The organism is Pigmentiphaga soli, assembly GCF_039541095.1.
Taxonomy (GTDB): domain Bacteria; phylum Pseudomonadota; class Gammaproteobacteria; order Burkholderiales; family Burkholderiaceae_B; genus Pigmentiphaga; species Pigmentiphaga soli.
Genome location: NZ_BAABFO010000002.1, coordinates 225448 through 280224, shown reverse-complemented (window position 1 = coordinate 280224; position 54777 = coordinate 225448). Strand labels below are relative to the sequence as shown.

Here is a 54777-nt window from a genome sequence, read left to right as displayed (position 1 = left end):
AGCCAGCGGCCCGACGTGGTGATCATCGACACCGAATCGCCGTCGCGCGACACGCTGGAACAACTGGCCGTGATGAACGCCGCCGCGCCGCGGCCGGTGGTGATGTTCTCCGACGCCGCCGACAACGCCGTCATCCGCGCCGCGGTCGGCGCCGGCGTCACGGCCTACGTGGTCGACACCCTGGCGCCCGAAAAGCTCGCGCCCATCATCGACGTGGCCTGCGCCCGCTTCGACGAGGAAGACAAGCTGCGCCGCCGCCTGGCCGACGTCGAGCAGCAGCTGGCCGACCGCAAGGCGATCGACCGCGCCAAGGGCTGGCTGATGGACAAGCGCGGCCTGTCCGAGACCGAGGCCTTCGAACTCCTGCGCGGCCAGGCCATGAAGCAGGGCCTGAAGCTGGGCGACATGGCGCGCCGGCTGCTGTCGATGTCCGACCTGCTGGGCTGAACCTATTCATACCGCGAGACAACTACAGGAACGTCAACCGATGGCCAACCCCTCCTCCCCGCATCCCGGCCACGTGGTGGCGGGTTCCGATGCGCCGGAAAAGCGGCGGCTGCGGATCGGCTTCGTCGCGCTGACCGACTGCGCGCCGCTGGTGGCCGCGGTCGCACAGGGCTTCGACCGGCGCCACGGGATCGAACTGGAACTGTGCCGCCAGCCTTCGTGGGCGGCGGTGCGCGACCGGCTGCTGAACGGCGAACTCGATGCCGCGCATGCGCTTTACGGCCTGGGCTACGGCATCCAGCTCGGCCTGGGCGGCCCGCAGCGCGACATGGCGATGCTGATGTCGCTGAATCAGGGCGGCCAGGCGATCACGCTGTCGCAGGCGCTGGCGCCGCGCGTGTCCAATGGCGCCTCGCTGGCACGGCTGGTGCGCGGCGAATCGCAGCGCTACACCTTCGCCCAGACCTTCCCCACCGGCTCGCACGCGATGCTGCTGTACTACTGGCTGGCGGCCTACGGCATCCACCCGCTGCGCGACGTGCGCGTGGTGGTGATCCCGCCGCCGCAGATGGCCGACAACCTGCGCCGCGGCGAGGTCGACGGCTATTGCGTGGGCGAGCCGTGGAACGCGCTGGCGCAAAGCGAGGGCAAGGGCTTCACCATCGCCCATACCTCGGAGGTGTGGCCGCACCATCCGGAAAAAGTCATCGCCTGCACGCGCGACTTCGCCGATGCGCATCCGAACGCGGCGCGCGCGCTGGTGATGGCGATGCTGGAGGCATGCCGCTGGCTCGACGTGCCCGTCCACCGCGAACGGGCGGCCGACTGGCTGGCCTCGCCCGACTACGTGGGCGCGCCGCGCGATGTGATTGCGTCGCGGTTGCTGATGCCGCCGCAGGACGGCAAGGCGCCCGGCATTCGTTTCTATGCCGATGGGGAGGCCAATTTTCCCTATCTTTCCGACGGCATGTGGATGATGACGCAGTACCGGCGGTGGGGGATGCTGGCCGCCGAGCCGGACTATCGCGAAGTCGCCGGGCGCATCAACCGCGTCGATCTGTTCCGGGCGGCGGCGAGCCAGGTCGGCGTCCCGCTGCCGCCCGATGTCATGCGGCGCAGCATCCTGATGGACGGCCGTGCATGGGACGGCTCGAACCCGCATGCATACGCCCACTCCTTCGCCATCCATCGGCTGGCGGGGTAAGACGCCGGGCCGTGTTGGCGGTCGGCTGACGTTTCCGTTAAGCTTCGCGATTCTCGGGGGGCAGGATACGACGGATACGAAATGAAATTCCGACTGCGTCAGATGGAAGTGTTCCGGGCCGTCATGCTTACCGGCTCGATAAACGGCGCAGCGAAAATGCTGTTCATCTCGCAACCCGCCGTCAGCCGGATCGTGTCGCACACCGAGCAAACGCTCGGCTTCAAGCTCTTCAATCGCACCAAGGGCAGGCTCATTCCCACCCCCGAGGGCGAAGCGCTGTTCCGGGAAGTCGAAGACTTCTACCAGCACGCCCTGCGCGTCAGCGATTTCGCCACCGACCTGGCGCGCGGCCCGTCCGGCGTCCTCAACATCGCCTCTAGTCCCTGCCTGAGCTATTCCTTCGTGCCCGAGGCCATCGCCCGGTTCACCGAGCGCTATCCGCGCATCCAGGTGAACTACCATACCTCGCTGCTGCACAATATGGCCGCCGAGGTATTGAGCAACAAGGTCGACCTGGTGGTCTCGGTCATGCCGCTGGAACACCCGCACCTGGAGATCCAGACCCTTACCACCGGCAAGATGGTGTGCGTCATGCCCCAGGGGCACGAACTCGCCAAGCTCGACGTGGTCAGCTTCCGCGACATGTCGCGGCATCGCCTCATCACCCACCATCCCAGCATCCAGTTCGGCACCCTGATCGCATCCTCGTTCGCGGCGGCCGAGGTGCAGTTCGTGCCGCACATCCACGTGCTGCAAACAGAAATCGCCTGCTCGCTGGCGCGCGCCGGGGTGGGCGTGGCCATCGTGGACGAATACACCATCGGCGGCGGGCCCTGGAAAGGCGTCCAGGTGCGCCCGCTGGCCGAGGAAATCCTGCTCACGCCCAGCATCGCCCGCACGATGTTCGACCGCCGCGGCACCCACGCCGACAAGTTCATCGAAATCCTGACATCGCTCTATCGGTAGCCGGGCGGGCCGCGGCCTGCGGCCGACCGCTTAACAGCAGGGCATACCCTGCGCCGAAATCGGTATACGACAGGCCCGGCCGATCTTCCTAAAATGCCTCTGACCTTCGTGGCAAGCCGCGCGCCGGCTCACGCCCCCGGGCAATTTCATATGGAGCGTATCTTCGTGAAAGTCGGACTCATAGGCCTCGGCAATATCGGTGTTCATTTCGGCACGCGCCTGCTGGGCGCGGGCCACGAACTAGTGGTCTACGACACCAGCGCGGCCGCGGTGAAGCGGCTGGCGGACAAAGGCGCGGTCGCGGCCGCCGGCGCCCGCGACCTGGCGGACCGGTGCGACACCGTCCTGCTCTGCCTGCCGCTGCCCCCCATCGTCAAGGAAGTCGCCCTCGGCGCCGGCGGGGTCGCCAACGGCAAGGCGGTGCGCACGGTAGTCGACCTGTCCACCACCGGCCCCAGCGTTACCGACGAGATCGCCGCCGGCCTGCAGGCGCGCGGCATCGATTTCGTCGGCGCTCCCGTCAGCGGCGGCACGGTGGCGGCCGAGCACGGCACGCTGGCCGTCATGCCCGCCGGCAAGGAGGAAGTGGTCGAGCGGGTCAAGCCCTTGCTGCGCGTGCTGGGCAAGAACATCTTCTACATGGGCGAGGCGCCGGCGCTGGGCCAGACCATGAAGATCATCAACAACACCCTGTATGCGGCCAGCATGATCGCCAGCTGCGAAGCGCTGGTCTACGGCGTCAAGGCCGGCCTCGATTCCCGGAAGATGCTCGATGTCATCAATGCGTCCAGCGGCCGCTCGTTCGCCACGCTCGAACGCATCCCGCAGTGCGCGCTGGACCGCAGCTTCCCGGTGCGCTTCACCACCGAGCTGCTGCACAAGGACGTCAAGATGTGCATCGACGAGGCGGAGAAGCTCGGCGCGCCCATGGTCCTGAGCCCCGTGGCGCGGCAGTTCCTGGCCTTCGCCATCACCCAGGGCGACGGCGCGCGCGACAACGTCTACCCGATACGCCACTTCGAGCAATGGGCCGGCGTGCAGTTCGGCTCGCCGTCCGATGAGCGTTAGGCGCTAGCCCCACAACCCCATTCGCAAACATCAACGAGAAAGAAGGAGGAACTGGTCCATGTCCATGATCCGTGTCCGCAAGAAACTGCTCAACATCGAAACCGTCTATCACGAAGGCGGAGCGCCCGCGCCGGCGCCGCTCAGGATGGGCGTGGTGGCGGTCATCATCGACAATCCCTTCGCCGGCCGCTACGTCGAAGACCTGCTGCCCTTCGTGGCCGAGGCCCGCGGGCTGGCCGACCGGATGGTGCCCGAGCTGGTCGAGGCGCTGGGCGGCGCGGACGCCATCCAGGCCTACGGCAAGGGCGCGCTGGTGGGGGTCGACGGCGAACTCGAGCACGGCGCCATCTGGCACGAGGCGGGCGGCTGGGCCATGCGCTCCGTGCTCAAGCACGCCAAGTCGGTCGTGCCGGCGGCCAAGTACGTCGGCGCGGCCGGCAGCCGCCTGCACATCCCGCTGCACCACGTGGAGGCCTGCTACGTGCGCAGCCATTTCAACACCATGGAGGTCAGCGTTTCCGACGCGCCCCGGCCGCGCGAGCTGCTGTATGCGCTGGCGATGGCGACCGGCCCACGGGTGCACGAACGGTTGGGCGGCCTGCGCGCGGACCAGATCTCCGTCCATGACGGGCAGCGCTGACGAGCGCCGCGGCGGCATGGCCTCGCCTGCATCCCATCCGCTCCTGGCCGCGCTGCGGACGGCGATCGGCCAGGAATTCGTGCTGGCCGGCGGCGACCTGCCGGCCTTCGAGCTGGACTGGCGCCAGCGCTGCCGCGGCAAGGCGCTGGCGGTCGCGCGCCCGGCCGACACCGCCCAGGTGGCCGAGATCATGCGGATCTGCGCTCGCCATGGCGTCGGCGTCGTCCCGCAAGGCGGCAACACCGGACTGGTCGGCGGCTCGGTGCCCGACGACAGCGGCAGCGAAATACTGCTGAGCACCTTGCGCATGAGCAAGATCCGCCAGGTGGACACCGCCAATCTCACGCTCACCGCGGAGGCGGGCTGCGTCCTGCAGTCGGTGCAGGACGCAGCCATGCGCCACGGCCTGCTGTTCCCGCTGAGCCTGGGCGCCGAAGGCAGCTGCACCATAGGCGGCAACCTGGCCACCAATGCCGGCGGCACCCAGGTGCTGCGCTACGGCAATGCGCGCGAACTGTGCCTGGGACTGGAAGTCGTGACCGCCGGCGGCGAGATCTGGAGCGGGCTGACCGGCCTGCGCAAGGACAACACCGGCTATGACTTGCGGGATCTGTTCATCGGCTCGGAAGGCACGCTCGGCATCATCACCGCCGCCACGCTGAAGCTGTTCCCCCAGCCGGCCGCGGTCACCACGGCGATGGCCGGCTGCGGATCGCTCGACGCCGCGGTCCGCCTGCTGGAGCTCGCCAGAATCCGCACCGGTCCGGCACTGACCGGATTCGAGGCCATGAACGCGGCCTCGCTGGCCCTGGTGGCGAAACACTTTCCGCAATTGCGCCAGCCGCTGCCCGCCATGCCATGGATCGTGCTGGTCGAGTTGTCCGACGTGGAGGGCGAGGCCCACGCGCGGGACGCCCTCGAAGCCTTGCTGGGCGAGGCCATCGAAGGCGGGCTGGCGGCGGATGCCGCCGTGGCCGAGAACCTGGCGCAGGCGCATCACATGTGGCACCTGCGCGAATCCATCACGCTGGCGCAGGCGCAAGAGGGGTTCCACATCAAGCATGACGTGGCGCTGCCCGCCTCGCGCCTGACGGCGTTCTGCGCCGATGCCGACGCATTGCTGGCGCGCGCGTTTCCGCAGGCACGGGTGGTCAACTTCGGGCACCTGGGCGACGGTAACCTGCATTACAACGTGCAGGCTCCCGCCGGCGGCGACAGCGCCGAATGGGTGCGCCGGCACGAAGAAGACGTCACCGGCGCGGTCTACGACACGGTCGCCGCGCATGGCGGATCGATATCGGCGGAACACGGCATCGGCGCCATCAAGCGCGCCAGGCTGGCGCGCCACAAGCATCCCCTCGAAATCGCCCTGATGCGCAGCCTGAAACAGGCGCTCGACCCCGGCAACCTGCTCAACCCCGGCAGGCTGCTGCCGCCTCCCATCTGACCTGCGCCGGGGCCATGCGTATCTCAACCGGCTGCCGGCCCGCGCAGCCACTCACCGCCAATACCACAGACATGAAACCCTTGCTTCTCGTGCTGGTGTATATCACGCCGGAACACCGCGAACTGGTCTCCCGCTCGTTCGAGCTGATCTACGCGCCCAACGACGGCCTGGGCGCCGACCGCTCCAACGGCGCGGCGCAGATCGTCGAGCATGGGCAGCGCATCCGCGTCGTGCTCACCAACGGCGTCAACGGGCTGACCCGCGAGGAAATCGACTCCATGCCGAATCTGGAGATCATCTGCACCCTGGGCGTCGGCTTCGAGAACGTCGCGGTGGACCATGCCACCCGGCGCGGCATCCGCGTCGCCAACGCCGCCAATACCAACGACGACTGCGTGGCCGACCACGCGATGGCGATCCTGCTGTCGGCCATCAGGCGCGTGCCCACGCTGAACCGGCTGGTGCGCGAAGGCGTCTGGCGCGACGACATCCCGCGTCCGCCGCAGGTGTCGGGACGGCGCCTGGGCATACTCGGCCTGGGCGCCATCGGCCGCAAGATCGCCCGCCGCGCCGCCGGCTTCGATCTGCAGATCGCCTATACCAACCGCCGGCGGCGCGACGACGTCGACTACCGGTTCTTCGACGACGTCAGGGCGCTGGCCGCCTGGAGCGACTTCCTGGTGGTGGCGGCGCCCGGCGGCAAGGAGACCTACCACCTGGTCAATGCCGAAGTCCTGCGCGAACTGGGTCCGCAGGGCGTCGTGGTCAACATCGCCCGCGGCAGCGTGGTGGATACCGGCGCGGTCGCCGCCGCGCTGCGCGACGGCACCCTGTTCGCGGCCGCGCTCGACGTCTACGAAGGCGAGCCGACGCCGCCCGCGCCGCTGCTGGAACTCGACAACGCCCTGCTCACGCCCCACGTGGGCGGCATCTCGCCCGAGGCCATCCAGGCCTCCGTGCAACGATTCATCGACAACGCCACCCGCCACTTCGCCGGACTTCCCCTGCTCTCTCCCGTAAATTGACAATGCCCTCCCTGGACAATCTCATCGGCGGCCAATGGCGCGCCGGCCAACGCTATACCCGCAACACCAACCCTTCCGACCTGGACGACGTGATAGGCGACTACGCGCAGGCCGACGCCGCGCAGGTCGACGAGGCGGTGCAGGCGGCCCGGCAGGCGTTTCCCGCATGGTCGCGCTCCTCCATCCAGGACCGGGCCGACGCCCTGAACAGGATCGGCGACGAAATCCTGGCCCGGCGCGAAGAACTCGGCACCCTGCTGTCGCGCGAAGAAGGCAAGACGCGCGCGGAAGGCATCGCCGAAACGACCCGGGCCGGCCACATCTTCAAGTTCTTCGCCGGCGAATGCCTGCGCCTAAGCGGCGAGAAGCTGCCATCGGTCCGGCCGGGCGTGGAGGTCGACATCACCCGCGAGCCGGTGGGCGTGATCGGCATGATCACGCCGTGGAATTTCCCGATCGCGATTCCCGCCTGGAAGGCGGCCCCGGCCCTGGCCTACGGCAATTGCGTGGTGCTCAAGCCGGCCGACCTGACGCCGGGCTGCGCCTGGGCGCTGGCCGAAATCATCAGCCGCAGCGGCATCGCGCCCGGGGTCTTCAACCTGGTCATGGGCCGCGGCAGCGTGGTGGGCGACGCCATCGTCAACCATCCCGGCATCGATGCGGTCAGCTTCACCGGCTCGCGCGAGACCGGCGCCCGCATCGCGCAGGCCTGCGCCGCCGGGATGAAGAAGGCGCAGCTGGAAATGGGCGGCAAGAATCCGCAGATCGTGCTGGACGATGCGGATCTGGACCTGGCGGTCGACCTGTGCGTGCAGAGCGCCTTCTACTCGACCGGCCAGCGCTGCACTGCCTCGAGCCGGCTGATCGTCACGGACGGGATATACGCGCGCTTCCTGCAGGCGATGCGAGAGCGCATGGCCGCGCTGCGCGTGGACAACGCCCTGAACCGCGAAACCGACGTCGGGCCGGCGGCGTCGGCCGACCAGCTGGAGCAGGATCTGCGCTACATCGAACTGGGCAAGGCCGAAGGGGCGCGGCTGGTGGCCGGCGGCCAGCCGCTGGAGCGCGGCGCGCGCGGCCACTACCTGGCTCCCGCGCTGTTCGCCGACAGCACGCCGCAGATGCGCATCAACTGCGAAGAAATCTTCGGGCCGGTCGCCGCCGTCATCCGGGTGGCCGACTACGAGCAAGCGCTGGCGGTGGCCAACGACACGCCGTTCGGCCTGTCGTCCGGCATCGCCACCACGTCGCTGAAGCATGCGACGCATTTCCGCCAGCATAGCCAGGCCGGCATGGTCATGGTCAACCTGCCCACGGCCGGCGTGGATTACCACGTGCCGTTCGGCGGCCGCAAAGGCTCTAGCCACGGGCCGCGCGAACAGGGCAGGTATGCCCGGGAATTCTTCACCGCGGTCAAAACCGCCTACGTGCGGGCCTGACCGCCCGCGGCCCCGGCGCCGAAACGCGCTTTTCCGCGCGACAGCGCCACCACGCCGCGCTCCGGCACGGTGGCCTGGAACACGGCGCCGTCGCCCTCCATCCAGATTTCGGTGCGAATGGTCTCGCCCGGATAGACCGGGCTGGACAGGCGCGCCTGGCGCGGGTCCACGTGCAGCGGATTGGCATCGCCGCTCAGGCGATAGATCAGCGCAGCCGACGGCGGCGTGCCCATCCGGATGGCGCCGCGCGGCAGGGTGACCGCGTCGCGCACGAAGCTGCCACATCGGGCGACTTCCGAGAAGACACGCAGGCATTGGAGACGGTCCATGACGGGCGGTGGCTGAAGGCGTGCGGATTGTCGTGCCCGGCAGGGGGCTCGCCAAGCCTTGCCCGACACCAAGGTTTCTGTTTTGGAAACCTCAGGTTGTCAAAGCGCATGCCCCAGCGGCGGGCAGGCGTTCCTATACTGGCGACGGTTCGCGGGTCACGCAGCCCACATACATAACGAGGAGGACACAACACATGAGCGCCAGAAAATTCTGCATCACCCAGACGCTGCGCCGCTTCGGCCTGCACGGCCTGGCCGCGATCGCCTTCGCGGGCGCGGCCACGCAGGCGTCGGCGGCCGGTTTTCCGAATCGGCCGGTGACGATCATCGTGCCGTTCACGGCCGGTGGCGGGCTGGACGCCATCGCCCGCATCGTCGGCGTGGAACTGAACAAGGCCTGGGGGCAGCCCGTGGTGGTGGAAAACGTGCCCGGCGCCAGCGGCATGATCGCCACCTCGCGCGTGGCCCGGTCCGAGCCCGATGGTTACACCTTCATGATCGCGGGCTCGGGCGAGATCGCGGTCAATCCCACCTTGTTCAGGAGCCGGCTGAACTACGACCCGGAGCACGGACTGGCCCCGCTGGCCTTCGCCGCCCGCATTCCCAATGTAGTGGTGGTCAGCAAGGACAAGAAGATCGGCTCCTTCGCCGACTTCCTGGCGCGTGCCAAGGCCGCTCCGGGCCAGGTGTCCTATGCCACCGGCGGGGTCGGCAACGTCCAGCACCTGGCCGGCGGGCTGATCAGCCAGAAGCTCGGCATCACGCTCAACCCGATTCCCTACAAGGGCGCGGCGCAGCAGGTGGCCGACACGGTCAGCGGGCATGTGGACGCAACCCTGGCCAGCTACGCCGTGGTGCAGCCCTTCATCAACGAAGGACGCCTGGTGCCGATCGCGGTGACGTCGAAGGAACGGCTGCCGGTGCTGCCCGACGTGCCTGCCGTGGCCGAAACGCCCGGCCTGGCCGGCTTCGATATCATCAACTGGTTCGGTTTCATGGGGCCTGGCGGCACGCCCGCGCCGGTTATCAACGCGCTCCATGCTGCGTTGACCAAGGCTTTGGAAAGCCCGGACGTGCAGGAACGCATGAAATCGCTGGGTGCCTATTATGTCCGCATGTCGCCGGCGGAATTCAAGACATTCATCCAGGCAGAAACCGCCAAATTCGCGGATATCGTGGAGAAAGCCGGTATCACGGCGGAATGAGGTAATCGGGGCGGGATTTTTTCTCCACCTTGACCGGACATGAATATGACCCGTTTTCCCATGCCGCAGGGCGCCTGCGATTGCCACAACCATGTGGTGGGCACCCAGGCCGATTACCCCATGGATCCCCACCGCGTCTATACCGCGGGCCCTGCCTCGGTGGACGCGCTGATGGCCCACCGCGCCCAGCTCGGCATCGCCCGCACCGTGCTGGTCCAGGCGAGTTTCTACGGCACCGACAACCGCTGCATGCTCGACGGCCTGGCCCGGCTCGGTGCCAGCGGCCGGGGGGTCGCGGTGCTGGACCCAGACGTGGCCGATGCCGAGCTGGACCGGCTGCACGGCCTGGGCGTACGCGGGGTTCGCGTCAACCTGGAGACCAGCGGCACCCGCGACCCGAAGCAGGCGGCGGACCAGATCCTGCCGCTGTCGCGCAAGCTCGCGCGGCTCGGATGGCACATCCAGCTCTATGCCGGCCTGTCCGTCATTGCAGCGCTGGCGCCGCAACTCGCCACCTTGCCGGTCCAGGTGGTGATCGACCATTTTGGCCGTGCCAAGGCCGCCGAGGGGCCCGATCAGCCGGGCTTCGGGCAGTTGCTCGACCTGGTGCGCGGCGGCAATGCCTATGTGAAGCTGTCCGGCGCGCGCCATGCGTCGTCGCGGCCCGACCGTTCCGACGTCGCCCCCCTGGCGCGGGCCTTGATCGCGGCCGAGCCCGAGCGCCTGGTCTGGGGCACCGACTGGCCGCATACCGCCCGCCGTGCGGACGGCTCGCGGACCGAGATCGCGCCCTTCGAGCCGACCGACGACGCCGCGCAGCTCGCCCTGCTGCAGTCCTGGTGCGAAAGCGAGGAGGAATGGCGGCGCATTCTTTCGGACAATCCCGCCCGCCTTTACGGTTTTGCCTGACCGGTGTGTGCACACCATTAGCCTTCCGATCAACAGATATCCGTGCACCGACGGAAGTATTTATCCAAAGAGATACTCATGCGTTTCAAGCCAAAAGCCCTTCAGGAAATTCTCGAAGTCATTTTCAAGACGGCGGGCAGCGATGCGAACGAGGCCCGGGTGGTCGCCGACCACCTCGTCGACTGCTGTTTGTCGGGCCACGATTCCCACGGGCCGATCCGCACGCTGGCCTACATCACGGCGGTGAAGAAGCAAGACCTGGTGCCCAACCAGAAGCCCACCGTGGTGTTCTCCACCGACACCATCGCCACCCTGGACGGCAACCGAGGCTACGGGCAGGTGATCGCGCTGGCGGCCACCGATCTCGGCATCGAGAAGGCTAAGAAGAGCGGCTTGGCCATGATCACGGTGCGCAACGCGGGCCATGTCGGCCGGCTGGGCGCCTGGGCCGAGCGTGCCGCCGCCGCCGGGCAGGCGACGCTGTACTTCGTCAACGCCCCGCGTCCCGGCGGAGCGCAACTGGCCCCCTTCGGCGGCACGGACCGCCGGCTCAATGCCGGGCCGCTGTGCCTCGGCATGCCGTCCGGCGAGGGCAAGCCAGTCGTGCTGGACTTTTCCACTGCCTCGGTCGCCATGGGCAAGATCCGGCTGGCACGCAACAAGAAGGAAAAGCTGCGCGAGCCCTGCATCGTCGACGGCCACGGCAATCTCACCGACGACCCGGAAGCGCTCTACGGCCCCCCGCCCGGCGCCGTGCTGCCCTTCGGCGGCCACAAGGGCTCGGGGCTGTGCATGTTCACCGACCTGTTCGCCGGCCTGCTGTCCGGCGCCGGCGCCGACTACGAGGGCACGCCCGGCGAGTGGTACCCCACCAACAACATGATGGCCCTGCATATCGATGTCGGCACCTTCGCCGACATCGGGACCATCTTCGAGCAGCTCTCGGCCTATTCGGCCTGGGTGAAGCAGTCGCCGCCGCAGACGCCCGGCGGCCAGGTGCTGATGCCGGGCGACTACGAGCGCCAGTCGCGGCAGGAGCGCGCCGAGATGATCGAGGTGGACGACAAGACCTGGGAGCAGGTGCGCGAGGCGGCCGATATGGCCGGCGTGCCGCGCGCAACTTTGGACGCCATGCTGCCCGGCGCCGTGGCATGATACGCCCTGGCATCGGCGAGCGGCAGGCAGCGATCGCGGCCTGGTTCTCCGAGAGCCTGGAGCAGACCGCCGTGGGCGACCTGTGCGCGGACGCGCCGCGCGGGCTGTTCACCCGGTTCGTCAAGGCCTGAGCGCCGCCTGCCTTTCTTTCCTTTTCCGTTTTCGCCATGACCATAGACTCCCGCATCGTTTCCGCCTTCGCTCCCACCGGCACGCTGCGTGCTTCGATCAACGTGGGCAACCCCATCCTGGCGCGCCGCAGCGAAAAGCCCGGCGGCGCCGAGGGTGTGTCCATCGACCTGGCGCGTGCCTTCGGGCAGAAGCTGGGCCTGCCGGTCGAGCTGGTGGTGCTCGAGTCCGCCGGCAAGTCGGTGGACGTGGTGGCGGCCGACAAGGCCGATATCGGCTTCTTTGCGGTAGACCCGCTGCGCGGCGAGCACATCGCCTTCACCGCGCCTTATGTGCTGATCGAGGGTGGCTACCTGGTGCGCCAGGATTCGCCGCTGACGGCCAACGCCGAGGTCGACCGCGCCGGCCACCGCGTCGCGGTGGGCAAGGGCAGCGCCTACGACCTGTTCCTGACCCGCGAACTCAAGGCCGCCGAGATCGTGCGGGCGCCGACCTCGCCCACCACCGTGGACGTCTTCGTGGAGCAGGGCCTGGAAGTCGCCGCCGGAGTGCTGCAGCAACTGGAGGCGGATGCCAGGCGCATCGGTGGCCTGCGCATGCTGCCGGGCAGCTTCATGGTGATCCGCCAGGCCATGGGCGTGCACAAGAGCCGCGGCCCGGAGGCAGCCGCCGTGCTGGCCGCCTTCGTGGAGGAGATGAAGGCCAGCGGCTTCGTGGCCGAGGCCCTGCAGCGCCACGGGATCGAGGGCGCTTCGGTGGCGCCTGCCGCCACCTGATGCGTACCGCGGCTCATGTGTTGTATCCTCCTCGTCGGATGTGGGCTGCGTGACCCGCGAACCGTCGCTGGTAGGGACGCCTGCCCGCCGCTGGAGGCATGCGCTTTGACAACCTGAGGTTGCCAAAGCAGAAACCTTGGTGTCGGGCAAGGCTTGGCGAGGCCCCTGCAGGGCACGACAGTCCGCACGCCCTTCAACCACCGCCCGCCATGGACCGTCTCCAATGCCTGCGTGTCTTCTCGGAAGTCGCCCGATGTGGCAGCTTCGTGCGCGCCGCCATCCAGCTTTCCCTGTCCAGGGCCACCGTGACCAAGCACGTCGCGTGGCTGGAAGCCTCGCTCAATGTGCAACTGCTCAAGCGCAGCTCCAAACAGGTCGCGCTCACCGAGGCGGGCGCCCGCGTGCTGCGCAGCGGACGCGAGATGCTGGAGCGCTACGAGTCCATGGAAAGCGAGGTGCGCGACGCGGTCACCCTGCCGCGCGGCGCCATCCGGGTGGGGACGCCGCCGTCGTTCGGCGCCTACCATCTCATGCGGCTGATGACAGAATTTACCCAGCGCTACCCCGACATCGAGATCACGGTCGTGCACGACGACGGCCACCTCGACCTGGTGGCCGAGGCGCTGGACCTGTCCATCCGCATCGCGCCCGCGCTGCAGGATGCGAGCTACGTCGCCCAGTCGCTGCTGAAGGCGCAGCAGGTGCTGGTCGCCGCACCCGCCTACCTGCGCCAGTTCGGGCGCCCCCGCACGGCCCAGGACCTGGCGCGGCACAACTGCCTGGTCCACACCGTGAAGTCGTCCAGCGGCGTGTGGCGCTTCGCGGGCGATCCGCCGATGGAGGTGCGTGTGCGCGGCACCTTGCGCTCCAGCCTCGGCGACGCCATCAAGCTGGCGGCGCTGTCCGGGGCCGGTATCTCGGTGCATCCGTACTACATGGTCTCCGACGAAATCCGCACCGGGCTGCTGGAGGTGGTGCTGCCTGAATGCGTGCCCGACATCATGGACATCTGCGTCGTCTTCTCCACCCGCCGCAACATGCCCACCCGTGTGCGGCACCTGCTGGAGTTTCTCAAGGAATGGTCGCAGAGTCCGCATCCGTGGACGCTGGCCGAGCCGGACGTGCACAGTCGCAAGCCCTCCCGGCAAGCCTCCTAACTGGTGGCCTGTGCAGACACTAGTTTCCCGCATCGCGGTTGGTTGGCCACTTTATGCATCGAGACTTAACCCCTGGGCCGACTAGTCGGTGACTAAGTTCTACACGCAGTGATAGGCTGCAAACCCTGGCGCCGGAGAAGCCTGCTGCCGCGCGATGCGCGAGGATGGAGCATGGACCAGCTCAATCTCGACCTCGCCCCGCTGCCCAAGGAGTGGGCTTGCCCCATCCCTCCGGACAGACCAGATGGCATGATCATGCCTGGAGAGCGAAGCGATGGCACGAAACAGAAGACATTTCACGGACGAGTTCAAGCGCGAGGCTGTGCGTCTGGCAGAGCAGCCAGACAGCAACGTATCGCGCGTGGCACAGGACCTGGGGCTGGACCCTAGCGTTCTACGGCGTTGGGTCGGGCAGATGCGGGGCGGCACATGGGAGCCGACACCGGGCAAGCCACTCAAGAGTGCCCAGCAGCAGGAAATCGAGCAGTTGCGGCGGGAACTGGCCAAGGTCAAGACCGAGCGGGACATATTAAAAAAAGCTGTCGGATACTTTGCCAAGGACCAGACATGAAGTATCCGTTCATCGCCCGCCATCGGGCCGTCTGGTCGATCAACGAGCTATGTCGAACCCTGGGCGTATCGCGCAGCGGCTTTTACGAATGGCATGGCCGCTCGCCCAGCGCTCGGGAACAGGCCAACGAGCGATTGACGGGCCGTATCCGAGAGAGCTTCCAGGCCAGCGATCGGACATACGGCAGCCCTCGAGTATGGCGAGATCTGCGTGCGTGGGGCGAGCCTTGCGGCAGGCATCGAGTGGCACGTCTGATGCGTCGCGCAAACCTCGTGGCACGAACCAGGCGCCGTCGCCATCCGTCGGATACAGGGCCAAGATCGGCTCATGCGATCGCCGCCAACGTGCTGGATCGAGACTTTACGGCCCGCGCGCCCAACCAGAAATGGGTGGCTGACTTCACCTACGTCTGGACTGCGGAGGGCTGGCTTTACGTGGCGGCCGTCATGGACTTGTACTCACGACGTATCGTCGGTTGGTCCATGCAGGCCAGCATGACGTCGCAGTTGGTGACTGACGCCCTGATGATGGCGTTGCATCGGCGAGGCCGACCGCGCGAAGTCCTGCATCACTCCGACCAGGGCAGCCAGTACACCAGCGAGCAGTTCCAGATGCTGCTGGCCGATGCCGGGGTCGTGTGCAGCATGAGCAAGCGTGGGGACTCTGCTGGGATAATGCCGCCATGGAGAGCTTCTTCTCCACGCTGAAAACCGAACGGCTGAGCCGACGCATTCACCGATCCCGAGATGAATGCCGCGCCGACGTGTTCGACTACATCGAGCGGTTCTACAACGCACAACGCCAGCACTCAACGCTGGGATACGTCAGCCCAATGCAGTTCGAGGCGGCGACTTGTTAGGTTAACCAACCTGTCCGGCGGAGCGGGGCAAGCCCACCAAGTGCTGCCCTCGGCGGTGGTGGCGCTGATCCAGCCGCATGCGCGTGGTGCGCACTAAGCCCTAGACATCGTCCGCCCTTTGCGGTGGAGACCATGCTGCGCATCCACTGGGTACTTCGCGGAACCCATTTTTCAAGGGATGAGCACGCATGAATTCGGCGACTGAGTTCAGTGGTCCTGCTCGGATGGGTTTGCGAGCCAGCTTGCGCGGCCCTCGCAGGGCCACGCGCCCCTTCAAAACCTGGTTTTGTGCGCTGCGGGCAATGCCGTCACGCAACTGGCTTTTCTGCAGCAACTCGCGGTTGGACTGGGCGTCATAGCCCCGGTCGGCCAGCAGCGGGCGGCCGGTGTTGCCGCGGTCCAGCACGTCTTTCAATGTGCGTCCATCGTCCACATTGGCTGCGGTGATCTTGGCTTGACGGATGAGCTTGTGGCGGGCGTCGGCATTGGCGTGCAGCTTGTAGCCGTACAAGCTCTAGCCGTGCTGCTGCAGTTGCAGGCTTACCGCACCAAAGATGGCGCGACCGCCCAGGCCGCCTTTGGGCCAGGCGCTGTTTGAAGCTCCAGAGCGTGCGGGCATCCGGGATGTGCAGCGCGCCGTCGGGCCGGCAGAAATGCTGGAAGCTCATGCGGTCGAGAACCTGATACTCGCAGTCTTCGTCGCTGAGGTTGTAGAGCGACTGGATGAACAGCAGCCGCACCATCACTTCGGTGGGGTACGGCGGGCGGCCGCTCTTGCTGCGGTCGGCGCGCGGGCCAGCTGCATCGACAGCGGCGGTGATAAGTGCCCCCCTGGATCAGATCAAGCCTCGCTCGGCAAATGGCTCCGTAGCACTGCCCGCGACGATGACGTGATCGAGCACCCGCACATCGACCAGCCCCAGCGCTTCCTTGAGCCGCTGCGTCAGCACCTTGTCGGCCTGAGACGGCTCGGGATTCCCACTCGGATGGTTGTGCGAGAGGATGACTGCCGCCGCATTGAGTCGCAGCGCCTCCTTTACCACTTCACAGGGATACACCGATGCACTGTCGATGGTGCCGTTGAACATCTCTCGGTACTCGATTAGCCGATGGCGCGTATCCAGAAACAGTAAAGCAAAGACTTCATGCTCAAAGCCGGCTATGCGAAGAGTTTTTCGATTCGCACCTGAGCGCATCCCGGCCGCGCCCACTTGGGGCGACACTCCGCAATACGGTGCAAACCAGGCCACCGCGCGCACCCGGATAGTGCCTGGCGCCATCCCCTGCGCTCGAATTCGCCCGGCATGGGTATTGCTTCATGAAAAGCGGGCACGGCGCACAAGCCGTGCAGCAATACCCCGCCGGCGCGCCCTGCTGCGCCGGCACCCGGACAACGGCGTCCCCTCGCAGTCGCAAGACTGTGGCGGGACGCCGTTTCGCTTTTGTTGAACGCCGCGTATCGAGACCACGATGAACAGGCCCAAACTGGTAGTTGTCGGCAACGGCATGGCCGGCATCCGCACCCTGGAAGAACTGCTGGCCCTGGCGCCCGGCCGCTACGACGTCACTGTCTTCGGCGCCGAGCCCCATCCCAACTACAACCGCATCCTGCTGTCGCCGGTCCTGGCCGGCGAGCAGGACTTCGACGACATCGTCCTCAATCCGCTGTCGTGGTACGAGGAACACGGCATCCGGCTGCACACCGGCAAGACGGTCGCCCGCATCGACCGCGCCCGCCGCGTCATCGCCACGGCCGACGGCCACGAAGAACGCTACGATCGCCTGCTACTGGCCACCGGCTCCACCCCCTTCGTGCTGCCGATCCCCGGCCGCGACCTCGACGGCGTGCTCAGCTACCGCGACATCCACGATACGCAGCGCATGATCGCGGCCGCCCAGACCAAACGCCGCGCGATCGTCATCGGCGGCGGGCTGCTGGGCCTGGAAGCGGCCAACGGGCTCAAGCTGCGCGGCATGGACGTGACCGTGGTGCACCTGGGCGACTGGCTGCTGGAGCGCCAGCTCGACCGCACCGCCGGCAAGCTGCTGGAAGGTTCGCTGCGCGAGCGCGGGCTGGATTTCCTGCTGGGCCGCTCCACCGCCGAGATCCTGGGCGACGCCGCCGGCCGCGTGCGCGGCGTGCGCTTCAAGGATGGCGAAGAAGTCGACGCCGACTTGGTCGTGATGGCCGTGGGCATCCGCCCCAACGCGGCGCTGGCCGAATCGGCCGGGCTGCATTGCCGCAACGGCGTGGTGGTCAACGACGTGATGCAGACCTTCGACCCGCGCATCTACGCGGTGGGCGAATGCGTCAACCACCGCGGCATCGCCTACGGGCTGGTGGCGCCGCTGTTCGAAATGGCCAAGGTGGCGGCCAACCACCTGGCCGAGCTGGGCTATGGGCGCTATACCGGCTCGGTGCTGTCGACCAAGCTGAAGGTGACCGGCATCGACCTGTTCTCGGCCGGCAACTTCGCCGGCGGCGACGACACCGAAGACATCGTGCTGTCCGATCCCGGCGGCGGCGTCTACAAGCGGCTGGTGATCCAGGACGACAAGCTGGTCGGCGCCTGCCTGTACGGCGACACCGTGGACGGCGCGTGGTATTTCAAGCTGCTGCGCGAGGGCCGCAGCATCGCCGACCTGCGCGAGCGCCTGATGTTCGGCGAATCCAGCGTGGGCGACGCCGGCGTGCAGGGCCAGAACCGCGCCGCGGCGATGCAGGATGCCGACGAGGTATGCGGCTGCAACGGCGTGTGCAAGGGCACCATCGTGCGCGCGATCCAGGAGCAGGGCCTGTTCACCGTCGACGACGTGAAGAAGCACACCAAGGCCGCCAGCTCCTGCGGCTCGTGCACCGGGCTGGTCGAGCAGATCCTGATGAACACGCTGGGTTCGAACTTCCAGGAAACGCCCAAGACCCGCGCCGTGTGCGGCTGTACCGACCACGGCCACGCCGACCTGCGCAAGGCGATCCGCGAGCACAAGCTGCTGACCCACGCCCAGGTCTACCGCTTCATGGACTGGCGCACGCCTAACGGCTGCGCCACCTGCCGGCCGGCCATCAACTACTACCTGCTTTCGACCTGGCCGCACGAGGCGACCGACGATCCGCAAAGCCGCTTCATCAACGAACGCGCGCACGCCAACATCCAGAAGGACGGCACGTTCTCGGTCGTGCCGCAGATGAAGGGCGGCGTCACCAACGCGTCGGAACTGCGGCGCATCGCCGACGTGGCCGACAAGTACGGGATCCCGATGATCAAGGTCACCGGCGGCCAGCGCATCGACCTGCTCGGCGTGCGCAAGGAAAACCTGGTCGGCGTCTGGCGCGACCTGGGCATGAATTCCGGCCATGCCTACGGCAAGTCGATCCGCACCGTGAAGACCTGCGTGGGCCAGGAGTTCTGCCGCTTCGGCACCCAGAACAGCACGCAGATGGGCATCGAGCTGGAGACCATGCTGGCCAATATGTGGAGCCCGCACAAGGTCAAGCTGGCGGTGTCGGGCTGCCCGCGCAACTGTGCCGAGTCGGGCATCAAGGACGTGGGCGTGATCGCGGTCGACAGCGGCTGGGAGCTGTACGTGGGCGGCAACGGCGGCATCAAGACCGAGGTGGCGCAGTTCCTGGCCAAGGTCCGCACGCCCGGCGAGGTCAAGGAATACGCCGGCGCCTTCCTGCAGCTCTACCGCGAGGAAGCCTTCTACCTCGACCGCACCGTGCATTACATCCAGCGCGTCGGGCTCGACTACGTCAAGCGCCGCGTGGTGAACGACGCCGCCGGCCGCAAGGCGCTGTTCGAGCGGCTGCTGTACGCGCTGGACGGCCTGCGCGACCCGTGGGCCGAGCGCATCGAAGGCAAGGCGCGGCGCGAATACACGCCGATCCGGCTGGTGAGCGAGGAGGTGGCGTGATGAACGCGAGCAACGTCTACCCCTGGATCCGGCTGTGCGAGCTGGACGACATCCCGCCGCTGGGCAGCCGCGTGGTCGAGCGCGAAGGCGGCAACCTGGCGGTGTTCCGCACGGCCGACGACCGCGTGTTCGCGCTGCTCGACCGCTGCCCGCACAAGAACGGCCCGCTGTCGCAGGGCATCGTGCACGGCGATACGGTTACCTGCCCGCTGCACGGCTGGCAGATCGGGCTGGACGACGGCCAGGCCAGGGCGCCCGACCGCGGCTGTGCGCGGCGCTTTCCGGCGCGCGTCGACGGCGGCGCGGTATACGTCGACCTGTCCTAGAGAGAGAGCCCGTCCCTACGCGCTTCGCGCGCCCCTCGAGGGGCGGCACTGGCGGACCGGCGAAGCCGGATCCGCGGTGCCCTGGATAGGGTCAGGTTCATGCGACGCGGATCGTGCGAGGGCACGGTGAACGACTGAGGAGAGAGATTTCATGAACACGATCGCACGGCCGCTGGGAGAGCACGGCGCACGGCGAGCCGCGACGCCGCGCCTGACCGCGTCGACCTGCTGCTACTGCGGCGTGGGCTGCGGCGTGCTGATCGAAAGCGAAGGCGATCGCATCACCGGCGTGCGGGGCGATCCCGACCATCCCGCCAACTTCGGCCGGCTGTGCTCCAAGGGCCTGGCGCTGGCCGCCAGCGCGCAAAGCACCGTGGGCCGCGCGCTGCGGCCCGAACTGCGGCCGTCGCGCGGCGCGCTGCGCCGGCCCGTCGACTGGGACACCGCGCTCGACACGGTGGCCCGGCGCTTCGCCGACGTGATAAGCGAACACGGCCCGGACGCGGTGGCCTTCTACGTCTCGGGCCAGTTGCTGACCGAGGACTACTACGTCTTCAACAAGCTCGCCAAGGGCCTGGTCGGCACCAACAACATCGACACCAACTCGCGCCTGTGCATGTCGAGCGCCGTGACCGGCTACAAGCTGGCCTTCGGCGCCGACGGCCCGCCCACCTGCTACGACGACCTCGAACGCGCGCGCACGGTGTTCTTCGCCGGCAGCAACATGGCCTATGCCCACCCGGTGCTGTTCCGCCGGCTGGAGGCCGCGCGCGCGGCCGACCCGTCCATCCGCTGGGTGACGATCGACCCGCGCCACACCGACACCGCCGCCGTCTCCGACCTGCACCTGCGGATCCAGCCCGGCACCGACGTCGCGCTGTTCGACGGCATGCTGCACCACCTCATCTGGGAAGGCCGCATCGACGCCGGCTACATCGGCCGCGGCACCGAAGGCTTCGACGATCTCAAGCGCGCGGTGCGCGACATGACGCCGGCCGTGGCCGCATCGATCTGCGGCATCGACGAAGAAGACCTGCGCACCGCCGCCGACTGGTTCGCCGCCTCGCCGGCCACGCTGTCGCTGTACTGCATGGGCCTGAACCAGTCCAGCCACGGCACCGACAAGAACCTGGCGCTGATCAACCTGCACCTGGCCACCGGACAGCTCGGCCGTCCGGGCGCCGGGCCGTTTTCGCTGACCGGCCAGCCCAACGCGATGGGCGGCCGCGAAGTGGGCGGCATGGCGACCATGCTGGCCGCGCACCGCGACATCGGCAACGCGGCGCACCGCGCCGAGGTGGCCGCCTTCTGGGGCGTGGAGACATTGTCCGAGCGGCCCGGCCTGACCGCGGTCGATCTGTTCGACGCCGTGGCCGGCGGCCGGGTCAAGGCGGTGTGGATAGTCTGCACCAACCCGGTCCATTCGATGCCGGACATCGGCGCCGTGCGGCAGGCGCTGCAGGCGGCCGAGTTCGTGGTGGTGCAGGAAGCCTTCGCCGACACCGACACCGTGCCCTATGCCGACGTATTGCTGCCGGCCGCCACCTGGGGCGAGAAGAACGGCACGGTCACCAACTCCGAACGGCGCGTGTCGCGCGTGCGGCCGGCGGTCGGACCGCCCGGCCAGGCGCGTCCGGACTGGTGGATCGCGGCCGAGATCGGCCGGCGCATGCAGGCGCGGCTGCGGCCCGGCACGCCGCCGCTGTTCCCGTACCGGGAAGCCGGCGCCATTTTCGACGAACACGCCGCCCTCACCCGTGGCCGCGACCTCGACATGAGCGGCATGGACTACCGCCTGCTGGAAACCGCCGGCCCGCAGCAATGGCCGCTGCCCGCCGGCAGCCTGCACGGCCAGGCGCGGCGCTACGAAGACGGCCGCTTCGCCACCGCATCCGGCCGCGCGCGCTTTCACGCCACGCCCTACCGTCCGGTGGCGGCGGCCACCAGCGCGCGCTATCCCTTCCACCTGACCACCGGCCGCCTGCGCGACCAGTGGCACGGCATGAGCCGCACCGGCCGCGTGGTGCAGGCCTTCTCGCACGCGCCCGAGCCCGCGCTTGACATGAACCCGCGCGACGCCGCGCGGCGCGGCCTGCGCGCCGGCGAGCTGGTGCGGATCCGCAGCCGCGAAGGCGAGCTGGTGCTGCCGCTGAATACGACCGACGACGTGCCGTCCGGCACCGTGTTCGCCGCCATGCACTGGAACGGCCGGTTCCTGAACAGCGGCGGCATCAACGAGGTCAGCAATGCAGCGGTCGACGCCCGCTCTTTCCAGCCGGAACTCAAGCACGCCGCGGTGCGCGTGGACAAGGCCGACGAACTGGCCTGGCAGGCCTGGGCCGCCATCGCCGCCGACGGGCAGGAGGGCGCGCTGGCGCTGCGCACGCGGCTGCAGCCGCTGCTGGCCGCCTGCGGCTACGCGGCGCTGAGCCTGCACGGCACCCAGGCGCGCCCGGTGGTGGCATTGCGCGCGGCCTGCGCCGAGGCCGACGACGCCTGGCTGGCGGCGCTGGCCGACGCAGCCGGCCTGCTGCCCGGCCCCGACGTGCTCGACTACCGCGACCGCCGCCGCGCCGTGACGAAGGCGGTGCGCTGGCAGGACGGCGTGCCCGCGGGCTTTCTGCTGGCCGGCGACGTGGCCGGCGCCGACGCGCTGCTGGAGCTGGTGGCGGCCGGCCGGCCCTGGCAGGGCCCGCGCCTGCGCGCCTTCGCGCCGGATGCCGGTGCCGCGCCGCGCGACCGCACCGTATGCCAGTGCAAGACCGTGCCCGAATCAGCCATCGTCGCCGCCATCGGCCGCGGCGCCGACGTGCCGGCCCTGAAGGCGGAACTGGGCTGCGGCACGGTATGCGGCTCCTGCGTGCCCGAATTGGCCCGGCTGTGCGGCGCCCGCAAGGTATTGGCATGACGCCCCGGCCGCAGAGCGCCGGACCGGGCCGCCCACGGCCCCCGGCGAACATTCTTCCAGCGGGTTGCCGGCCGTGGCGGCGGCCCGCGATCGTAAGGATCCGACCATGAACACCGGACGCGTCATCCTGCTGGGCGCCGGCCCTGGCGACCTGGACCTGCTGACCCGCAAGGCCGTATCGGCCCTGCTGCGCGCCGACGTGCTGCTGCTCGACGAACTGGTCGACCCCGCCATCGCCGAACTGGCGCCCAAGGCCCGCGTGCTGCGCGTGGGCAAGCGCGGCGGCTGCCGCTCCACGCCGCAGGATTTCATCCAGCGGCTGATGCGGCGCCATGCGCTGCAAGGCCGGACCGTGGTCCGCGTCAAGGGCGGCGAGGCGCTGCTGTTCGGCCGCGCCGGCGAAGAGATCGCCTTCCTGGAAGCCGCCGGCATCGAAGTCGAACTGGTCAACGGCATCAGCGCCGGCCTGGCCGCGGCGGCTTCGCTGGGCATGTCGCTCACCCATCGCGAACACTGCCACGGCGTCAGCTTCGTCACCGCCCACGCGCACGACGGCGGCCGGCCCGACTGGCGCGCGCTGGCCGCGGCGCGGACCACGCTGGTGATCTACATGGGCATGCAGAGAATCGGGGAAGTCGCCGCCGCGCTGGGCGAGCATCTGCCGGCGGCCACGCCGGCCGCCGTCGTCCAGTGGGCCAGCACGCCGCGCGAACGCCGGCTGGTGGCCACGCTCGGCACGCTGGCGGCCGAGGCGCGCGAAGCCGGGTTCGGCAGCCCGGCCGTGATCCTGGTCGGCGACGCGGTCGGGCTGGCGCGCGCGCAACCGGCCGCCGCCAGCCTGCCCCGGCCGCGCCATGTGCGAAACTGACGGAAACGCCGAGGCCGGCGAATCGGCTTCGCGCCCCGCTTCAGGAGCCATCATGGAACTCTCCTCCCCCTCCGCCCCTGTCCAGCCGGCCGCGCGGACCGACGCCGACTGGCTCGCGGCCCACTGGATGCCCTTCACCGGCAACCGCGACTTCAAGGCCCGGCCGCGCCTGATCGTGCAGGCCGAAGGCTGCCACTACATCGACGCCGACGGCCGCCGCGTCTTCGACGGCCTCTCGGGCCTGTGGTGCTGCGGCCTGGGCCACGGCCGCCGCGAGATCGCCGAGGCCGTCGGCCGCCAGGCCGCCCGGCTCGACTATTCGCCCGCCTTCCAGTTCGGCCACCCGCTGTCGTTCGAACTGGCCAACCGCATCAAGGCCCTGATGCCGGCCGGCCTGGAACACGTCTTCTTCACCACGTCGGGCTCGGAAGCGGCCGACACCTCGCTCAAGATGGCCCGCGCGTACTGGCGCGCCAAGGGCAAGGCGGGCAAGACCCGGCTGATCGGCCGCGAGAAGGGCTACCACGGCGTCAATTTCGGCGGCGTCTCCGTAGGTGGCATCGCCGGCAACCGCCGCGCCTTCGGCCAGGGCATCGAAGCCGACCACCTGCCGCACACCATGCTGCCGGGCAACGCCTTCACGCGCGGCCTGCCGGCCCGGGGCGCGGAACTGGCCGACCAGCTGGCCCGGATCATCGAACTGCACGACCCGTCGACCATCGCCGCCGTCATCGTCGAGCCCTTCTCCGGCTCGTCCGGCGTGCTGCCGCCGCCGCAGGGCTATTTGCAGCGCCTGCGCGAACTATGCAGCGCCAACGACATCCTGCTGATCTTCGACGAAGTCATCACCGGCCTGGGCCGCGTGGGCGCCGCCACGGCTTCCGAAGCCTTCGGCGTCGCGCCCGACATCCTCAACATCGCCAAGCAGGTCACCAACGGCGCGCAGCCGCTGGGCGCGGTCGTCGCCACGGCCGAGATCCACGACGCCTTCATGAGCACCGGCGGGCCGGAGTATCTGGTGGAATTCCCGCACGGCTACACCTATTCGGCGCATCCGGTGGCCTGCGCCGCCGGGCTGGCCACGCTGGACCTGCTGCAGCAGGAAGACGCCTTCGGCCGCGTGCGCGCCCTGGCGCCGCACCTGGAGCAGGCGGTGCACGGGCTCAAGGGCGTGCGTCACGTGACCGACATCCGCAACTGCGGCCTGGCCGCCGGCCTGACGCTGGAAGCCCTGCCGGGCGAACCGGCGCGCCGCCCCTACGAGGTGGCGATGCACTGCTGGGACAAGGGCTTCTACGTGCGCTACGGCAACGACACGATCCAGCTCGCGCCGCCCTTCGTGGCCGAACGCGACGACATCGATCGCCTGGTGAGCGCGGTGGCCGACGCGCTGCGCGCCACGGCCTGACGGCGGGAATTCATCCCGCCGGCAATGGGCCGGCCACGGCCGGCCCGCTATTACTATTAAGAACGGCCGCCGAGAATGACGCGGCGGGCGCCGCTGAAGCGCCGCGCCCAATAGCTGCTGTGCAGTTTGTCGACCCGCACCGTAGAACCGCGCGACGGCGCATGCAGGAACTCGTCGTCGCCGATGTAGATGCCGACGTGCGAGCCGACGCCGCGGATGTTGAAGAACACCAGGTCGCCCGGCTTGAGCTGGCTCTGCGCCACCGGCCGGCCGCTGTTGCGCTGCTGGCGCGCCACCCGCGGCAGTTCGATGCCGAGGGTTTCGCGGAATACGAAGCGCACCAGGCCGCTGCAATCGAAACCACGGTCGGGATCTTCCCCGCCCCACACATAGGGTATGCCGATCCAGGACAGCCCCATCTGAACCACCCGCTCGCGCAGCGACAGATGCGGGGCGGCGACGGTGGTCACGTCCGCTCCCGCGTCCGTATCCGGCGTTTCGTCGGCGCGCGCGATGCCCGTACTGCAGCAGAACAGCAGCAACAGGATGGCGGCAAACGAGGAGAAGGCGGAGCGGAAGGGAAGCGGCGGGGCAATAGGGCGGGATGGCGGCATCGGCGGATCGAAGGCGTTCGGTTCTGGGACGGATTCGTGGCCCGCCAATGCGGCGGTGCAACAGATTCTATTCCAAGCAACCCAGTTGCAGCAAGAGGTTTCAAACGTGACCGGCCATGAAGCAGGCTCCGGCCGGGGCCGCGGACCGGAGCGCCTGCTCCGGGGACGGATCCGTGGGCGTCTTGGCAGCGTTCCAGCTGCCCAGGGCCTTGCGACAATCGCCATGCTGCCTCGTACGGCTTGCAGCCGCTGCCGCGACGGTGGAGCCGGCCCTGGCGGGCATCGCCTTCAGCTGGCACAACGCGCGGCGGGATGTGCCGGCCGGGGCGGAATAGGCGGCCGGCTTCATCCAGAATCCGGGATTGGCTGCATAATTGCCTGATTTCATGCCATGAGCCGCCTGCGCGAACGGCGCCGCCGCGCGCAGGTTCTCGCAAAGAGCGGCCCTGCGGCGCCCCTTCACTCCCCACTCCTCCTGCCGTGCCAGCCAGCGATACTCCCTTCAGCCTCAAGAAAATCGCCGTGCCCGCCTTCGGTCCGGGCCTGTTCTACGGTGTCGGCAACGGCGCCATGATGCCGGTGATCGCGCTCAGCGCACGCGAGCTGGGCGCCTCGGTGGCAACGGCCGGCGTGATCGTGGCGCTGTTCGGGATCGGCTCGTTGCTGAGCAACATCCCGGCGGCGCTGATCACGGCGCGCTACGGCGAGCGGCGGTCGATGGCCGGCGCCGCGCTGTTCAGCGTGATAGCGATGCTGGTCTGCATCTTCGCGCCCCACGCGCTGGTGCTGGCGGCCGGCGTCTTCGCCACCGGCATGGCCGCCTCCGTATTCATCCTCGCCCGACAGACCTACCTGATCGAGGCCGTGCCCGCCGTGCTGCGGGCGCGGGCGCTGTCCACGCTGGCCGGCGCCAACCGCATCGGCGTGTTCATCGGGCCGTTCCTGGGCGCCCTGCTGATCAAGTTCATCGGCCTGGACGGCGGCTATTGGGTCACCCTGGGCGCCATGGTGGTGGCCGGCGCGATCGCGCTGTCGGCGCCCGACCTGTCGCACGAAGGGCCGCTGCCGGAAGCGGCGCGCGTCAAGCGCCCCATGCGGGAAGTGATACGCGACAGCCGCCTGGTGCTGCTGACGCTGGGCGGCGGCGTGCTGCTGCTCAGCGCGGTGCGCGCCTCGCGCCAGGTCGTGCTACCGCTGTGGGCCGACCACCTCGGCATGGACGCCGCCACCAACTCGCTGATCTACGGCCTGGCCGCCGCCGTCGACATGACCGTGTTCTACCCGGCCGGCGCCGTCATGGACCGCCACGGCCGCATGTGGATCGCCGTGCCGTCCGCCGTGCTGATGGGCCTGGCCCTGATCGGCATCGCCCTGACCGGCGGCGCCACCAGCTTCATCGTCCTGGCGCTGCTGCTGGGCCTGGGCAACGGCATCGGCTCGGGCATCGTCATGACGCTCGGCGCCGACTCCGCCCCCCGCGCCGAACGCACCGAATTCCTGGGCGTATGGCGCGTGATCGCCGACCTGGGCAACAGCGCGGGGCCGGTGTTCCTGTCGATCATCACGGCGGTGGCGTCGCTGGCCGCGGGGGTGGCGGCCACCGGCGTGGTCGGGCTGGCTGCGGCGGCGGTGTTCTGGCGCTGGCTGCCGCATGGCAGCGCGGCGGGCAAACAGTAGAAAGAATAGGCGTTGCGCTAGTCCCAATTTGGGACTAAACTTTGTTGATGCGAGTCATAGCAATCAGTGCCCTACGCCAGTTCTGGGAAGCGCATCCAGACGCCGAGCACGCTATCAAGGCATGGGTAGATGAAGCCAACAAAGCACAATGGACGCAGCCTGCCGACATCAAGGCGCAGTACCGCAGCGCCAGCATCCTGAAGAATCGACGCGTGGTATTCAACATCAAAGGCAATGACTACCGCCTTATCGTGGCGATCGCTTTCAAGCTGAGCATCGTCTATGTGAAATTCATCGGCACTCACGCAGAGTACGACAAGGTCGACGCAGAGACCGTGGAAATGGAGTGAACATGGAAATCCGCCCCATATACACCGAGGCCGATTACAGGGCCGCGCTCAAGGAAATCTCCCGGCTGATGGAGTCGGATCCGGCGCTGGGCACGCCCGACGGCGACCGCCTGGACGTGCTGGCGACTCTTGTACAGGCATACGAAGCCAAGCACTATCCCATTGACCTGCCGGACCCCGTGGAGGCCATCAAATTTCGTATGGAGCAGGCAGGGCTCACGCCCAAAGATCTGGAGCCAATGATCGGCAAGCGCAACCGCGTCTATGAAGTGCTCAACCGCAAACGCGGCCTGACGCTGCCAATGATTTGGCGTCTACATACTGAGCTGGGCATTCCTGCGGAAAGCCTGATCCGGCCGCCCTCTCATGCGTAGGGGCACAAGCCGATAAAAGGAGCCATCCGGTCCTCGGGCCTGGGATACTGGTGCCGGTGAAAGGAATCGAACCCTCGACCTTCTCATTACAAGTGAGCTGCTCTACCGACTGAGCTACACCGGCATGTGGCCGCCCGAACGGGCAGCCGGATGTGCGCCGCCTGAACGGCGGCTTATTTGATGACCGTCAGCTTGGGCCGGCCGCGGTCCGGCCCCGAGGGCGGGGGCGGGGGTTCGTCGGGCGGCGGGGCGTCGTTGCTGCTTTCGCCGGCATCGGCCGGCGGCACGGCCGACAGCTGGGGGCGGCCGGCATCGGGCTCCGCGGCGGGGACGTCGGCCGGCGTTTCCGCAGGCGCGTCGGCCGCCGGCCGGGGGGTGACCTCGAACGCCATGCCGTGGCCTGTTTCGCGCGCGTAGATGGCCGTGACCGAATCCACCGGCACCGAGATCTGCCGGGCCACGCCGCCGAAGCGGGCCTGGAATTCGATGTACTCGTTGCCCAGCTCGAGCTTGTGCGTGGCGAGGCGGCCGATGTTCAGCACGATTTCGCCATTCTTGACGTGCTCGCGCGGAACCACCGCGCGCTCGTCGACCGACACGGCCAGGTGGGGGGTGTAGCCGTTGTCGGTGCACCACTCGTGCAGCGCGCGGATCAGGTACGGCTTGGTGGAGATTTCGCTCATGCTGCAAGCATCGCACAAATCGGCCACGGCCGCGTCAGCGGCGCATGACCTTTTCGGACGGCGTGAGCGCCTCGATGTAGGCCGGCCGCGAGAAAATCCGTTCGGCGTACTTCTGCAGCGGCGCCGCGTTCTTGGGCAGCTCGATGCCGTAGTGGTCCAGGCGCCACAGCAGCGGCGCGATGGCCACGTCGAGCATGGAGAATTCCTCGCCCAGCATGAACTTGTTCTTCAGGAACATCGGCGCCAGTTGCGCCAGGCGGTCGCGGATCAGCGAACGGGCCTGGTCCAGGGCCTTTTCGTCGCTGCGCGATTCGCGCGACTCGAGCGTGCTGACGTGGACGAACAGTTCTTTCTCGAAGTTGAACAGGAACAGGCGCGCGCGGGCCCGCATGACCGGGTCGGCCGGCATGAGCTGCGGGTGCGGGAAGCGCTCGTCGATGTATTCGTTGATGATGTTGGACTCGTACAGGACCAGATCGCGCTCGACCAGGATCGGCACCTGCCCGTACGGGTTCATCACCGCGATATCTTCGGGCTTGTTGTAGAGATCGACGTCGCGGATCTCGAAATCCATGCCCTTTTCGAACAGGACGAACCGGCAGCGTTGGGAAAACGGACACGTGGTTCCGGAGTAGAGCACCATCATGGCTGGCTCCCCGTAGTCTTGAAAAATGAAGGTATAAGCATCTTTAGAAGCATCAAAGGCCAGCGTCCGGCTTCGGGCGCTGGCCTCGGCAATGTAGCCTGAAATCCTATTTGACGTCTTTCCAGTACACCGCGTTCAATCGCCAGGTGACGACGGTGAACAGGCCCAGGAACAGCAGCACCCAGACGCCCAGGCGCACGCGCTGGTTGTGGACCGGCTCGCCCATCCATTGGAGGAAGGCGACCAGGTCGGCCACCTGGTTGTCGTAGGCATTGGACTGGGCCTGGCTTTTCGGGGTGAAGTGGATCTCGGTATCTTCGCCGCCGTGGTATTCCGGCACATCTTCCTTGGTGACGGTGGCCACGCCGTTTTCGTCGTAGCGGGTGGAAACGCGCTGCCAGCCCTCCCCTTCGTGGTGCATCGCGACCGTGGTCAGTTCGCGCGGCCCCTGCATCTGCCACAGCACGTGCGGCATGCCGACGTTCGGGAATACCGTGTTGTTCCAGCCGGTGGGCCGGGTTTCGTCGCGGTAGAACGAACGCAGATAAGTGTAGATGTAGTCGGCGCCCGAGGGGCCGGCATTGGTGGACTTGGCGCGCGCGATCACCGACAGGTCGGGCGGCGCGGCGCCGAACCATTCCTTGGCGTCGCGGGCGGTCATCGCCACCGTCATCATGTCGCCGACCTTCTCGCCCGTGAACAGCAGGTTCTGGCGGATCTCGTCGTCGGTCAGGCCGATGTCGTGCAGCCGGTTGTAGCGCATCGCCGAGGCCGAGTGACAGTTCAGGCAGTAGTTGACGAACAGCTTGGCGCCGTTCTGCAGGGCCGCCAGGTCGTTGGAACGATTGGGTGCAATGTCCAGGTTGGGACCCGCCTCGGACGCATACGCGCCCGCGCAGGTCAGCATCATCAGGAAGGCACCGAGCAGCTTCTTCATCTTGATATCCGTTCAGTTATCCATGGTATTGCGCCAATCCAGGGCACCGCGGATCCGGCTCCGCCGGTCCGCCAGTGCCGCCCCTCGAGGGGCGCGCGTAAGCGCGTAGGGGTGGGTCATATCAATGGGCGGAAAACGTTACGCGCTCGGGCACTTGCTTGAAGGTTCCCAGGCGGCTCCAGATCGGCATCAACAGGAAGAACGCCACGTAGATCAGCGTGCCCACCTGCGACATGATGTTGTAGGCATCGCTGGGCGGCTGGGTGCCGAGGAAGCCGAGCATCAGGAAGTTGACGATGAAGATGGCGTACAGCACCTTGTGCCAGCCCGGACGATAGCGGATCGACTTGACCGGCGAGTTGTCGAGCCACGGCAGGAAGAACAGGATCACGACCGTGCCGCCCATCATCACCACGCCCCAGAACTTGGCGTCGAACACCTGCATCAGCACGGCGATGACGATCAGCAGCCCGGCGAAGCCGGCCTTGGCGGCAAATCCGATGCGGGCGCGCAGGAAGATCCACAGGGCGCCCAGCACGGAAAGCACGGAAAGCACCGCGGTGAAGTCGCTGGTGGTGGCGCGCAGCATCGAGTAGAACGGCGTGAAATACCAGACCGGCGCGATGTGCGGCGGGGTCTTCAGCGGGTCGGCCGGGATGAAGTTGTTGTACTCCAGGAAGTAGCCGCCCATTTCCGGGCCGAAGAACACGATCGCGCTGAAGATCATCAGGAAGATCGCGACGCCGAACAGGTCGTGCACCGAGTAGTACGGGTGGAACGGGATGCCGTCGAGCGGGATGCCGCGTTCGTCTTTCTTGGCCTTGATCTCGATGCCGTCGGGATTGTTGGAGCCGACTTCGTGCAGCGCCACGATATGCGCGGCCACCAGGCCCAGCAGCACCAGCGGCACGGCGATCACGTGGAACGAGAAGAAGCGGTTCAGCGTGGCGTCGGACACCACGTAGTCGCCGCGGATCAGCAGCGCCAGGTCGGGGCCGACGAAGGGAATGGCGGAGAACAGGTTCACGATCACCTGCGCGCCCCAGTACGACATCTGGCCCCAGGGCAGCAGGTAGCCCATGAAGGCTTCGGCCATCAGACAGAGGAAGATCGCGACGCCGAAGATCCAGACCAGCTCGCGCGGCTTGCGGTACGAGCCGTAGAACAGCCCGCGCAGCATGTGCAGGTAGACCACCACGAAGAACATCGAGGCGCCGGTGGAGTGCATGTAGCGCACCAGCCAGCCCCACGGCACTTCGCGCATGATGTATTCGACCGACTGGAAGGCGCGCTCCGCGTCGGGCTTGTAGTGCATGACCAGGAAAATGCCGGTCACGATCTGGATCACCAGCACCAGCAGCGCCAGCGAACCGAAGAAATACCAGAAGTTGAAGTTCTTCGGCGCGTAGTACTCGGACAGGTGCGCCTTCCACGTGGAGGTGAGCGGAAAGCGGGCGTCGACCCACCCCAACAGCCCCGTGGTCTCGACATTCTTTTCGCCAGCCATGACTGCGACTCCTTTGTTCGGCAGTTTGACTTCGCCGCGGGGTGCCCCTCCAGGGATCCGCCGCCGCGGCGAGCATGCTTATTCGATTGGTTCTGCGATCGGGCGCGAAACGCCGCCCACGCCCCTAGGCCTTGTTGTTCTCGTCGACGCCTATGATGATGCGGCTGTCGGACAGGAATTCGTAGGGCGGTATCGTCAGGTTGTCGGGCGCGGGCTTGTTCTTGTAGACCCGGCCGGCCATGTCGAACGTGGAGCCGTGGCAGGGGCACAGGAAGCCGCCGTGCCAGTCGTCGGGCAGGTTGGGCTGCGGGCCTTCGGCGAAGCGCGCGGTGGGCGAGCAGCCCAGGTGCGGGCAGATGCCCACGGCCACGAGGTATTCGGGCTTGCGCGAACGGTATTCGTTGCGGGCGTATTCGGGGGTGATCTCGGCCTGGTTGCGCTTGGATTCCGGATCGGCCACCAGCGCGTCGGTGGCCTTCAGCGATTCCAGCATCTCGGGGGTACGGCGCACGATCCAGACCGGCTTGCCGCGCCACTCGACCGTGCGCAGCTCGCCCGGCTTCATGTCGCCGATCTCGGCTTCGACCGGCGCGCCGGCTGCCTTGGCGCGCTCGGAAGGCGCAAAGGTACTGACAAACGGAATGGCAACGCCGACTGCCGCCACGCCACCGACGGCACAGGTGGTGCCGACCCAGAAGCGCCGCTCAGCGTCTACCACATGGTCCTGCTGGCTCATGTAACGTCCCTCGATTCAAGTACCCCATTGTCCCCGTTCACCTTCCAGCCTGCGCCACAAGGCGGCCCGCGCCGCGCCGGCGCCACCGGTGCGGGCGAGCCGTGCCGCCAGACCGCTGCGGGGCTCATCGTAACCCTAGAGTATACCGCAACGGCCTCGCCGCCTTACACCGGGTTGTCGATGTCGACGAAATCCACCCGCACCTCGAAACGCCGCGCGATGGCCTCGCCCAGCGCCTGCACGCCGTAGCGTTCGGTGGCGTGGTGGCCGGCGGCGATGAAGGCGGCGCCGCTTTCGCGCGCCAGGTGGACGGTGGGCTCGGAGATTTCGCCGGTGATGTAGACGTCGGCGCCGGCGTCGATGGCGTCCTGGAACATGCCCTGCGCGGCGCCGGTGCACCAGGCTACCGTGCCGGCGGGCCGCGCCGGGTCGCCGATCAGCAGCGGCGGGCGCGCCAGGCGCTGTTCCACGCGTTGCGCCAGCTCGCCCACGGTGGCGGCGCCGGGCGCCGTGCCGAGCCAGATCAGGTCGTCGTGGCCGGCGCGCCGGGGCCGCTCGCCCGCCATGTCGGGCGCCAGCCCCAGCACGCGCGCCAGCTGGGCGTTGTTGCCCCATTGCGGGTGGGCATCGAGCGGCAGGTGGTAGGCGAACAGGTTGAGGTCGGCCGCCAGGGCCAGCGCCAGCCGGGTGCGGCGGGTGCCGCGCACGCGCGGGTCTTCGTTCTTCCAGAACCAGCCGTGGTGGACCAGCACGGCATCGGCGCCGCAATCGGCGGCGTGACGAATTATTGCCTCGGAGGCGGTAACCCCGGCGATAATATGCCGCACGAGGGAACGCCCCTCGACCTGCAGGCCGTTGGGGCAGTAATCCCTGAACCGGTCGGTCTGCAGCTCGGCCGCCAGCCAGGCGGCCAGTTCGCCGGCGGCCACGCCGGCAGGCTGGCCGGCCGCGCCGGGCGCGCCGGCGGGCTGCGTTAGGGGCCGTCGAAGGGTCATTTCCTGTACTCCCACGCTTCGAAATATTCACATGCGCCGACTATGGCTGATCTTCGCCCAGACCACCACGGTGTGCCTGGCCATTTTATTCATCGTCGCCACGCTGCGCCCTGAATGGCTGCCGCGCCGCGGCGGGCCGGGCGGCAGCGCGATCATCGTGCCGTTCTTCGAGGCGCAGCCGGCGCCGGCGCCCGCGCCCGGCACGGTCGCCTCCTACGCCAGCGCCACCCACAAGGCGGCGCCGGCCGTGGTCAACATCTTCACCAGCAAGGAACCGCAGCAGCCGACGCGGCCCGGGGCAGACGACCCGCTGTTCCGCCGCTTCTTCGGCGACGAGTTCAACAACCCGCGCCAGCAGCCGATTTCCAGCCTGGGCTCGGGCGTGATCGTCAGCCCGGAAGGCTACATCCTGACCAACAACCACGTGATCGAGGCCGCCGACGAGATCGAGGTGGCGCTGGCCGACGGCCGCAAGGGCACGGCCACGCTGGTGGGCGCCGATCCCGACACCGACCTGGCCGTGCTCAAGCTGAACATGCCCACGCTGCCGGCCGTCACCTTCGGCCGCGCCGAAGACCTGCAGGTGGGCGACGTGGTGCTGGCCATCGGCAATCCCTTCGGCGTGGGCCAGACCACCACCATGGGCATCGTGTCGGCGCTCGGCCGCACGCACCTGGGCATCAACACCTTCGAGAACTTCATCCAGACCGACGCCGCCATCAATCCGGGCAATTCGGGCGGCGCGCTGATCGACGCCAACGGCAACCTGGTCGGCATCAATACCGCCATCTACTCGCGCTCGGGCGGCTCGCTGGGCATCGGCTTCGCGATCCCGGTCAGCACGGCGCGCCAGGTGATGGAACAGCTGATCACCTCGGGCACGGTGGTGCGCGGCTATATCGGGGTCGAGCCGCAAGACCTGACGCCGGAGCTGGCGGACGCCTTCAAGCTGTCGCGGCGCGACGGCGTCATCATCGCCGGCGTGGTGCGCGGCGGGCCGGCGGCCAAGGCGGGAATCCGCACGGGCGACATCGTGATCTCGGTGGCCGACAAGCCGATCAGCGACACCACCACGATGCTGAACGCGATCGCCCAGCTGCCGCCGGGCGAAAAAGTGGTGATCAAGCTGGTGCGGGGCCGCAATGAATTCGACGCGGTGGTGACGGTCGGCACCCGGCCGCGACCCCGGCGCGAGCCGTAGAGGGCCCCTGTAAAGATTCCCCCTACGCGCTTCGCGCGCCTCCCCCGGGGGCGATGCGCGCGGACCGGCGAAGCCGGATCCGCCGCATCCTGGATGGGGTGGCGGCTACGTCCGGCGCTATCCCGCGCGTCCCAGCCCCAGGTAGCTTTCCACGACCCGCGGGTCGCCCGCCAGTTCCTGCGCCGGGCCGGCCAGCGCCACCTCGCCGGTTTCGAGCACGTAGGCGTGATCGGCCGTCTGCAAGGCGGCGCGCGCGTTCTGCTCGACCAGCAGGATGGCCACGCCGCGCCGCCGCAGCTCGACGATGATGTGGAAGATTTCCCTGACCACCCGCGGCGCCAGCCCCAGCGACGGCTCGTCGAGCAGCAGCAGCCGCGGCTTGCCCATCAGCGCCCGGCCCAGCGCCAGCATCTGCCGCTCGCCGCCCGACAGCGTGCGAGCCAGCTGGCGACGGCGCTCGCGCAGCCGCGGGAACAGCGCGAACACCTCTTCCATCGAAGTCGGGTGGTCGCGCCGGCCCTGCCGGTAGCGCTGGAAGGCGCCCAGCAGCAGGTTGTCCTCAACGCTCATGTCGCCGAACAGTTCGCGCCGTTCGGGCACCAGGCCCACGCCCTGCGCCACCATGGCCTCGACCGACGGCCGCGGCTGCGGCACGCCGTCCAGCTCGATGCGGCCGGAAGAAGGCAGCAGGCCCATGATGGCCGACAGCAGCGTGGTCTTGCCGGCGCCGTTGGGGCCGATCACGGTGACGATGGCGCCGGCCGGCACCGACAGGTCGACGCCGTGCAGCGCCTCGACCTTGCCGTAGGCCACGCGCAGGCCTTGCACGCGCAGCAGCGGCGGCGCGCCGGCGGGAATGCCCGCGCCCGGGACCGGCGCCGGGCGCTGCGTGGACACGCTCATTCCACCCCTCCGAGGTAGGCCTCCAGCACCCGCGGATCGTTCTGGACCCGTTCCGGCGGCCCTTCGGCGATCTTCCGGCCGAATTCCAGCACCACCACGCGGTCGGCCAGCCCCATGACGAAATCCATGTCGTGCTCGACCAGCAGGATCGCCATGCCTTCGTCGCGCAGCCCCGCCAGCACCTGCGCCAGCGCGCGCTTTTCCAGGTGGCGCAGGCCGGCGGCGGGCTCGTCCAGCAGGAGCAGGCAGGGGTCGGCGCATAGCGCGCGGGCGATTTCCAGCATGCGCTGGCGGCCCAGCGGCAGCGCGCCGGCGGGCGCGTGCAGGTCGTCGCCCAGGCCGACGCGCCGGGCCTGGCGGGCGGCCTCGGCCAGCAGGCGGCGTTCGGCGGCGCGGTCCAGCCGCAGCGCGGCGCCGCACAGGCCGGCCAGCAGGCCGGGGCGACCGCGCAGGTGGGCGCCGATCGCGATATTGTCCAGCACGTTCATCTGCGGCAGCAGCCGCACGTGCTGGAAAGTGCGTCCCAGGCCGAGCGCGGCCGATTCGCGCGACGGCCGTCCGGTCATGTCGCGGCCGCGGAACACGACCCGGCCGGAACTGGGATCGTCGACGCCCGACAGCAGGTTGAACAGCGTGCTCTTGCCGGCGCCGTTGGGGCCGATCAGCGCCAGCACCTCGCCGGCGCGGACGGCCAGGCTGACGCCGTCGTTGGCGACCAGGCCGCCGAAGCGCCTGGTCAGGCCGCGGGCCTCCAGCACCACGTCGCCGCGCGCGGGCGGCGCGCGGCGCGCCAATGGCGCGGCGGCGGCGTCGATCGGCCGCCGGGCTGCGGCCAGCGGCAGCACACGACGGGCAAACGCGGCCAGCGCCGGCCACAGGCCCTCGCGCGCGCGCTGCAGCACCACGACCAGCAGGATGCCGAACACCACGGTCTCGAAATTGCCGGATTCGCCCAGCAGGCGCGGCAGGATGTCCTGCAGCCACTGCTTGAGCAGCGTCACCACGCCGGCGCCCAGCAGTGCGCCCCATACGTGGCCGGCGCCGCCCACCACCGCCATGAACAGGTACTCGATGCCGATCGGCAGCCCGAACGGCGTCGGGTTCACGAAGCGCTGCATGTGCGCGTAGAGCCAGCCCGACAGCCCGGCCAGCAGCGCGGCGATGATGAAGATGGCGATGCGCGAGCGGGCGGTGTCCACCCCCATCGACTCGGCCATCACCATGCCGCCGCGCAGCGCGCGGATCGCCCTGCCCTCGCGCGAATCCAGCAGATTGCCCACCAGCAGCATGGCCGCCAGCAGCACGGCCCAGATGACCCAGAACAGCTGCCGGCTGCCGGCCAGCGCCACGCCGCCCAGCGACAGCGGCGGCACGCCCGCCAGCCCCGTATAGCCGCCCAGGAAGCCCAGCGTGCCGAACAGGAAATACAGGCTCAGGCCCCAGGCGATGGTGCCCAGCGGCAGGTAATGCCCCGACAGCCGCAGCGACACCGTGCCCAGCACCCATGCCACGCCACCGGTGATCAGCAGCCCCAGCAACAGGCCGGCCCAGGGCGAGCCGCCGGTCCAGGCCAGCCAGCCCGGCAGCGGCGCGGTGGTGAGCCAGGCCGTGGCGTAGGCGCCCAGGCCGACGAAGGCGGCCTGGCCGAAGGAGGTGAGGCCGCCGATGCCGGTCAGCAGCACCAGCCCCAGCGCCACCAGGGCATACAGGCCGATGTAGTCGAGCAGCGTGACCGTGAACTCGGAGCCGGCCAGCGCCGTCCACGCGAGCAGCGCGATGCCCGCGGCCGCCAGCCCGGCGGGGCGCAGCCGCATCAGTCTTCCTCCACGTGGCGCGAGGCCAGCGAGCGCCACACCAGCACCGGGATGATCAGCGTGAAGACGATCACTTCCTTGTACGCGCTGGCGGCGAACGACGAGAACGACTCCAGCAGCCCCACCAGCACCGCGCCGGCGGCCGCGGCGGGATAGCTGGACAGCCCGGCGATGATGGCCGCGACGAAGCCCTTGAGCCCGATCAGGAAGCCGGTGTCGTAGTAGATGGTGGTGATGGGCGCGATCAGCATCCCGGAGAAGGCGCCGATCAGCGCGCACAGCGCGAAGCACAGGCTGCCGGCCAGGCTGGCGGGAATGCCCATCAGCCGCGCGCCGACCCGGTTGACCGCGGTGGCGCGCAGCGCCTTGCCGTACAGCGTGCGGCCGAACAGCAGCGACAGCGCGGCGATCAGCGCCGCCGAACAGCCCAGCACCCACAGCGTCTGGGCCGGCACCGGCACGCCCGCCAGTTCGATGCCGCCTTCGGTGAAGGGCGGCGTGCGCGAGCCTTCGGCGCCGAAGAACAGCAGCCCCAGGCCGACCAGCGCCAGGTGGACGGCGACCGCCACGATCAGCAGCACCAGCACCGGGCTTTCGGCCACCGGCTGGAAGGCCAGGCGCCACACCATGGGCCCCAAAGGCACCACGATCGCCAGCGCGAACAGGATCTGCACGGCCAGCGGCAGCCCGGCCAACGGCACCCAGCGGGCGGCGGCCAGCACCGCCAGCGGATAGGCCACGTTCCAGCCGAGCACCGCCGGCAGCCGCCGCGCGTCGCGGGCGCGCCAGCACGCCGCCAGCTCGGCCAGCGCCACCGCGGCGCCGCCGCCCACCAGCAGCCACACGGTGCCGGGCAGCCGGCCGGCCTGCAGCGCGGCCAGCGTCAGCGCGCCCCAGGCGACGAATTCCCCTTGCGGAATGAAGATGACGCGCGTGACGGTGAAGGCCAGCACCAGCGCCATGCCCAGCAGCGCGTAGATGGCGCCGTTGATGACGCCGTCCTGCACGAGGAAAAGCGCGATCTGCAGGTCCATGAGGGCTCAGCGAGCGGCGGCGCGGCAAAGCCGCATTACTTGACCAGCTTCCACGCGCCGTTCTCGATGGTGACCATCACCCGCGAGCGGCTGTCGAGCCCGACGTGGTCGGTCGGGCTCATGTTGAACACGCCATGGCCGCCGGCCACGTTCTTGACGTTCTCCAGCGCGTCGCGCAGCGCGGCGCGGAACTGCGGCGTGCCGGGCCGGGCGGTCTTGAGCGCCACCGGCACGGCGGCCGCGATCAGCTTGCCGGCGTCCCAGGCATGGGCGCCGAAGGTCGACACCGAGCCCTTGCCGTAGGCCGCCTCGTAGCGCTGCACGTATTCCGAGGCCGAGGCCTTGACGGGGTTGCCGGCCGGCAGCTGGCCGGCCACCAGCACCGGGCCGGCCGGCAGGAAGGTGCCTTCCACGTCCTTGCCGCCCACCCGCAGGAAATCGTTGTTGGCCACCCCGTGCGTCTGGTAGTACTTGCCGCGGTAGCCGCGCTCCTTCAGCGTTTTCTGCGGCAGCGCGGCGGGGGTGCCGGCGGCGCCCACCAGCACCGCATCCGGCCGGGCGGCGACGATCTTCAAGGCCTGGCCGGTAACGGACGTGTCGGTGCGGTTATAGCGTTCGTTGGCCACCAAGCGGATGCCGGCGGCGCGCGCCGCCTTGTCGAATTCCGTGTACCACCCTTCGCCGTAGGCGTCGGCAAAGCCGATGTAGGCGGCCGTGCGCACGCCGCCGGCGCGCATGTGCTCGACCACCGCGCGCGCCATCTCGGCGTCGTTCTGCGGTGTCTTGAAGACCCAGCGCTTCTTGGCATCGACCGGCTCGACGATGGAGGCCGACGCCGCCATCGAGATCATCGGCGTGCCGGTTTCGGCGGCCACGTCGATCATCGCCAGCGAATTGGGCGCCACGGTGGAGCCGACCAGCACGTCGACCTTGTCTTCCGCGGTCAGCTTGCGCGCGTTGCGCACCGCCGTGGTGGTGTCGGTGGCGTCGTCGAGGACGATGTAGTCGACTTTCTGGCCGGCGACGGTCTTCGGCAGCAGGGCGATGGTGTTCTTTTCCGGGATGCCGAGCGAGGCGGCGGGCCCGGTGGCAGACACGTCGACGCCGACGGTGATGTCGGCGCGGGCCGATAGCGCCAGCAGCGCCAGCGCCGAGGCGGCGGCCAGTTGGTTCAGGGTGCGCATGGGGTCTCCGTTGTGCTGGAACGGGGGCAAGCATACCGCCGCGCGCGGCGGCGCGGCAGCGCCGGCGGGGTTCAGACTTTTTCGATCGAGGTGCCGGAGGATTCGCGTTTCTTCTTCATCATGCGGGCGGCCAGCACGCCCAGCTCGAACAGCAGGCATAGCGGGATCGCCAGCATGAACTGGCTGACCACGTCGGGCGGGGTGACCACGGCGGCCACGATGAAGGCACCCACCACTACGTAGCCGCGCGCGCCGGTGAGCTTCTCGATCGGCACCACGCCGGTCCGCACCAGCAGGATCACGGCCACCGGCACTTCGAAGGTCAGCCCGAAGGCCAGGAACATCGTCATCACGAAGCTGAGGTAGGCCTCGATGTCGGGCGCGGGCGTGATCGACTGTGGCGCGAAGGTGGCGATGAAATGGAACACCGAGCGGAACACGATGAAATAGCAGAACGCCATGCCCAGCAGGAACAGCAAGGTGCTGGTGACGATCAGCGGCAGCGCCAGCCGCTTCTCGTGCTGGTACAGCCCGGGCGCGACGAAGGCCCAGGCCTGGTAGAGCACCACCGGCAGCGCCACCACGAAGGAAGCCAGCAGCGTGACCTTGATCGGCACCATGAAGGGCGTGATGACGCCGGTGGCGATCATGCGGGTGCCGGCCGGCAGGGCGACCAGCATCGGCTGGGCCAGCACGTCGTAGATGGCCGAGGAGCCGGGATACAGGCACAGCACGACGAACACCGCCACCACGGCGACGATCGCCTTCAGCAGGCGGTCGCGCAGCTCGACCAGGTGGGAGATGAAGGTATCTTCTTCTTGGGTCACGATTTTTCCGGGTCACGCGCCACCGGTTCGGCCACGGCGGCCGGCGGGGCGGGCGGCAGCAGGTCGGAGGGGAACAGGGAGGCCTGGGCGATGTCGACTTCGGGCTCCGCGGCGGCTTCGCCGGATTCCGCCGCCGGAACAGCGGCCGGAGGAACAGCGGCCGGCGGAACGGAAGCCAGCGAGGACGCCGCGCCCGCCCCGGCAGGCGCGGCCGCCGCAACCGGTTCGGCAGCGCTGGCCGGGACGGCCCCGGCCGCGTCGGCCGCTGCCGCGGCGATGGCCGGCGGCACGGCGGCATCGCCGGCCTCGGCCGGCTTGCCGGCGTCTTCCACCGCCGTCTTCACTTCCTGCGCCATGCGGCCGAGGTCTTTCTGCGCCTCGTCGACGCCCTGTTTCAGGTCGTCCACGTTCTTGCGCACCGTGGTTTCGAGGGCGCGCGCCGCCTGCTCCATCTCGCTGCGCAGATTGCGCAGCTCGTCGAGCTCCATTTCGCGCTGGATGTCGCTCTTGACGTCGTTGACGTAGCGCTGCGCCCGCCCGACCAGGTGCCCGACCGTGCGCGCCACCTTGGGCAGCCGCTCGGGACCGATGACGATCAGCGCCACCACGCCGATGACGATAAGCTCGGTAAAGCTGACATCGAACATTCAGCACACACCGTATTCAATGAAAAGCAGAAGCCCCGTGCCGGCAGGCGCCGGCCGGGGCACGACGGCGGGCCACCGGCCCGCCAGGCTCAGACGCGTTCTTTTTCTTTTGCTTCGACGTCGATCGTGTCGGCCGACACGCGCTTCGGATCGGCCGGCGCCGACGTGCCGGCGGCCTCGTCGCCGCCTTCGCGCATGCCTTCCTTGAAGCCCTTGACGGCGCCGCCGAGGTCTTGCCCCAGATTCTTCAGCTTCTTGGTGCCGAAGATCAGAACCACGATCACCAGCACGATCAGCCAGTGCCAGATGCTCAAGCTACCCATTTCGCATTACTCCGCGCCTTGCGGCGGTTCGATTGTCCAGTAGTAGAGCTGCGCGCCGGCGGCGCTCAGCCTCGTTGCCACGGCCGGGGGCCGCCGAGCACGTGCAAGTGCAGGTGCGGCACTTCCTGCCCGCCGTCGACGCCGTTGTTGATCATGACCCGGAAGCCGCCCTCGGGGCCCGGGCGGCAGCCCTGCTCCAGCGCCAACTGCGGCGCCAGTGCCAGCATTCTACCCAACAGGGGAATGTCGGCCGCGGTGACGTCCTGCAGCGACGCCACATGCCGCTTGGGCACGATCAGGAAGTGGACGGGGGCCGCAGGCCGGATGTCGTGGAAGGCCACGATCTCGTCGTCCTCGTAGACCTTGCGGGACGGCAGTTCGCCCCGCGCGATCTTGCAGAAGATACAGTTTTCGCTCATGAGAATTCTATTTGAGTTGCCGCGATGACTTTTCGTCGAGGCCCGAAAGGCCTTCGCGCCGCGCGAGCTCCGCTACGACCTGTTCGGGCCGCAAACCGTAATATTCCAACATGACCAGGCAATGAAACCAGAGATCGGCGGTCTCGTACACGATTTTTTCCGGCACGCCGTCCTTGGCCGCCATTACCGTTTCGGTAGCCTCTTCGCCGATCTTTTTCAGGATGGCGTCAGGCCCCTTGGACAGCAGCCGCGCCACGTACGACGCATCGGGCGAACCGCCGCGCTCGGGCCGGCGGCTGGCGATGGTGTCGGCCAGCCGCGACAGGAAATCGTTCATTTGTAGATGCTCTCGGGATCTTTCAGCACCGGGTCGGTCTCGATCCAGCGCGCGCCGTTTTCGGTGTCCAGGCGGCGGTAGAAGCAGCGCTCGCGGCCGGTGTGGCAGGCGATGCCGCCCACCTGCTCGACCCGCAGCAGCACCACGTCGCCGTCGCAGTCGAGCCGGATCTCGCGCACCCGCTGCACGTGGCCGGATTCTTCGCCTTTGCGCCACAGCCGGCCGCGCGAGCGCGACCAGTAGGTGGCGTTGCCGGTACGCAGCGTTTCGCGCAGCGATTCGCGGTTCAGGAAGGCGAACATGATCACTTTATTGGTGAGCACTTCCTGGACGATACCAGGCACCAGGCCGTTCTGGTCGTAGACGATGGCATCGAGCCAGGCGTCGGCGGCGGCTGCGGCCGCCTGGCCGTTGGCGGAAACCTGGCTCATGCTGCCTCCAGCCGCATCGGGATGCCGCGCGCGGCCATGAATCGCTTGGCCTGCTGCACGGTGTACTGGCCGTAGTGGAAGATGCTGGCCGCCAGCACCGCGTCGGCCCGGCCTTCGATCACGCCGTCGGCCAGGTCGTCGAGCGAGCCGACCCCACCCGATGCGATGACGGGGATGTCGACCGCGTCGGACACCGCGCGCGTCAGCGCCAGGTCGAAACCGCTGCGGGTGCCGTCGCGGTCCATGCTGGTGAGCAGGATCTCGCCGGCGCCGTCGGCCGCCATCTTGCGCGCCCAGGCGATGGCGTCGAGCCCGGTGGCGTTGCGTCCGCCATGGGTGAACACCTCCCAGCGCGCCGGCTCGCCGCCGGCCGACACGCGCTTGGCGTCGATCGCCACGACGATGCATTGCGAGCCGTACAGCGCGGCGGCATCGCGCACCAGCGTGGGGTTGGTGACGGCCGAGGTGTTGATGCCGACCTTGTCGGCGCCGGCGTTGAGCAGGCGCCGCACGTCGGCCACCTGCCGCACGCCGCCGCCCACCGTGAGCGGGATGAAGACCTGCGCGGCCACCTGTTCGATCACCGACAGGATCAGGTCGCGCTGGTCGCTGGAGGCGGTAATGTCGAGGAAAGTGATTTCATCGGCGCCCTGCTGGTCGTAGCGGCGCGCCACCTCGACCGGGTCGCCGGCGTCGACCAGGTTGACGAAATTGACGCCCTTGACCACGCGCCCGGCGGTAACGTCGAGACAGGGAATGATGCGCCGGGTCAGCATGCGAGGAAGACTTCCATTACGTTGCGCCGAGTTCGTCCGCGCGGGATTGCGCGGCCTGGAAATCGAGCGTGCCTTCGTAGATGCTGCGGCCGAGGATGGCGCCTTCCACGCCTTCGTCCTCCACCGAGCAGAGCTGTTCGATGTCGACCAGGCTGGCGATGCCGCCCGAGGCGATCACCGGAATGCGCACCTGCTGCGCCAGGCGCACGGTGGCTTCCAGGTTGACGCCGGACAGCATGCCGTCGCGGCCGATGTCGGTGTAGATGATGGACGAGCAGCCGTAGTCTTCGAACTTCTTGGCCAGGTCGACCACGTCGTGGCCGGTCAGCTTGCTCCAGCCGTCGGTGGCGACCCGGCCGTCCTTGGCGTCGAGGCCGACGATGATCTGGCCCGGGAAGGCGCCGCAGGCATCGTGCAGGAAGCCGGGGTTCTTGACCGCCGCGGTGCCGATGATGACGAACGAGATCCCGTTGTCGAGATAGCGCTCGATGGTGTCGAGATCGCGGATGCCGCCGCCGATCTGCACCGGGATGTCGTCGCCCACGGCGTCGACGATGGCGCGGATGGAGGCCTCGTTCTTGGGCTTGCCGGCCACCGCGCCGTTCAGGTCGACCAGGTGCAGGCGGCGCGCGCCCAGCCCCAGCCAGTGGCTGGCCATGGCGGCCGGTTCTTCGGAAAATACGGTGGCATCGTCGAGATCGCCCTGGCGCAGGCGGACACAACGACCGTCTTTGAGATCAATCGCAGGGATGAGGAGCATGGCGAATCAGGATGATATTCGGGTCGTAAGGCCACACGGGCGGCGGGTGGAACGGAGTGCGGACGCGGTTCGATTCACGGGTTCCATCGCGTGAAATTCTGATAGATGCGCAGCCCCGCGCCGGCGCTTTTTTCGGGGTGGAACTGGGTTGCAAAGATGTTATCCCTGGCTACCGCGCAGGTAAAGGCGCCGCCGTAGTCGGTTTGCCCGGCAATTACCCCTAAATCGGCCGGAACAACATGGTAACTGTGCACGAAATAGAAGTAGCTGTCGTCGGCCACGCCCTCCCATAATGGATGAGGACAGGTCTGGCGCACGCGGTTCCAGCCCATGTGCGGCACCTTCAGCCGCTCCGGGCCTTCGAACGCCGGGCCGGCGAAGCGCCTGACTTCGCCGCGGAAGACGCCCAGCCCTTCGGACGGCCCTTCCTCGCTGCGGTCGAACAGCATCTGCTCGCCCACGCACACGCCCAGCAGCGGCTTGCCGCGCGCGGCGCGCAGCACCGCCTCGCGCAGGCCGGCGGCGTCGAGGTTGCGCATGCAGTCGCGCATCGCGCCCTGGCCGGGGAACACCACCCGGTCGGCGGCGTCGATGCCGGCCGCGTCGGCGCAGATCCGCACCGTGGCCTCGGGCGCGACGTGCTCCAGCGCGCGCGCCACCGACCGCAGGTTGCCCATGCCGTAATCGACGATGGCAATGCTGGTCGTCACTTACAGCACTCCTTTGGTGGAAGGAACCACGCCGGGCGCGCGCGGGTCGAGCTCGACCGCCATGCGCAGCGCGCGGCCGAAGGCCTTGAACACCGTTTCGCACTGGTGATGGGCGTTGTCGCCGCGCAGGTTGTCGATGTGCAGCGTGACCAGGGCGTGGTTGACGAAGCCCTGGAAGAATTCGCGGGCGAGGTCGACGTCGAACTGGCCGATCATCGCGCGCGTGAACGGCACGTGGAATTCCAGGCCGGGGCGGCCGGAGAAATCGATCACCACGCGCGACAGCGCTTCGTCCAGCGGCACGTAGGCGTGGCCGTAGCGGCGGATGCCGGCCTTGTTGCCCACCGCCTTGGCCACCGCCTGGCCGAGCGTAATGCCGACGTCTTCGACCGTATGGTGGGCATCGATGTGCAGGTCGCCATCGGCCGTGATGTCGAGGTCGACCAGGCCGTGGCGGGCAATCTGGTCGAGCATGTGGTCGAGGAACGGCACGCCGGTATTCAGGGTCTGTTTGCCGGTGCCGTCGAGATTGACGGCGGCGCGGATGCGCGTTTCGTTGGTATTGCGGGTGATCTCGGCGGTACGCATGATCGGTTCCGGGTGATGGCTGTCGGGTGCCGCGGCCGGCGGCTGGGCTCCGCCCGAACCCGCGCCGCCTCGTTCAGTTCAGTATAGGGGCTATTTCAGGCGGCGTGGCGCGGGGCTGCGGCTGCGCAGGCGGCATTCCCGCCGCGCGGCCGCCCGCGTTCAGGGCTTCAGGCGGTACTCCGCGCTGCGGGCGTGGGCGGGCAGGCCTTCGCCGTGCGCCAGCGCCGAGGCGATGCGGCCCAGCGTTTGCGCGCCGGCGTCGGACACGTGGATCAGGCTGGAGCGCTTCTGGAAGTCGTACACCCCCAGCGGCGACGAGAACCGCGCGGTGCGGGCGGTGGGCAGCACGTGGTTGGGGCCGGCGCAGTAGTCGCCCAGCGCTTCCGACGTGTTGCGGCCCATGAAGATGGCGCCGGCGTGGCGGATCAGGCCGGCCCAGCGCTCGGGTTCGTCGGTGGAGATTTCCAGGTGCTCGGGGGCGATCCGGTTGGCGATGTCGCAGGCTTCGAACAGGTCGGCCACCTGGATCAGCGCGCCGCGCGACGACAGGCTGGCGCCGATGATGTCGGCGCGCGGCATGGTGGGCAGCAGGCGGGCGATGGCCTGCTCTACCTGGTCGAGGAAGGCGGCGTCGGGGCAGAGCAGGATGGCCTGCGCCATTTCGTCGTGCTCGGCTTGAGAAAACAGGTCCATCGCGATCCAGTCGGGGGGCGTGGCGCCGTCGCAGATCACCAGGATCTCGCTCGGGCCGGCGATCATGTCGATCCCCACGGTGCCGTAGACGCGCCGCTTGGCGGCCGCCACGTAGGCGTTGCCCGGGCCGACGATCTTGTCCACCGCCGGGATGTAGGCGGTGCCGTAGGCCAGCGCGCCCACCGCCTGGGCGCCGCCGATCGCGATCGCGCGGTCGACGCCGGCGATCGCCGCGGCGGCCAGCACCAGCGGGTTGCGCACGCCGCCCGGGGTGGGCGTGACCATGACCACCTCGGCCACGCCGGCCACCTTGGCCGGCAGCGCGTTCATCAGCAATGACGACGGATAGGCGGCCTTGCCGCCCGGCACGTACAGGCCGACGCGGTCGAGCGGCGTGACCTGCTGGCCCAGCACCGTGCCGTCGGCCTCGGTGTAGGTCCAGGTTTGCGCGCGCTGGCGCTCGTGGTAGGCGCGCACGCGCTCGGCCGCGGCTTCCAGCGCCGCGCGCTGGGCCGCCGGCAAGGCATCGCGCGCCGCCGCACAGTCGGCCAGCGGGATCTCCAGCGCCTCGATGCCGGCCGCGTCGACGCGGTCGAAGCGGCGGGTGTAATCCAGCACCGCCGCATCGCCACGGTTGCGCACGTCGAGCAGGATGTCGGCCACGGCACGGTCGATGGACGCATCTTCCGAGGCCTCATAGGCCAGCAGGCGATCCAGCCGCTGCCGAAAGTCGGCGCTGCGGGTGTCGAGTCGATTGATCAAAGCCATTTCAGTTGTCCACGGCGTTCCGCGCCGCGCGGCGGGCGATGCTCATGCCGGCATCTCCGAACTAGCACGGGCGAAAGCGTCGATCAGGGGCTGCAGGCGGTCCCGGCGCGTCTTCAGCGCGGCCTGGTTGACGATCAGGCGCGACGAAATCGGCATGATGTCTTCCACCGCGACCAGGTTGTTGGCGCGCAACGTGCTGCCGGTGGAGACCAGGTCGACGATGGCGTCGGCCAGCCCGACCAGCGGCGCCAGCTCCATCGACCCGTACAGCTTGATCAGGTCGACGTGCACGCCCTTGGCGGCGAAGTGCTCGCGCGCCGCCTGCACGTACTTGGTGGCCACGCGCAGCCGCGCGCCCTGGCGCACCGCGCTGGCATAGTCGAAGCCGGCCGGCACGGCCACGCACAGCCGGCACTTGCCGATGCGCAGGTCGATCGGCTGGTAGAGGCCGCCGCCGTGCTCGGCCGCATGCTCGATCAGCACGTCCTTGCCGGCCACGCCCATGTCGGCCGCGCCGTACTGCACATAGGTGGGCACGTCGGAGGCGCGCACGATGATGATGCGCACGCCGGGATCGCTGGTGGGCAGGATCAGCTTGCGCGATTTTTCCGGATCCTCGGCCGCCTCGATGCCGGCCGCGCCGAGCAGCGGCATCGTTTCCTCGAAGATCCGGCCCTTGGAAAGCGCCAGCGTAATCGGCGCGTTGGCGCTGGCCGCGAACGGGCTCATTGCCAGCTCCCCGCCACCCGCCGGATGTCGGCGCCGAGCTGGAGCAGCTTGCGCTCCATGCTTTCGTAGCCGCGGTCCAGGTGGTAGATGCGGTCGACCAGGGTTTCGCCCTCGGCCATCAGGCCGGCTATCACCAGGCTGGCGGAAGCGCGCAGGTCGGTGGCCATCACGGCGGCGCCCGACAGGCGCGGCACGCCGCGCACCACCGCGGTGTGGCCGTCGATGTCGATGTCGGCCCCCATGCGGCGCAGCTCCTGCACGTGCATGTAGCGGTTTTCGAAAATGGTTTCGGTGATGACCGCGGTGCCGTCGGCGATGGCGTTGAGCGCCATCAGCTGGGCCTGCATGTCGGTGGCGAAGCCGGGGTATTCCTGGGTGCGGAAATCCACCGCGCGCGGCCGCCCCGGCATGCCGGCCCGGATCCAGTCTGGCCCGCATTCGACGGCCAGCCCGGCCTGGCGGAGCTTGTCGAGCGTGGCGCCCATGCTGCCGGGGGCGACGTTGCGCAGCACGATCTCGCCGCCGGCGGCGCCCACCGCGCACAGGAAGGTGCCGGCCTCGATGCGGTCGGGCATCACGCGGTGCGTGGCGCCGTGCAGCCGCTGCACGCCCTCGACCACGATGCGGTCGGTGCCGTGGCCGCTGATGCGCGCGCCCATGGCAATCAGCAGTTCGGCCAGGTCGACCACCTCGGGCTCGCGCGCGGCGTTTTCGAGCACGGTGCGGCCCTCGGCCAGCACGGCCGCCATCAGCAGGTTCTCGGTGCCGGTGACGGTGACCATGTCGGTGCGGATGACGGCGCCCTGCAGGCGTTTGGCGCGGGCGACGACGAAGCCGTGCTCGATGCTGATGTCGGCCCCCATCGCGGCCAGGCCCTTGATGTGCTGGTCGACCGGGCGCTGGCCGATGGCGCAGCCGCCGGGCAGGCTGACGCGGGCCTCGCCGAAGCGGGCCAGCATCGGCCCCAGCACCAGGATCGACGCGCGCATGGTCTTGACCAGCTCGTACGGCGCCTCCAGCGCCTGCACCTGGTCGGCCGCCAGCACGACGCTGCTGCCGTCCTCGCCGTGGTCGGTGGTATCGCGCTCGGCCTTGACGCCGATCCGGCGCAGCAGCTTGAGCGTGGTGCCAATGTCGTTGAGCTGCGGGACGTTTTCCAGCGTGACGGTGTCGGCCGTGAGCAGCGCCGCGCACAGGCACGGCAGCGCCGCGTTCTTGGCGCCGGAGATCGCCACTTCGCCGCGCAGCGGGCGGCCGCCGGTGATCAGCAGTTTGTCCATCAGCTCGCCTCGAATTCGGCCGGGGTCAGGGTACGCATCGACAAGGCATGGATCTCGGCCCGCATCTTGTCGCCCAGCGCGGCATACACCATCTGGTGGCGGGCCAGGGAGCGCTTGCCTTCGAAGGCCGCGCTGACGATCACGGCCTCGAAATGCTGGCCGTCGCCCTGGACCTCGACGTGCTGGCAGGGCAGCCCGTCGACGATGTACTGCCGCACCAGTTCCGGCGTGGGGAGGGGGAGGTTCATGGTCAATAGCGTAGTTTGTAGCCCGAGAACAGCAGGCGCAGCGCGAACGCCGCCAGCAGCACGAAGGCGGCGCCGGTCACGGCCAGGCTGTGCCACGGCGAGACGTCGGCAATGCCGAAGAAACCGTAGCGGAAGCCGTCGATGGTGTAGAAGATCGGGTTCCAGTGCGACACCGCCTGCCAGAACGGCGGCAGCGAATGCACCGAGTAGAACACGCCGGACAGGAAAGTGGCCGGCACGATCAGGAAATTCTGGAAGGCCGCCATCTGGTCGAATTTCTCGGCCCAGATGCCGGCGATCAGGCCCAGCACGCCCATGATGCCGCTGCCGAGCAACGCGAAGACCGCCAGCCACAGCGGTTCGGCCACGTGGCCGGAGGAAAACAGCAGCGCGACCAGGTAGATGCCCAGCCCCACCACCAGCGCCCGCACGATCGAAGCCAGCACGTAGGCCCAGAAGAACTCCCAGGTGGTGAGCGGCGGCAGCAGGATGAACACCAGGTTGCCGGTGACCCGGCTCTGCATCAGCGACGACGACGCGTTGGCGAAGGCGTTCTGCAGCATGCTCATCATCATCAGCCCGGGGATCAGGAAGGCGGTGTACGGCACGCTGTCGTAGACGGTGACGCGGCCCTCCAGCACGTGGGCGAAGATCAGCAGGTACAGCACCGCGGTGACCACCGGCGCCGCCACGGTCTGGAAGCCGACCTTCCAGAAGCGCAGCATTTCCTTGTAGAACAGCGTGCCGAAGCCGGAACCGGCGTTCAGGTTCGGCTGCAGGCCGGGGAAGTTGTCGGCGGCGGCCGTGGCCGGGCGCGGCGCGTTCATGCCGCCTCCACGAGCTTGGCCGCCGGCGCGGGGGCCGGGCTGTGCATGATGTCGATGAAGGCGTCTTCCAGGTCGGCCGGCACCACTTCGATGCCCTCGATGACGCCGCCGGCCGCGCGCACCTGCGACAGCAGCGACTCCAGTTCCAGGCTGGACTCCAGCCGCAGCACCACGCGCCTGCCCTGCCGTTCGATCACGCGCGCGTCCAGCGCCGGCTGGCGGCCTGCGGGCCAGCCTTCGTGGCCCAGGTGCAGCACCAGGCGCGAGCCGCCCACCTTGGCCAGCAGCGCCCGGGTGGTATCGAGCGCGACGATGCGGCCGCCCTTGAGCATCGCGATGCGGCCGCACAGCTCCTCGGCCTCTTCCAGGTAGTGGGTGGTGAGCAGGATGGTGTGGCCGAGCTGGTTCAGCCGCGAGATGAACTGCCACAGCGTGCGGCGCAGGTCGACGTCGACGCCGGCAGTGGGCTCGTCCAGCACGATGACCGGCGGCCGGTGCACCAGGGCCTGGGCCACCAGCACGCGCCGCTTCATGCCACCCGACAGCGCGCGCATATTGGTGTCGGCTTTGGCGGTCAGGCCGAGGTTGGCCAGCACTTCATCGATCCAGTCGTCGTTCTTGCGCAGCCCGAAATAGCCGGACTGGATGCGCAGCGTCTCGCGCACCGTAAAAAAGGGGTCGAACACCAATTCCTGCGGCACCACGCCCAGCGCGCGGCGTGCGGCCTTGAAATCCGTCGCGACGTCGTAGCCGCATACGTACACCGAGCCGCTGGTGGGCTTGGCCAGGCCGGCCAGGATGGAGATGAGAGAGGTCTTGCCGGCGCCGTTGGGGCCCAGCAGGCCGAAGAATTCGCCGGGCTCGATCTCCAGGCTGACGTCGTCCAGGGCGCGCAGGCCGCCGGCGGAGGGCCCGGCGGTCAGGCGCCGCCACAGGCTGACGGGAGCCGGATACACTTTCGAGACATGCTCGATGCGGACAGCGGATGACATGGAGATAGGAGCCGGCAGGAAACCCTTGATTATAAGCGCGGCGGCACCGGGCCCCTGCCGCGCGCTTACTTCTTGGCCGACTCGAACTGCCGGTTGCGTTCCGCCAGCGACCGGATCAGGCCGTCGACCCCGCCCTGCGAAATCTGCTGCGAGAACTGGTTGCGGTAGTTTTCGATCAGCCACACGCCCAGCACGTTGACGTCGTAGACCTTCCACTGGCCATTGACCAGCTCGAGCCGGTAATCCACCGAGACCGGATCGCCCACCGGCTGCTTGATGATGGTGCGCACCACGGTGTCGGTGGCGCCCGGCTCGTGGCGCGACGGCTTGAGCTCGACCTGTGTCTGTTGCTTGACCGACGACACCGCGCCGCTATAGGTGCGGACCAGCGTGGTGCGGAATTCCTTGATCAGCGCCTGCTGCTGGTCGGGCGTGGCCTGGCGCCAATAGCGGCCGGCCGCCAGCCGCGTGGTCTTCTCGAAATCGACGTAGGGCAGCACCTTCTGGTCGACCAGCTGCAGCAGCCGCTGCGGGTCGCCCGCCTGGATGGCGGGATCGGCCTTGATCGCGGCCAGGACTTCGTCGGTCAGCTTGCGCACCAGCGCGTCGGGGCCTTCCTGCGCCTGGGCGCGGCCGGCGAAGACCGCCAGCGTCAGGGCCAGCAGCAGCGTGCCCAGCCACAGCAGGCGGCGCGCGAACGGCTGCAGCGCGGCCGCCCGCGAAGAAGAGGAATAGTTGTTCATCGTGGACCTATCGTTATGGCAAAAGCATTCCGGTCTGACCCCGCGCTGAACGCAGAGTTCAGACGGAACCGTCAGCGGCTGTTGCCGGCGGCCGGCTTGGCGTCATCGGGATCGTCGTAGTCGGGCAGGGAATAATCCGGCAGCGCCTCGTCGCCGCCGTTGCCCGGCCTGGCGCCGCGCACCAGCGAGTCGCGGCGCTGCAGATAGGCGTCGCGCGTGAAGGTGTAGGGGTCGAGCGCGACGTCGTTCAACAGATTGCCCACCTGCAACAGCTTGGCGCGGGTGTCGACCGCGCGCAGGCCGTACAGCGAATTGCGCACCGGCACGTCGTCGACCAGATTGCCGATGGAGACCGGGTCGGCGTAGAAGTCGACCGCGGTGCCGCTGGCGTCGCGGATGGTGCTGGGACCGAGCAGCGGCAGCACCAGGTACGGACCCGGGCCCAGCCCCCACACGCCCAGCGTCTGGCCGAAATCGGCATGGATGCGCGGCGCGTTGTTGGCCGAGGCGACGTCGAAGCAGCCGAACACGCCGACCGTGCTGTTGAACAGCACGCGCAGGACGGTGTTGATGCCGTCGGGCGCGCGGTTCTGCAGGAAGCTGTTGGCGGCCGACCAGACGTCGTCCAGGTTGGAGAACACATTGCTGACGCAGGAACGCACGGGCTGCGGCACGACGTCGACATAGCCTTGGGCCACCGGCTTGAGCACGTGGCGGTCTACGGTGTCGTTGAACTTGTAGACGCCACGGTTGAAGCCTTCCAGCGGATCGCGGGGATCGCCGCCTTGGCCCTGCGTGGCGGCACAGCCGCTCAATAAGGCGGCGAGCGCCATTGCAAGCAGATTCTTATTCATTTTGGTATTCGTGAACGGGCTAAGGGGCGGCGGGCTGCGGCGCGGCGGGCGCGGGAGCGGGCTGTCCGGCGGGCGGCGCGGATTGGCCTGCGGGCGGGCCTTCCGCGGCTTTGCTGTACAGGAACTGGCTGATCAGATTTTCCAGCACCACCGCGCTTTGGGTGTAACGAATCTTGTCTCCCTGGGCGAAGTTCTTCTCGTCGCCGCCGGGTTCGATGCCGATGTATTGTTCCCCCAACAGGCCGGAGGTCAGGATCTTGGCCGACGAGTCGGTGGGAAAGCGGTAGCGCGCGTCCATGTCGAGCGTGACCACGCCCTGGAACATCTGGTCGTCGAACGCGATGCCGCGCACCCGGCCCACCACCACGCCGGCGCTCTTGACCGGCGCGCCCGCCTTGAGGCCGCCGATGTTGTCGAAATTGGCGGTGACCTGGTAGGTCGAGCCATACGAAAAACTGCTCAGGTTGCCGGCCTTGAGCGCCAGGAACACCAGCGCCAGCCCGCCCAGCAGGACGAACAGCCCCACCCACAGATCCACTTTGTCACGCGACATTTTCCAGTCCTCCGGCCGTGCCCGCGGCGCGGCCTGTTGTTTCTTTCAGCGGGGCCCGTCAATCCCCGAACATGAGGGCGGTGAGCAGGAAGTCCAGCCCGAGCACCGCCAGCGAACCGATCACCACCGTGAGCGTGGTGGCGCGCGACACGCCCTCGGGCGTGGGCTTGGCGCGATAGCCGCTGTGCAGCGCGATCAGCGTGACCGCGAAGCCGAACACGACGCTTTTCACGACGCCGTTGCCGACGTCCTTCCAGACGTCGACCCCGCCCTGCATCTGCGACCAGAACGAACCCTGGTCGATGCCGATCATCAGCACGCCCACGCCCCAGCCGCCCAGCACGCCGACCGCGGAAAACACCGCCGCCAGCAGCGGCATCGCGATCACGCCGCCCCAGAAGCGCGGCACCAGCACGCGGCGGACCGGGTCGACCGCCATCACTTCCATCGCCGACAACTGCTCGCCGGCTTTCATCAGGCCGATCTCGGCCGTGAGCGAGGTGCCGGCGCGGCCGGCGAACAGCAGCGCGGTCACCACCGGCCCCAGCTCGCGCACCAGCGCCAGCGCCACCAGCAGGCCCAGCGCCTCTTCCGAGCCGTAGCGGTTGAGCGTGTAATAGCCCTGCAGGCCCAGCACGAAACCCACGAACAGGCCCGACACGGCGATGATGATCAGCGAATAATTGCCGATGAAGTGGATCTGCTGCACCACCAGCCGCGGCCGGCGCAGCGCCGTGCCGCTCTTGGCCAGCAGGCCGAGGAAGAAGCGGAAGAAATTGCCCAGGCCGGCGACCCAGTCGAGCGCGCCGCCGCCCAGCGCCATCAGGAACCGCGACACCACGTTATTCATGGCCGCGCCCTCCGCTGCCGGTCGAGCCAGGCCTGGTAGGCCGGCGTTTCAGGGTAGTGGAAAGCCACCGGGCCGTCGGGCTCGCCGCGCAGAAACTGGCGCACGAACGGATCGGTGGAGGCCGACAGCTCGGCCGGCGTGCCGGCGGCCACCAGCGAGCCGCGGCCCAGCAGGTAGACGCGGTCGGCGATCGCGAACGATTCCTGCACGTCGTGGGTGATCAGCACCGAGGCGCAGCCCAGGGTGTCGGCCATGTGGCGGATCAGCTGCGCGGTCACGCCCAGCGAGATCGGGTCCAGGCCGGCGAAAGGCTCGTCATAAAGGATGAGCTCGGGGTCGAGCACCACCGCGCGCGCCAGCGCCACCCGCCGCGCCATGCCGCCGGAAATTTCCGAGGTGCGCAGGTAGGCCGCCGCCTTCAGGCCGACGGCCTGCAGCTTGCCCAGCACGATGTCGAGGATCTCGGCCTCGGGGCGCCGGGTATGCTCGCGCAGCGGGAAGGCGACGTTCTCGAACACATCGAGGTCGGTGAACAGGGCGCCCTGCTGGAACAGCACGCCCATCTGCTGGCGCACCTTGAACAGTTCCGCGTCCGCCAGCCCGGCCAGGTCGCGGCCGAGCGCGCGCACCGTGCCCCGCTGCGGCGCCAGTTGCCCGACCGCCGCGCGCAGCAGCGTGGTCTTGCCGGATCCGGAGCCGCCCATCACCGCCACGACCTCGCCGCGCCCGACCTGCATGTCGATGTCTTTCAGGATGGTGCGGTCGCCGTAGCCCACCGACAAGCCTTCGAAGGCCAGCGCGGTCTCGTGCGCGGGTGGGACGGGGGTCTCCGTATCGGGCATTGGAACGGGTGTGCGGTCGCGTGGGGGCGCCCAGGGGGTGCCGGGTTCTTGGGAGCGGTCGATTCTAGCAGTTGTGCCGCGCAGCACGGGGGAAGCAGCGCACGGCGCAGGGACATTGCCCGGCTTCGGGCAGCGCGGCTTTCATGGCGCCCGGAGTATGCGGCAACTGCGGCA

General features: G+C 68.7%; 58 protein-coding genes, 1 tRNA gene and 2 pseudogenes (1 of these 61 only partly in view). 24 read left to right on the top strand and 37 right to left on the bottom strand.

Annotated elements, in window-relative coordinates; translation table 11 throughout:
- The 8 genes from ABD927_RS03730 to ABD927_RS03695 form a co-directional block, all read left to right on the top strand.
- On the top strand, nt 1-447 hold the 3' portion of the coding sequence (locus ABD927_RS03730; protein WP_345246440.1) for an ANTAR domain-containing response regulator. 129 nt of this gene lie to the left of the window's left edge; only the last 447 of its 576 coding nucleotides appear in the window; its start codon lies beyond the left edge, outside the window; the stop codon is at nt 445-447.
- A 40-nt stretch (nt 448-487) separates the two neighbouring features.
- The gene (locus ABD927_RS03725; RefSeq protein WP_345246438.1) at nt 488-1651 is read left to right on the top strand and encodes a CmpA/NrtA family ABC transporter substrate-binding protein; all 1164 of its coding nucleotides are present in this window, start codon (nt 488-490) and stop codon (nt 1649-1651) included.
- 81 nt (nt 1652-1732) lie between these two features.
- Nucleotides 1733-2617: a LysR family transcriptional regulator gene (locus ABD927_RS03720; protein ID WP_345246436.1), complete on the top strand. Its 885-nt coding sequence runs from the start codon at nt 1733-1735 to the stop codon at nt 2615-2617.
- Between the two features lie 165 nt (nt 2618-2782).
- A complete protein-coding gene (locus ABD927_RS03715) occupies nt 2783-3685 on the top strand; it encodes an NAD(P)-dependent oxidoreductase (protein WP_345246434.1) in 903 nt (300 codons plus the stop codon).
- A 58-nt stretch (nt 3686-3743) separates the two neighbouring features.
- Entirely contained in the window at nt 3744-4325 is a 582-nt protein-coding gene (locus tag ABD927_RS03710) for an amino acid synthesis family protein (protein WP_345246432.1), read from the top strand.
- Entirely contained in the window at nt 4309-5772 is a 1464-nt protein-coding gene (locus ABD927_RS03705) for an FAD-binding oxidoreductase (RefSeq protein ID WP_345246430.1), read from the top strand. The genes ABD927_RS03710 and ABD927_RS03705 overlap by 17 nt, the downstream gene beginning before the upstream one ends.
- A 71-nt stretch (nt 5773-5843) precedes the next feature.
- Nucleotides 5844-6797, top strand: coding sequence for a 2-hydroxyacid dehydrogenase (locus ABD927_RS03700; RefSeq protein ID WP_345246428.1), 954 nt, complete (start codon nt 5844-5846; stop codon nt 6795-6797).
- 2 nt (nt 6798-6799) lie between these two features.
- On the top strand, nt 6800-8236 hold the full coding sequence (locus tag ABD927_RS03695) for an aldehyde dehydrogenase family protein (RefSeq protein ID WP_345246426.1): 1437 nt from the start codon (nt 6800-6802) through the stop codon (nt 8234-8236).
- On the opposite strand, the gene ABD927_RS03690 is transcribed toward ABD927_RS03695, so the two are convergent.
- Entirely contained in the window at nt 8221-8565 is a 345-nt protein-coding gene (locus ABD927_RS03690) for a hotdog family protein (protein WP_425570168.1), read from the bottom strand. The two genes, ABD927_RS03695 and ABD927_RS03690, sit on opposite strands and share 16 nt — an antisense overlap.
- A 194-nt stretch (nt 8566-8759) precedes the next feature.
- Between ABD927_RS03690 and ABD927_RS03685 the strand changes: the two genes are divergently transcribed.
- From ABD927_RS03685 to ABD927_RS03655, 7 genes and pseudogenes are all read left to right on the top strand, one after another.
- Entirely contained in the window at nt 8760-9770 is a 1011-nt protein-coding gene (locus tag ABD927_RS03685; RefSeq protein WP_345246424.1) for a Bug family tripartite tricarboxylate transporter substrate binding protein, read from the top strand.
- A 45-nt stretch (nt 9771-9815) separates the two neighbouring features.
- On the top strand, nt 9816-10679 hold the full coding sequence (locus ABD927_RS03680; protein WP_345246422.1) for an amidohydrolase family protein: 864 nt from the start codon (nt 9816-9818) through the stop codon (nt 10677-10679).
- Nucleotides 10680-10757: 78 nt separating this feature from the next.
- Entirely contained in the window at nt 10758-11834 is a 1077-nt protein-coding gene (locus tag ABD927_RS03675) for an Ldh family oxidoreductase (protein ID WP_345246420.1), read from the top strand.
- Nucleotides 11831-11965: a hypothetical protein gene (locus ABD927_RS03670; RefSeq protein WP_345246418.1), complete on the top strand. Its 135-nt coding sequence runs from the start codon at nt 11831-11833 to the stop codon at nt 11963-11965. Before ABD927_RS03675 ends, ABD927_RS03670 begins: the two co-directional genes overlap by 4 nt.
- A gap of 36 nt (nt 11966-12001) precedes the next feature.
- On the top strand, nt 12002-12739 hold the full coding sequence (locus tag ABD927_RS03665; protein ID WP_345246416.1) for an ABC transporter substrate-binding protein: 738 nt from the start codon (nt 12002-12004) through the stop codon (nt 12737-12739).
- Nucleotides 12740-12948: 209 nt separating this feature from the next.
- On the top strand, nt 12949-13896 hold the full coding sequence (locus ABD927_RS03660; protein ID WP_345246414.1) for a LysR family transcriptional regulator: 948 nt from the start codon (nt 12949-12951) through the stop codon (nt 13894-13896).
- Nucleotides 13897-14170: 274 nt separating this feature from the next.
- A pseudogene (locus ABD927_RS03655) lies at nt 14171-15326 on the top strand (IS3 family transposase).
- A 100-nt stretch (nt 15327-15426) separates the two neighbouring features.
- Here ABD927_RS03655 and ABD927_RS03650 read toward each other — a convergent pair.
- The 3 genes and pseudogenes from ABD927_RS03650 to ABD927_RS03640 form a co-directional block, all read right to left on the bottom strand.
- Nucleotides 15427-15837 carry a transposase gene (locus ABD927_RS03650; protein WP_345246412.1) on the bottom strand — a complete coding sequence of 137 codons (411 nt, stop codon included), beginning with the start codon at nt 15835-15837 and terminating at the stop codon, nt 15427-15429.
- Between the two features lie 136 nt (nt 15838-15973).
- Nucleotides 15974-16069, bottom strand: a pseudogene (locus ABD927_RS03645) (transposase); the annotation flags it as partial.
- A 93-nt stretch (nt 16070-16162) separates the two neighbouring features.
- A complete protein-coding gene (locus tag ABD927_RS03640; protein ID WP_345246410.1) occupies nt 16163-16606 on the bottom strand; it encodes a JAB domain-containing protein in 444 nt (147 codons plus the stop codon).
- Between the two features lie 190 nt (nt 16607-16796).
- Between ABD927_RS03640 and nirB the strand changes: the two genes are divergently transcribed.
- From nirB to aptA, 5 genes are all read left to right on the top strand, one after another.
- Nucleotides 16797-19241 (top strand): nitrite reductase large subunit NirB, encoded by a 2445-nt coding sequence (gene nirB / locus ABD927_RS03635; RefSeq protein ID WP_345246408.1) that lies wholly within the window; start codon nt 16797-16799, stop codon nt 19239-19241.
- The gene (gene nirD / locus ABD927_RS03630) at nt 19241-19567 is read left to right on the top strand and encodes a nitrite reductase small subunit NirD (protein WP_345246406.1); all 327 of its coding nucleotides are present in this window, start codon (nt 19241-19243) and stop codon (nt 19565-19567) included. The genes nirB and nirD overlap by 1 nt, the downstream gene beginning before the upstream one ends.
- Before the next feature lie 151 nt (nt 19568-19718).
- Nucleotides 19719-22475 (top strand): nitrate reductase, encoded by a 2757-nt coding sequence (locus ABD927_RS03625; protein ID WP_345246404.1) that lies wholly within the window; start codon nt 19719-19721, stop codon nt 22473-22475.
- Between the two features lie 106 nt (nt 22476-22581).
- On the top strand, nt 22582-23343 hold the full coding sequence (gene cobA / locus ABD927_RS03620; protein WP_345246402.1) for a uroporphyrinogen-III C-methyltransferase: 762 nt from the start codon (nt 22582-22584) through the stop codon (nt 23341-23343).
- Nucleotides 23344-23395: 52 nt separating this feature from the next.
- Nucleotides 23396-24751 (top strand): omega-aminotransferase AptA, encoded by a 1356-nt coding sequence (aptA, locus tag ABD927_RS03615; RefSeq protein WP_345246400.1) that lies wholly within the window; start codon nt 23396-23398, stop codon nt 24749-24751.
- Nucleotides 24752-24807: 56 nt separating this feature from the next.
- Here the strand turns inward: aptA and ABD927_RS03610 are convergent, their stop codons facing one another.
- Entirely contained in the window at nt 24808-25365 is a 558-nt protein-coding gene (locus ABD927_RS03610; RefSeq protein ID WP_345246398.1) for a C40 family peptidase, read from the bottom strand.
- A gap of 522 nt (nt 25366-25887) precedes the next feature.
- On the opposite strand from ABD927_RS03610, the gene ABD927_RS03605 reads away from it, so the two are divergent.
- The 3 genes from ABD927_RS03605 to ABD927_RS03595 are packed head-to-tail and all read left to right on the top strand — an operon-like array spanning nt 25888 to nt 27766.
- Entirely contained in the window at nt 25888-27042 is a 1155-nt protein-coding gene (locus ABD927_RS03605; protein ID WP_345246397.1) for an MFS transporter, read from the top strand.
- A 47-nt stretch (nt 27043-27089) separates the two neighbouring features.
- Nucleotides 27090-27392 (top strand): type II toxin-antitoxin system HigB family toxin, encoded by a 303-nt coding sequence (locus ABD927_RS03600; protein WP_345246395.1) that lies wholly within the window; start codon nt 27090-27092, stop codon nt 27390-27392.
- Complete coding sequence (locus ABD927_RS03595; RefSeq protein ID WP_425570167.1) at nt 27389-27766, top strand: helix-turn-helix domain-containing protein; 378 nt, start codon at nt 27389-27391, stop codon at nt 27764-27766. Before ABD927_RS03600 ends, ABD927_RS03595 begins: the two co-directional genes overlap by 4 nt.
- Nucleotides 27767-27814: 48 nt before the next feature.
- Here the strand turns inward: ABD927_RS03595 and ABD927_RS03590 are convergent.
- The 7 genes from ABD927_RS03590 to ABD927_RS03560 form a co-directional block, all read right to left on the bottom strand.
- Nucleotides 27815-27890, bottom strand: a tRNA-Thr gene (locus tag ABD927_RS03590).
- Nucleotides 27891-27939: 49 nt separating this feature from the next.
- Nucleotides 27940-28449 carry a ClpXP protease specificity-enhancing factor gene (locus tag ABD927_RS03585; RefSeq protein ID WP_345246391.1) on the bottom strand — a complete coding sequence of 170 codons (510 nt, stop codon included), beginning with the start codon at nt 28447-28449 and terminating at the stop codon, nt 27940-27942.
- 34 nt (nt 28450-28483) lie between these two features.
- Complete coding sequence (locus ABD927_RS03580; protein WP_345246389.1) at nt 28484-29095, bottom strand: glutathione S-transferase N-terminal domain-containing protein; 612 nt, start codon at nt 29093-29095, stop codon at nt 28484-28486.
- Nucleotides 29096-29201: 106 nt separating this feature from the next.
- Entirely contained in the window at nt 29202-30032 is an 831-nt protein-coding gene (locus tag ABD927_RS03575) for a cytochrome c1 (RefSeq protein WP_345246387.1), read from the bottom strand.
- Nucleotides 30033-30153: 121 nt separating this feature from the next.
- On the bottom strand, nt 30154-31539 hold the full coding sequence (locus ABD927_RS03570; protein WP_345246385.1) for a cytochrome b: 1386 nt from the start codon (nt 31537-31539) through the stop codon (nt 30154-30156).
- A 124-nt stretch (nt 31540-31663) separates the two neighbouring features.
- Nucleotides 31664-32275 (bottom strand): ubiquinol-cytochrome c reductase iron-sulfur subunit, encoded by a 612-nt coding sequence (gene petA, locus ABD927_RS03565; RefSeq protein WP_345246383.1) that lies wholly within the window; start codon nt 32273-32275, stop codon nt 31664-31666.
- Nucleotides 32276-32439: 164 nt separating this feature from the next.
- Nucleotides 32440-33270 carry a Nif3-like dinuclear metal center hexameric protein gene (locus ABD927_RS03560; RefSeq protein ID WP_425570166.1) on the bottom strand — a complete coding sequence of 277 codons (831 nt, stop codon included), beginning with the start codon at nt 33268-33270 and terminating at the stop codon, nt 32440-32442.
- 31 nt (nt 33271-33301) lie between these two features.
- Between ABD927_RS03560 and ABD927_RS03555 the strand changes: the two genes are divergently transcribed.
- Complete coding sequence (locus tag ABD927_RS03555) at nt 33302-34471, top strand: Do family serine endopeptidase (RefSeq protein ID WP_345246381.1); 1170 nt, start codon at nt 33302-33304, stop codon at nt 34469-34471.
- 117 nt (nt 34472-34588) lie between these two features.
- On the opposite strand, the gene ABD927_RS03550 is transcribed toward ABD927_RS03555, so the two are convergent.
- From ABD927_RS03550 to ABD927_RS03430, 25 genes are all read right to left on the bottom strand, one after another.
- On the bottom strand, nt 34589-35374 hold the full coding sequence (locus tag ABD927_RS03550) for an ABC transporter ATP-binding protein (protein ID WP_345246378.1): 786 nt from the start codon (nt 35372-35374) through the stop codon (nt 34589-34591).
- Nucleotides 35371-37188: a branched-chain amino acid ABC transporter ATP-binding protein/permease gene (locus tag ABD927_RS03545; RefSeq protein WP_345246376.1), complete on the bottom strand. Its 1818-nt coding sequence runs from the start codon at nt 37186-37188 to the stop codon at nt 35371-35373. The genes ABD927_RS03550 and ABD927_RS03545 overlap by 4 nt, the downstream gene beginning before the upstream one ends.
- Nucleotides 37188-38222 carry a branched-chain amino acid ABC transporter permease gene (locus tag ABD927_RS03540; RefSeq protein WP_345246374.1) on the bottom strand — a complete coding sequence of 345 codons (1035 nt, stop codon included), beginning with the start codon at nt 38220-38222 and terminating at the stop codon, nt 37188-37190. Before ABD927_RS03540 ends, ABD927_RS03545 begins: the two co-directional genes overlap by 1 nt.
- Nucleotides 38223-38257: 35 nt before the next feature.
- The gene (locus tag ABD927_RS03535; protein WP_345246372.1) at nt 38258-39406 is read right to left on the bottom strand and encodes an ABC transporter substrate-binding protein; all 1149 of its coding nucleotides are present in this window, start codon (nt 39404-39406) and stop codon (nt 38258-38260) included.
- 71 nt (nt 39407-39477) lie between these two features.
- The gene (tatC, locus tag ABD927_RS03530) at nt 39478-40233 is read right to left on the bottom strand and encodes a twin-arginine translocase subunit TatC (protein WP_345246370.1); all 756 of its coding nucleotides are present in this window, start codon (nt 40231-40233) and stop codon (nt 39478-39480) included.
- Nucleotides 40230-40880, bottom strand: coding sequence for a Sec-independent protein translocase protein TatB (gene tatB, locus ABD927_RS24525; RefSeq protein WP_425570164.1), 651 nt, complete (start codon nt 40878-40880; stop codon nt 40230-40232). The genes tatC and tatB overlap by 4 nt, the downstream gene beginning before the upstream one ends.
- A gap of 89 nt (nt 40881-40969) precedes the next feature.
- Entirely contained in the window at nt 40970-41203 is a 234-nt protein-coding gene (gene tatA / locus ABD927_RS03520) for a Sec-independent protein translocase subunit TatA (RefSeq protein WP_345246368.1), read from the bottom strand.
- Between the two features lie 65 nt (nt 41204-41268).
- Nucleotides 41269-41622, bottom strand: a complete 354-nt coding sequence (locus ABD927_RS03515) for a histidine triad nucleotide-binding protein (RefSeq protein ID WP_345246367.1) — start codon at nt 41620-41622, stop codon at nt 41269-41271.
- A gap of 7 nt (nt 41623-41629) precedes the next feature.
- Nucleotides 41630-41959: a phosphoribosyl-ATP diphosphatase gene (locus tag ABD927_RS03510; protein WP_345246366.1), complete on the bottom strand. Its 330-nt coding sequence runs from the start codon at nt 41957-41959 to the stop codon at nt 41630-41632.
- Nucleotides 41956-42390 carry a phosphoribosyl-AMP cyclohydrolase gene (gene hisI / locus ABD927_RS03505; RefSeq protein ID WP_345246364.1) on the bottom strand — a complete coding sequence of 145 codons (435 nt, stop codon included), beginning with the start codon at nt 42388-42390 and terminating at the stop codon, nt 41956-41958. The genes ABD927_RS03510 and hisI overlap by 4 nt, the downstream gene beginning before the upstream one ends.
- Entirely contained in the window at nt 42387-43166 is a 780-nt protein-coding gene (hisF, locus tag ABD927_RS03500) for an imidazole glycerol phosphate synthase subunit HisF (RefSeq protein WP_345246362.1), read from the bottom strand. The genes hisI and hisF overlap by 4 nt, the downstream gene beginning before the upstream one ends.
- A 16-nt stretch (nt 43167-43182) precedes the next feature.
- Complete coding sequence (gene hisA, locus ABD927_RS03495; protein ID WP_345246360.1) at nt 43183-43926, bottom strand: 1-(5-phosphoribosyl)-5-[(5-phosphoribosylamino)methylideneamino]imidazole-4-carboxamide isomerase; 744 nt, start codon at nt 43924-43926, stop codon at nt 43183-43185.
- Nucleotides 43927-44000: 74 nt separating this feature from the next.
- Complete coding sequence (gene hisH, locus ABD927_RS03490; RefSeq protein WP_345246358.1) at nt 44001-44636, bottom strand: imidazole glycerol phosphate synthase subunit HisH; 636 nt, start codon at nt 44634-44636, stop codon at nt 44001-44003.
- Nucleotides 44637-45224: an imidazoleglycerol-phosphate dehydratase HisB gene (hisB, locus tag ABD927_RS03485; protein WP_345246356.1), complete on the bottom strand. Its 588-nt coding sequence runs from the start codon at nt 45222-45224 to the stop codon at nt 44637-44639.
- Between the two features lie 159 nt (nt 45225-45383).
- Nucleotides 45384-46685, bottom strand: a complete 1302-nt coding sequence (gene hisD, locus ABD927_RS03480; RefSeq protein WP_345246354.1) for a histidinol dehydrogenase — start codon at nt 46683-46685, stop codon at nt 45384-45386.
- 42 nt (nt 46686-46727) lie between these two features.
- The gene (hisG, locus tag ABD927_RS03475; RefSeq protein ID WP_345246352.1) at nt 46728-47414 is read right to left on the bottom strand and encodes an ATP phosphoribosyltransferase; all 687 of its coding nucleotides are present in this window, start codon (nt 47412-47414) and stop codon (nt 46728-46730) included.
- Entirely contained in the window at nt 47411-48694 is a 1284-nt protein-coding gene (murA, locus tag ABD927_RS03470) for a UDP-N-acetylglucosamine 1-carboxyvinyltransferase (RefSeq protein WP_345246350.1), read from the bottom strand. Before murA ends, hisG begins: the two co-directional genes overlap by 4 nt.
- Nucleotides 48694-48942 carry a BolA family protein gene (locus ABD927_RS03465; protein WP_345246348.1) on the bottom strand — a complete coding sequence of 83 codons (249 nt, stop codon included), beginning with the start codon at nt 48940-48942 and terminating at the stop codon, nt 48694-48696. The genes murA and ABD927_RS03465 overlap by 1 nt, the downstream gene beginning before the upstream one ends.
- A 2-nt stretch (nt 48943-48944) precedes the next feature.
- Nucleotides 48945-49769 (bottom strand): ABC transporter permease, encoded by an 825-nt coding sequence (locus ABD927_RS03460; protein WP_345246346.1) that lies wholly within the window; start codon nt 49767-49769, stop codon nt 48945-48947.
- Nucleotides 49766-50761 carry an ABC transporter ATP-binding protein gene (locus ABD927_RS03455; RefSeq protein WP_345246344.1) on the bottom strand — a complete coding sequence of 332 codons (996 nt, stop codon included), beginning with the start codon at nt 50759-50761 and terminating at the stop codon, nt 49766-49768. The genes ABD927_RS03460 and ABD927_RS03455 overlap by 4 nt, the downstream gene beginning before the upstream one ends.
- A gap of 65 nt (nt 50762-50826) precedes the next feature.
- Nucleotides 50827-51504 carry an MlaC/ttg2D family ABC transporter substrate-binding protein gene (locus ABD927_RS03450; RefSeq protein ID WP_345246343.1) on the bottom strand — a complete coding sequence of 226 codons (678 nt, stop codon included), beginning with the start codon at nt 51502-51504 and terminating at the stop codon, nt 50827-50829.
- Between the two features lie 71 nt (nt 51505-51575).
- Nucleotides 51576-52358 carry an MlaA family lipoprotein gene (locus tag ABD927_RS03445; RefSeq protein ID WP_345246341.1) on the bottom strand — a complete coding sequence of 261 codons (783 nt, stop codon included), beginning with the start codon at nt 52356-52358 and terminating at the stop codon, nt 51576-51578.
- Nucleotides 52359-52377: 19 nt separating this feature from the next.
- Complete coding sequence (mlaD, locus tag ABD927_RS03440) at nt 52378-52911, bottom strand: outer membrane lipid asymmetry maintenance protein MlaD (RefSeq protein WP_345246339.1); 534 nt, start codon at nt 52909-52911, stop codon at nt 52378-52380.
- 58 nt (nt 52912-52969) lie between these two features.
- Nucleotides 52970-53761, bottom strand: a complete 792-nt coding sequence (gene mlaE, locus ABD927_RS03435; protein WP_345246337.1) for a lipid asymmetry maintenance ABC transporter permease subunit MlaE — start codon at nt 53759-53761, stop codon at nt 52970-52972.
- A complete protein-coding gene (locus ABD927_RS03430; RefSeq protein ID WP_345246335.1) occupies nt 53758-54603 on the bottom strand; it encodes an ABC transporter ATP-binding protein in 846 nt (281 codons plus the stop codon). The genes mlaE and ABD927_RS03430 overlap by 4 nt, the downstream gene beginning before the upstream one ends.
- Between the last annotated feature and the right edge of the window lie 174 nt (nt 54604-54777).

Coding starts and splice junctions, on each gene's coding strand:
- hisG (WP_345246352.1), bottom strand. CDS start 47,414: ATGAGCCCGTTCGCGGCCAGCGCCAACGCGCCGATTACGCTGGCGCTT.
- ABD927_RS03510 (WP_345246366.1), bottom strand. CDS start 41,959: ATGAACGATTTCCTGTCGCGGCTGGCCGACACCATCGCCAGCCGCCGG.
- hisB (WP_345246356.1), bottom strand. CDS start 45,224: ATGCGTACCGCCGAGATCACCCGCAATACCAACGAAACGCGCATCCGC.
- hisD (WP_345246354.1), bottom strand. CDS start 46,685: ATGGCTTTGATCAATCGACTCGACACCCGCAGCGCCGACTTTCGGCAG.
- ABD927_RS03445 (WP_345246341.1), bottom strand. CDS start 52,358: ATGAATAAGAATCTGCTTGCAATGGCGCTCGCCGCCTTATTGAGCGGC.
- ABD927_RS03555 (WP_345246381.1), top strand. CDS start 33,302: ATGCGCCGACTATGGCTGATCTTCGCCCAGACCACCACGGTGTGCCTG.
- ABD927_RS03610 (WP_345246398.1), bottom strand. CDS start 25,365: ATGCCGCCATCCCGCCCTATTGCCCCGCCGCTTCCCTTCCGCTCCGCC.
- hisI (WP_345246364.1), bottom strand. CDS start 42,390: ATGAGCCAGGTTTCCGCCAACGGCCAGGCGGCCGCAGCCGCCGCCGAC.
- nirB (WP_345246408.1), top strand. CDS start 16,797: ATGAACAGGCCCAAACTGGTAGTTGTCGGCAACGGCATGGCCGGCATC.
- ABD927_RS03625 (WP_345246404.1), top strand. CDS start 19,719: ATGAACACGATCGCACGGCCGCTGGGAGAGCACGGCGCACGGCGAGCC.
- hisF (WP_345246362.1), bottom strand. CDS start 43,166: ATGCTGACCCGGCGCATCATTCCCTGTCTCGACGTTACCGCCGGGCGC.
- tatB (WP_425570164.1), bottom strand. CDS start 40,880: ATGTTCGATGTCAGCTTTACCGAGCTTATCGTCATCGGCGTGGTGGCG.
- ABD927_RS03560 (WP_425570166.1), bottom strand. CDS start 33,270: ATGACCCTTCGACGGCCCCTAACGCAGCCCGCCGGCGCGCCCGGCGCG.
- cobA (WP_345246402.1), top strand. CDS start 22,582: ATGAACACCGGACGCGTCATCCTGCTGGGCGCCGGCCCTGGCGACCTG.
- ABD927_RS03570 (WP_345246385.1), bottom strand. CDS start 31,539: ATGGCTGGCGAAAAGAATGTCGAGACCACGGGGCTGTTGGGGTGGGTC.
- mlaD (WP_345246339.1), bottom strand. CDS start 52,911: ATGTCGCGTGACAAAGTGGATCTGTGGGTGGGGCTGTTCGTCCTGCTG.
- ABD927_RS03660 (WP_345246414.1), top strand. CDS start 12,949: ATGGACCGTCTCCAATGCCTGCGTGTCTTCTCGGAAGTCGCCCGATGT.
- ABD927_RS03575 (WP_345246387.1), bottom strand. CDS start 30,032: ATGAAGAAGCTGCTCGGTGCCTTCCTGATGATGCTGACCTGCGCGGGC.
- petA (WP_345246383.1), bottom strand. CDS start 32,275: ATGAGCCAGCAGGACCATGTGGTAGACGCTGAGCGGCGCTTCTGGGTC.
- ABD927_RS03685 (WP_345246424.1), top strand. CDS start 8,760: ATGAGCGCCAGAAAATTCTGCATCACCCAGACGCTGCGCCGCTTCGGC.
- ABD927_RS03640 (WP_345246410.1), bottom strand. CDS start 16,606: ATGGCGCCAGGCACTATCCGGGTGCGCGCGGTGGCCTGGTTTGCACCG.
- ABD927_RS03430 (WP_345246335.1), bottom strand. CDS start 54,603: ATGCCCGATACGGAGACCCCCGTCCCACCCGCGCACGAGACCGCGCTG.
- ABD927_RS03540 (WP_345246374.1), bottom strand. CDS start 38,222: ATGGACCTGCAGATCGCGCTTTTCCTCGTGCAGGACGGCGTCATCAAC.
- ABD927_RS03665 (WP_345246416.1), top strand. CDS start 12,002: ATGACCATAGACTCCCGCATCGTTTCCGCCTTCGCTCCCACCGGCACG.
- ABD927_RS03455 (WP_345246344.1), bottom strand. CDS start 50,761: ATGTCATCCGCTGTCCGCATCGAGCATGTCTCGAAAGTGTATCCGGCT.
- ABD927_RS03720 (WP_345246436.1), top strand. CDS start 1,733: ATGAAATTCCGACTGCGTCAGATGGAAGTGTTCCGGGCCGTCATGCTT.
- ABD927_RS03585 (WP_345246391.1), bottom strand. CDS start 28,449: ATGAGCGAAATCTCCACCAAGCCGTACCTGATCCGCGCGCTGCACGAG.
- ABD927_RS03675 (WP_345246420.1), top strand. CDS start 10,758: ATGCGTTTCAAGCCAAAAGCCCTTCAGGAAATTCTCGAAGTCATTTTC.
- ABD927_RS03550 (WP_345246378.1), bottom strand. CDS start 35,374: ATGAGCGTGTCCACGCAGCGCCCGGCGCCGGTCCCGGGCGCGGGCATT.
- ABD927_RS03515 (WP_345246367.1), bottom strand. CDS start 41,622: ATGAGCGAAAACTGTATCTTCTGCAAGATCGCGCGGGGCGAACTGCCG.
- ABD927_RS03710 (WP_345246432.1), top strand. CDS start 3,744: ATGTCCATGATCCGTGTCCGCAAGAAACTGCTCAACATCGAAACCGTC.
- ABD927_RS03450 (WP_345246343.1), bottom strand. CDS start 51,504: ATGAACAACTATTCCTCTTCTTCGCGGGCGGCCGCGCTGCAGCCGTTC.
- ABD927_RS03460 (WP_345246346.1), bottom strand. CDS start 49,769: ATGAACGCGCCGCGCCCGGCCACGGCCGCCGCCGACAACTTCCCCGGC.
- ABD927_RS03700 (WP_345246428.1), top strand. CDS start 5,844: ATGAAACCCTTGCTTCTCGTGCTGGTGTATATCACGCCGGAACACCGC.
- ABD927_RS03690 (WP_425570168.1), bottom strand. CDS start 8,565: ATGGACCGTCTCCAATGCCTGCGTGTCTTCTCGGAAGTCGCCCGATGT.
- hisA (WP_345246360.1), bottom strand. CDS start 43,926: ATGCTCCTCATCCCTGCGATTGATCTCAAAGACGGTCGTTGTGTCCGC.
- ABD927_RS03600 (WP_345246395.1), top strand. CDS start 27,090: ATGCGAGTCATAGCAATCAGTGCCCTACGCCAGTTCTGGGAAGCGCAT.
- ABD927_RS03465 (WP_345246348.1), bottom strand. CDS start 48,942: ATGAACCTCCCCCTCCCCACGCCGGAACTGGTGCGGCAGTACATCGTC.
- nirD (WP_345246406.1), top strand. CDS start 19,241: ATGAACGCGAGCAACGTCTACCCCTGGATCCGGCTGTGCGAGCTGGAC.
- ABD927_RS03535 (WP_345246372.1), bottom strand. CDS start 39,406: ATGCGCACCCTGAACCAACTGGCCGCCGCCTCGGCGCTGGCGCTGCTG.
- ABD927_RS03670 (WP_345246418.1), top strand. CDS start 11,831: ATGATACGCCCTGGCATCGGCGAGCGGCAGGCAGCGATCGCGGCCTGG.
- ABD927_RS03580 (WP_345246389.1), bottom strand. CDS start 29,095: ATGATGGTGCTCTACTCCGGAACCACGTGTCCGTTTTCCCAACGCTGC.
- ABD927_RS03695 (WP_345246426.1), top strand. CDS start 6,800: ATGCCCTCCCTGGACAATCTCATCGGCGGCCAATGGCGCGCCGGCCAA.
- mlaE (WP_345246337.1), bottom strand. CDS start 53,761: ATGAATAACGTGGTGTCGCGGTTCCTGATGGCGCTGGGCGGCGGCGCG.
- aptA (WP_345246400.1), top strand. CDS start 23,396: ATGGAACTCTCCTCCCCCTCCGCCCCTGTCCAGCCGGCCGCGCGGACC.
- murA (WP_345246350.1), bottom strand. CDS start 48,694: ATGGACAAACTGCTGATCACCGGCGGCCGCCCGCTGCGCGGCGAAGTG.
- ABD927_RS03680 (WP_345246422.1), top strand. CDS start 9,816: ATGACCCGTTTTCCCATGCCGCAGGGCGCCTGCGATTGCCACAACCAT.
- ABD927_RS03725 (WP_345246438.1), top strand. CDS start 488: ATGGCCAACCCCTCCTCCCCGCATCCCGGCCACGTGGTGGCGGGTTCC.
- ABD927_RS03705 (WP_345246430.1), top strand. CDS start 4,309: ATGACGGGCAGCGCTGACGAGCGCCGCGGCGGCATGGCCTCGCCTGCA.
- ABD927_RS03545 (WP_345246376.1), bottom strand. CDS start 37,188: ATGCGGCTGCGCCCCGCCGGGCTGGCGGCCGCGGGCATCGCGCTGCTC.
- tatA (WP_345246368.1), bottom strand. CDS start 41,203: ATGGGTAGCTTGAGCATCTGGCACTGGCTGATCGTGCTGGTGATCGTG.